The organism is Streptomyces sp. SAS_270 (genome assembly GCF_052543295.1).
The window spans coordinates 1-57671 of record NZ_JBMNDS010000052.1 but is presented as its reverse complement, the minus strand read 5'-3'; the positions used below and the strand labels follow the sequence as shown (position 1 = coordinate 57671).

Sequence of the window (57671 nt, the reverse complement as noted above, 5' to 3'; positions counted from 1 at the left end):
CCGGCAGCGGGAGCTGGTCCGGCGGTTCCTGGGCGTGGAGGTCCGGGGCACGGGGCGCGGGCTGGTGCATGCCCTGGTCGCGACGCCGCTCAACCTCCTGGTGCTGGCCGTCACCGTGTACGGCTGGTCCATCGTCCCGATGAACCTCGGCTGGCCGCTGCGCGCGGGCTCCGACCACTCCGACGCCTGGGGAGGCCCCACCTTCGCGGGCGCCTGGGCCTTCCACGCCGTCGTCGGCGGGCTCGGCTTCCTGCTGGTCATGCCGTGGGTGGGGCGGGGGATGGCAGCCGTGCAGGCCCGCCTCGCGAGGGCGCTCCTCTCGTAGGCCGTCCGGCTCGGACCCCTCCCGGACCGTCTCTCCTAGGTTGATGACATGCACCGCCTTCGCGCACTCGTGGCCTTCCCCTTCGGGCGCAGGGCCCTCGCGGCGCTCCTGTACGGAGTGATCGCCTTTCCGCTCGCCCTGGCCGGGTTCTTCCTGACCCTGGCCGGGCTGCTGGTCGGCGGCGTCCTGTCGGTGACCACCCTGGGGCTGTGGCTCGTCGCGGCCACCGTGCGCGGAGCGCTCGCGCTGGGCAGGCTGCAACGCGCACTCGCGCGGCGCCTGCTGGGGTGGGAGATCGAGGAGCCGGAGCGGCGCGCGAGCACCGGGCTGCTGGGCTGGCGGCGGGCCGTGCTCGCCGACCGCACCGGATGGCGCGCCGTCGCCTGCGCGCTGACGACGCCCTTCACCGGCGTCCTCGCGTACGTCGCCGTCGTCGTCGGCTACACCTACGGGGTGCTGCTCACCCTGCACCCGCTGTTCAAACGGTGGAACTACCAGACTGAGCGGGCGGCCGACGGCACGCAGCGGCACGTCTCGCTGGAGTTCTTCGGCTTCCAGGTGGACTCCTGGCCGCGCTGGCTGATCCCCGTCGCCCTCGGCCTGCTGCTCCTGGCGACCGCCTCCTGGCTGCTGGGCAGGGCGCTCACTCCGCACCGCCTGCTGCTCACCGCCCTGCTCGGCCCCGACGCCGCCGACCGCCGCATCCGCACCCTGGAGGAGACCCGCGCCGACGCCGTCGACGACGCGGTGGCGACCCTGCGCCGCATCGAACGCGACCTGCACGACGGCGCACAGGCCAGGCTCGTCGGCCTCGCCATGCACCTCACCATGATCCGCGAGCTGATCGGGGCGGGCGCCTCCCCGGAGCGGCTCCTCACCGTCGTCGACACCGCGCAGGGCAACGCCACCCAGGCCATCGCCGACCTGCGCCACCTGGTCAAGGGCATCCACCCGCCCGTACTCGACCAGGGCCTCGACACCGCCCTCGCCACCCTCGCCGCCGACAGCGCCCTCCCCGTCGAGGTCACCGCCCGGATCGACAGCCGCCCGAGCCCCGCCGTCGAGTCGATCGCCTACTTCTGCACCGCCGAACTCCTCGCCAACGCCACGAAACACAGCGGGGCGTCCACGGTCGCGGTGGAGGTGACCGCCCGGGACGGGCTGCTGCGGCTGCGCGTCCACGACGACGGGTGCGGGGGTGCCGTCATCGGCGCGGGCTCCGGGCTGACCGGGCTGCTCACCCGGGTCCGCACCGTCGACGGCACACTCACCTGCGACAGCCCGCCCGGAGGGCCTACGGTGGTCACCGTCGAGCTGCCGTACGCCTGAACCATGGATCCGAGCCGTACACCTGGGCCGTACACCTGAGCCGTACATCTGAACAGGAGCTTCCGTGCGCGTCGTCATCGCCGAGGACTCGGCCCTTCTGCGTGACGGGCTCGTCCAGCTCCTTCAGCTGCGCGGTGTGCAGGTCGCGGCGGCCGTCGGGGACGCCGAGGCGCTGCTCGCCGCCGTCGCCGAGCACGGCCCGGACGTCGCCGTCGTCGACATCAGGCTGCCGCCCACCCAGACCGACGAGGGCGTCCGGGCCGCCGTACGGCTGCGGCGGGATCACCCGGGCCTCGGGGTGCTGATCTTCTCGCAGTACGTGGAGACCGCGTACGCCGCCCAGCTGCTCGGCGATCCCGCAGGGTTCGGGTATCTGCTGAAGGAACGGGTCGTCGACATCGGCGAGTTCGTGGCCGCCATGGAGCGGGTCGCCGGGGGCGGTACGGCCCTCGACCCCGAGGTGGTCGCGCAGCTCTTCGGCGCGAGCCGCCGGGCCAGGACCCTGGACACGCTCACCCCGCGCGAGCGCGAGGTGCTCGCGCTGATGGCCGAGGGCCGCACCAACCACGCCATCGCCGCGGCCTTCACCGTCTCCGAGCGGGCCGTCGAGAAGCACATCGCGAACATCTTCGCCAAGCTCGACCTGCCGCCCTCGGAGACGGGGAACCGGCGGGTGCTGGCGGTGCTGCGCTATCTCAAGGCCTCCGAGACGGCGAGCTGAACCTCAGAAGACCCTCAGGTTCATGGACGGCACACCTATCCCGTCCATAGGGTCGCGATCATGCCCGACATATCGCTGACCATGGTCGTTCTGCTGTGCGTCGCCGCGCTCGCGGCCGGCTGGATCGACGCCGTGGTCGGGGGCGGCGGCCTGTTGCTGCTCCCGGTGCTGCTGCTCGGGCTGCCCGGCGGCACCGCCGCGTCGTTCGCCCTCGGCACCAACAAGGCGGTGGCCATCGTCGGCACTTCGGGCGCCGCCGTGACCTACGCGCGCAAGACCAGGGTCGACGTGGGGATCGCCGTACGCATCGGGCTCGCCGCGCTCGCCGGCTCCACCGCCGGCGCGTTCGTGGCCGCCGGCCTCAGCACCGATGTACTGAAGCCGGTCGTCATGGTCGTGCTGCTCGGGGTCGGCACCTTCGTGATCCTGCGCCCCGCCTTCGGCACGGCACCCTCGACCGCGCCCGTCTCCGCGCGCCGCGTCCTCGCCGCCATCGGCCTCGCGGGCCTCGGCATCGGTTTCTACGACGGTCTCATCGGGCCCGGCACCGGTACGTTCCTGGTGCTCGCGCTGACCGCGCTCCTCCACCTGGACCTGGTGACCGCCTCCGCCACCGCCAAGATCGTCAACTGCTGCACCAACGCCGGAGCCCTCGCGACCTTCGCCTGGAAGGGCACGGTGTTCTGGCAGCTCGCCGCGCTGATGGCCGTGTTCAACCTCGTCGGCGGCATGGTGGGCGCGCACACCGCCCTGAAGAAGGGGAGCGGGTTCGTCCGGGTCGTGCTGTTGACGGTGGTGTTCGCGCTGGTGGCGAACCTTGCGTACAACCAGTGGGTGGCCTGACGCGGGGGCAGCGGGCGCCCGTCAGCGGGTCGGCGCGCTCCCGTCACCGGGTCGGTGCGTGCCCGTCAGGTGGGCGAAGACGACGACGTTCCCCTGATAGCCGGTCGCCTTCGAATAGCCTCCGCCGCACGTGATCACGCGCAGCTCGGGGCGGTGGGCGGCGCCGTACACCTTCTCGTCGGGGAAGTTCCGGGCGTCGTACACCTCGACCGCGTCGACGGAGAAGCGGACCGTGCCGCCGTCGCGGCGCTCCACCTCGATCGTGCTTCCCTTCTTCAGGGCGCCGAGGTCGTAGAAGACGGCGGGACCCTCGGCGTTGTCGACATGCCCCGCGACGATCGCGGTCCCCGTCTCACCGGGGGTGGTGCCGGCCTCGTACCAGCCCGCGAGGTTCTTCTTCGCCGCCGGCGGGACGTCCAGGCTGCCCTGCGGGGTGAGACCGAGGCCCATCAGCGGGGCGTTCACATGGATGGAGGGGATGCGGATGCGGTCGGGCGGGGAGGGGGGCAGCGCGGAGGGCCTGTGGGAGTGGGCGCCGCCGTGATCGGTGCCCGGGCCGGTGCCGCCCGTGCCCGGGCCCGGTGCGGTGGACGCCTGCGCGGCCGACGGCTGCGGCGGTGCGTGCGTCTGGGCGCCGCTGCGCAGCAGCCATGCGCCGGTGCAGAGGGCGACCACCGTGACGGAAGCTATGGCGGTGTTGCCGAACCTGCGCACGTGTTCCTCCTCTGGGGTCACTGGGTCCCGCGCCCCCTCCGGGCCGCGAGGGGCGTCGGACCCGGAGGGGGAGGGGACGGCGGTACCGGTGGACGGACAGCGGAGGGTGTCCGTCAGATCCCGTCGCCTCTCGCCCGGCGATGCAGGAGCCAGGTACCGCCCGCGGCGGCGACGGCCAGCGCCGCCACTCCCGCCGCGGTCTGCACGGGGTCGGGGCCGAGTGCGCCGCCGACCCCCGTCTTCACACTTCCTCTCGGGTGCACCTGCTCCTTCGTGGAAGTCAGCGTCACCATCAGGTCACCCGTGACCTGAGTGTCGCCCTCGGAGCACTTCACGACGATCTCGTACGTCCCCGGCTGGGCGCTCGGCGGCACCTTGAACTGGCCGACCGCGTCCTCGTGGTGCGTGCTGGGCGCCAGGGTGAACGTGCCCGCGCCCACCGCGCTGGCGTCGCCCGCCGCCGTGCCGTCCGCACCGCACGCTGCCGTGTTCACCGTGACCTCCCCGCCCGGGACGACGGTGGAGGGGTACACCTCGAGGGTGCCGGTGTCACCGCCGTACGCGGGCGCGGCGGCGAGGCCCGCGGCGGCGAAGGCGAGCGCGGTACCGGTCAGCGGCCGGGCGAGACGTCCGGCGGTACGTCTGGCGGTGCGTCGCATCGTGGTGCTCCTCCGAGAGGGCGCGGCCCGCGGCACCCCCATGTGCCACTGCGTCGGTCGTGCCCCTGTCCTACCGAGGTAAGTGGCACATGGGCGGGTCCGCTTCCTGAGGGTGCGTCAGAAATGATGTGAACGGGCGTCAGGGCGGGCGTGCGGGCGGCCGGCACCGGGCCGTTCCAGCAGGTCATCGGCGTGCGGCCGAGGGGCCGGGGAGGAGAACCCGAAGGGCGAGGGGGGCGCGTGTGAACGGGTGACCGGGGGGCGGCGGGGCGGGCTTGACCTCAAGGTTGATTGAGGTACGAGGCTGGGTGGCATGAAGAACAACACCGCGGACGTTTCCGCTGCTTCTCAGGCTTCCTCCGCTTCCTCCGCTTCCTCTGCATCCCCGGGCCCGCTGCGCGTCGCCGTCGTCGTGGGCAGCAACCGCGAGGGCCGCTTCGGTCCCGTCGTCGCCGAATGGCTGCTCGGGGAGGTGCGCGAGCGCGACGATCTCGCAGTCGATGTCATCGACGTCGCCGAGGTCGCGCTCCCGATGAGCTTCGCCCGCTCGCCCGAGGCGTCCGCCGCGCTCGCCGAGGTCACGCCGAAGCTGGACGCCGCCGACGCGTTCGTCGTCCTCACCCCCGAGTACAACCACTCCTTCCCCGCGGGCCTGAAGAACCTCATCGACTGGCACTACACGCAATGGCGCGCCAAACCCGTCGCCCTCGTCTCCTACGGCGGCATCTCCGGAGGCCTCCGCGCCGTCGAACACCTCCGCCAGGTCTTCGCCGAACTCCACGCGGTCACGGTCCGCGACACGGTGTCGTTCCACGGGGCGAGCGTCCTCTTCGACGAAACGGGCCGACCTCGCGACACCGTCGCCCCGGCCGCCGCGGCGAAGACCATGCTGGACCAGCTGGTGTGGTGGGGGCGGGCACTGCGGGACGCTCGGGGGGTGCGGTCCTACGCGGCGTAGGGCTTGTTCGCGGTGATGGCCTCTTCGCAGGGGGCTCACAAGCAGGGCTCGGGCCCGCCGTAAAACCGATGTGGCCCACTCGGGCCGACTGGCTACCGTGCCCCTATGACATCCGACCCCATCTCCTCCCTCCGCAAGGCAGAGTTCGGCTTCCCCGGGCCGCTGCGCGACCGTCTCGTCGCGGCGATTCTCGACGGCTCGAAGACCTCCACGACGGGGCTCGTCGCCGACTACGAGCACGAGGGCGATCCGCTGCCCGAAGTCGGGAGCCGCTCGGTCGTGGTGGACTCCGACGATCGCGCGGTCGCGGTCATCGAGACGACCGGCATCCGGGTCATGCCGCTCGCGGAGGTGGACTTCGCCCATGTGGTGGACGAGGGCGAGGGGGACGCCGACGTGACCGAATGGCGGGCGAACCATGAGTCGTTCTGGCACAGCGACGAGATGCGCGCCGCCATGGACGACCCCGGCTTCACCGTCGACGACACGACCCTGACCGTCCTCGAACGCTTCCGCGTCGTCAAGGACCTCCGTTCCGACACGGACTGAGCGGAGGGTCGCAGCGGACCGCTCCTCGCGCACTGCGTCGCGAGGAGCGGTCCCGGGCTGCTCCCGAGGGCGTTGTTCGCGGGGTCGGTCAGCTCACGGACACCGCACTCCACGCCGCCGCCACCGCGTTGTACTCCGCACTGCCCGCCCCGTACAGGTCCTTCGCCGCGTTCAGGGTCGCCGTGCGGGCGGCCGCGTACTTCGTCGAGGACGTCATGTAGACGGTCAGGGCGCGGTACCAGATCTTGCCGAGCTTGTCGTGGCCGATTCCGGTGACCGTCGAGCCGTTGCAGGTGGGGGAGTCGTAGTTGACGCCGTTGACGGTCTTCGCGCCGCTGCCTTCCGAGAGCAGGTACGCGAAGTGGTTGGCGACGCCCGAGGAGTAGTGCACGTCCAGGTTCCCGACCGAACTGCTCCAGCAGTCGGCCGAGTTGCCGTCCTTCGACGGCTTGTCCATGAAGCGGAGGGCCGGCTTGCCGAAGCCCGAGCGGACGATCTTCTCGCCGATGAGGTAGTCGCCGGGGTCGGAGGAGTTGTTCGCGTAGAACTCGACGAGGGTGCCGAAGATGTCGGACGTCGCCTCGTTGAGGCCGCCGGACTCGCCCGAGTACGTCAGCGCCGCGGTCTTCGACGTCACGCCGTGGGACATCTCGTGTCCGGCCACGTCGAGCCCGACGAGCGGACCGAGTGTGGTCCCGTCACCGTCGCCGTACGTCATGCAGAAGCAACTGTCGTCCCAGAAGGCGTTGTTGTAGTTCGTGCCGTAGTGGACGCGGTTGTACGAGCCCTTGCCGTCGCCCGCGATGCCGCTGCGGCCGTGCACGTTCTTGTAGTAGTCCCAGGTCACGTTCGTGCCGTACTGCGCGTCCACGGCGGCGGTGGAGCGGTCCGCCGTCGTCCCGGTGCCCCAGTGGTTGTCCGCGTCCGTGAACAGCGTCGCGGGGGCCCGGCTGATGCAGATCCCGAAGATGCACAGGTCCGTCTTGTTCGCGGCGTCGCCGGTGTAGGTGTTGCCGCGCGTCGGGTCCTTCAGCTGGTACGTCGACCCGGACAGGGTCGTCTCCAGCGGAACCGTGCCGCCGTACAGCGACTTGCCGTCGCCTGTCGCCGTCTCGATGCTGTCCCACGCGTCGATCTGGGCACCCGTGCGGGCGTCGGTGAGCACGGTGCGCGCGACCGGGTTGCCGAGCGAGTCCTGCGCGACCGCCTCGGTGCGCCAGGCGAGCTTCGGTGCGCCGTGCAGGGCGTCAACGACCAACTGGGGCTTGGCGGTCACCTTCTTCAGCGTCTCGCCGAGGTTCGCGGCGCGCAGCGCGTTCACCGCGAGGTCGGCCGCCTTCGGCGCGGCGAGCGCGGGCGTGACGGTGGAGAGGGAGAGCGGGCTCCGGGTGGCGCGGTCGGCGCTGCGGTAGGAGCCGTTCGGTGCCAGGTGGACGACGAAGTCGCCGCCCAGGACCGGGAGTTGGCGATACGTGCGGTCGTATCGGACGTGCTGGGTGCCGTCCGCGTCGACGACCACGTCCCGGACCGCGGTGCCCTGCGCGGAGGTGAGGCCCAGACGGGCGGCGTAGTCCACGAGCACCGACGCCGCGTTGTCGAGCGCGGTGGCCCTGGTCGGTCTGTCGGCCGCGGTGGCGACGGGGGAGAGCGCGGCGGTCAGCAGTGCGGCCGTGGTGACGGCCACGCCGGCCGCGGCGAGACGAGAACCTCGGATGTGCCGTATCTGCGGTATCTGCCCTGTCCGACTCATCGGTCTCCTCGGGAAGGCGCCTCGGGGCGCGTGGGGGCGGCGCTGATGTCGACTGAGATTTAAGGGGCCATGACATGTCATGTCCATAGCGCGCACTGGCGGATGTGTGTGGGTGTCTGGCGGTGTTTGGGGAGCGAGAATCGTTTCTGCGAAGGCTTTGAAGGGAGTTCGACCATGGCCACCGTCGACTGGCTCACCGTTCTGACCACCACCGATGCCGCGGAGAAGGCGGAGGCGCTCGCCCGGGGCGCGGTGGAGGCCCGGGCCGCGGCCTGCGCGCAGATCTCGGGGCCGGTGACGTCCGTCTACCGCTGGAAGGGAGTCGTGGAGACCGCCGCCGAGTGGCAGGTGCTGTTCAAGACCACCGCCGCGCGCTATGACGACCTGGAGTCGTATCTGCGCCACGCGCACGACTACGACACCCCCGAGATCATCGCGACGCCGATCGTGCGGGGGAGCGCCGACTATCTGCGGTGGGTCGAGGAGGAGACCACCGAGGAGGCTTCCGCGGAGGCCGGCGGGTGACGCTGCCCTTCTTCGTCTACGGCACCCTGCTCCCCGGCGAGCACAACCACGACCTCTTCCTGCGCGGGCGTACGGCGGCCGAGGAGCCCGGACGGCTCACCGGCGCGGTGCTGTACGACGGGCCCGGCTATCCGTACGCCGTCGAGGAACCGGGCGGGGTGGTGTGCGGGGAACTGGTGACCGCCCTGCCCGAGGCGTACGAGGAGTTGCTCGGTGCGCTCGACCGGCTGGAGGAGTTCGTCCCGGGCGGCCCCGGCAACCTGTACGAGCGGGTGGCCCGGGAGGTCGAGCGCCCGGACGGCACGGACGTGCGCGCCTGGGTGTACGTGGCCGCCCCCGCCGTCGCCGCCCAACTCCGGGCGCGCGGAAGGCTGATCGCGGGCGGCGACTGGCGGGCCGCCCATGACTGAACTACGCCTCGGCCGTGCCGCGCAGGTGGCCCGGGGAGGGTGCGCGGGCCGGCTGCGCCGTGGCCGGGGTGGAGGCGATCTCGGCGTGGGTGAAGAACGGTAGGACGGCTGTGGGTGGGCCCGCGCCGCGTGCTGCGCCCCGTGCCGTGCTGCGTGCTGCGTGCTGCGTGCTGCGTGCCGCGTGCCGCGTGCCGCGCCCGTGCCGTGCCGCGTGCCGCGCCCGTGCCGTGCCGCGTGCCGCGCCCGTGCCGTGCCGCGTGCCGCGCCCGTGCCGTGCCGCGTGCCGCACCCCGTGCTGCGTGCCGTGCTGCGTGCCGTGCCGCGTGCCGCGCCCGTGCCGTGCTGCGTGCTGCGCTGCGTGCCGTGCCGTGGCCGTGCCGCACCCCCGTTCCCGGGCGCCCCCCCCGAGATCGGTGAGCAGCGCAGCGGGCGTCTTCGCCCTCTGCGGCCGAGGCTCGACGCAAGGCCCATGACCGGCCGCCGGGCGCGGCCCAGGCGCCGACATCCGCCGCCCCACCCCGGGACGGCCAAGCGGCCCCAGCCCGCTCTCCGCCCTACCGCACCGCTTCGAGCCGCACCGCACACGTCTTGAACTCCGGCATGCGCGATGTCGGGTCGAGGGCCGGGTTGGTCAGGGTGTTGGCTCTTCCCTCGCCCGGCCAGTGGAACGGCATGAAGACGGTGTCCGGGCGGATGGACGTGGTGATCCGGGCGGGGGCCACGGCGCGGCCCCGCCGGGACACGACGGCCACGGCGTCCCCGTCCGCCGCCCCGAGCCGGTCCGCGAGCCGCGGGTGCATCTCCACGAAGGGGCCGGGCGCGGCGGCGTTGAGTTCGGCGACGCGGCGCGTCTGCGCCCCGGACTGGTACTGCGCGACCACGCGTCCGGTGGTCAGCAGCACCGGGTACTCGTCGTCCGGCTCCTCCGCGGCCGGCCGGTGCGACACCGGCACGAACCGCGCCCGGCCGTCCTCGGTGGCGAACCGGTCGAGGAACAGGCGGGGGGTGCCGGGGTGGACCCCGTCGACGGGCTCGCCCGCCGGGTCGTCCGGCAGCACGTCGAGGGAGGCGTCCTCGGGGTCCTCCGCCGCGCCCTCCGTCGCCGGGCACGGCCAGAACACCCCGTTCTCCTCCGCCAGCCGCCGGTAGGTGATCCCCGAGTAGTCCGCGGGCCCGCCCGCACTCGCCCGGCGCAGCTCGTCGAAGACCTCCTCCGGGTCCGTCGGGAAGCCCTTCTCCACGCCCAGCCGGTCGGCGAGTTCATGCAGGACGTCGAGGTCGCTGCGTACGCCGGAGGGCGGGGAGATCGCGCGGCGGCGCAGCAGGACGCGGCCCTCCAGGTTCGTGGTCGTGCCGGTTTCCTCGGCCCACTGGGTGACGGGCAGGACCACGTCGGCGAGGGCCGCCGTCTCGGACAGGACGACGTCCGCGACCGCCAGGAAGTCGAGTGACCTGATGCGCTCCTCGATGTGCGCGGCGCGGGGCGCGGACACCACCGGGTTGGAGCCCATCAGGAGCAGCGAGCGGATGTCCGAGCCGAGGGCGTCGAGGAGTTCGTACGCACTGCGGCCCGGGCCCGGCAGGGAGTCCGGGTCGACGCCCCACACGTCGGCGACATGGCGGCGCGCGGCGGGATCGGTGAGCTTGCGGTAGCCGGGCAACTGGTCGGCCTTCTGGCCGTGTTCGCGGCCGCCCTGCCCGTTGCCCTGCCCGGTCAGGCAGCCGTAGCCGGACAGTGGCTGTCCCGAACGCCCGGTCGCCAGGCAGAGGTTGATCCACGCGCCGACCGTGTCGGTTCCCTTGGACTGCTGCTCGGGCCCGCGCGCGGTGAGCACCATGGCGTTCGCGGGCTCGCAGAACAGCCGTACCGCCTCCCGGAGTTGGGGCACGGGAACACCGGTGATCCGCTCCACGTACTCCGGCCAGTGCGCCATCGCCGCGGCCCGCGTCTCCTCCCAGCCGCTCGTGCGCTCCTGGATGTACGCCTCGTCCGTGCGGTCCTCGGCGACGATCAGGTGGAGCATTCCGAGGGCCAGCGCGAGGTCCGTGCCGGGGCGCGGCGCCAGGTGCAGGTCCGCCTGCTCGGCCGTACGGGTGCGGCGCGGATCGATGACGATCAGCGTGCCGCCGTTCTCCTTCAGCTCGGTGAGGTAGCGCAGCGCGGGCGGCATCGTCTCGGCGAGGTTGGAGCCGACCAGGATCACGCAGCCGGTCCTGGGGATGTCCTCCAGCGGGAAGGGCAGACCGCGGTCGAGGCCGAAGGCCTTGATCCCGCCCGCCGCGGCGGACGACATGCAGAAGCGTCCGTTGTAGTCGATCTGCGAGGTGCCGAGGACGACCCGGGCGAACTTGCCGAGCGCGTACGCCTTCTCGTTCGTCAGCCCACCGCCGCCGAAGACCCCGCACGCGTCCGGGCCATGCTCCGTGCGCGTGCGGGTCAGCCCCTCGGCGATGCGGTCGAGGGCCTCGTCCCAGGTGGCGGGCGCAAGCACGCCCGCCTTCCGGACCAGCGGGGAGGTCAGCCGGAGCCGGGACGAGAGCAGCTCCGGCGCCGTACGGCCCTTGCCGCACAGCGCGCCCCGGTTCACCGGGAAGTCGGGGCGCTCGACCACCGCGACGCCCCCGCTCTGCTCGGGCGTGAGGTTCATCCCGCACTGCAGGGCGCAGTACGGGCAGTGGGTGGGCGTCGCGGAGGTCTGCATACCGTCCAGCGTGCGTCGGGCGTGTTACGCGCCGGGATGTCCGGCGTTACGCGGCCGGGACGGGGACCTCCCGGGCGGCCGGGGGCGGCGGTGAGGCCCAAAGTCCCCGGGCAGAGGCGCGGCCCGCACAACCGGCCACCTGTGGGTTGCCGTCGGCACTTCGGAAGTTGCCGCTGTGATGAAAGTCACCACATGTGGCCGATTGTGCATCGTACGTGGCCGAACAGGCCTTGTTGAGGGTTCAAAATTCGCGACTACAGTCGGGCCGCGAAAGACCGCACGGCGTTCGAAAAACCCGGATTCGGCACCGCTCACACCGGACACGTCATCCGTTCTCGAAACAGCCAGGAGGTCTCAGCAGTCATGCCTCTGCGCCCTCTCACCCCCCGCGACCAGGCTCTGTTCTGGCATTACGGCCGAGGCCCCGCCGTCCCCGTGCCCGACCCCCTCGTCCACCACGCCGTCGAACGGCAGGCCGCGGCCACACCGCACGCCGTCGCCGCCGAACACCGGGGCGCGACGATCACCTACGGCGAGCTCGACCGCTACGCCGACGGGCTGGCGGCCCGGCTGGTCCGCGAAGGCGTACGCCCCGGCGATCATGTCGGCCTGTTCGCCCGCCGGTCGATCCCGCTGCTCGTCGGCCTCCTCGGCACTCTCAAGGCGGGCGCCGCCTACGTCCCGCAGGACATCGGGCTCACCCCCACGGCCCAGCTCGACCATGTCATGCGCACCGCCGCGACCCGGGTCGTCCTCACCCTCTCGGAACACGCGCACCGCGTGCCACGGCAGAAGGACGTCCGGCTGATCGCGCTGGACGAGCCCCTGACGTACGAAGGCGGGCCGACGAGCCGCGAAGGGGGGCCGCCAGGAGTGGCCGTCCGCCCCGACGACGGCTGCTACGTCCTGTTCACCTCCGGTACGACGGGCCCGCCCAACGGCGTCAAGGTCACCCACCGCAACGTCGCGAACATCCTGCTCACCGGGCCGGGCGGCCTCGGCATCAGCCCCGGCGAGCGCGTCGCCCACCTGCTGAACGTCGCCTTCGACATGGCGGCCTGGGAGATCCTCGGCTGTCTGACGCACGGCGGCACGCTCGTGATCCGCGGCAAGGACATCGCCGAGACGGCCCGTACGGCGGACGTCCTGATCGCCACGCCGACCGTCCTGTCCGCCATCGACCCCGCGAGCTGCCCGCACATCCGCGCGGTGGCCGTCGCGGGGGAGCCGTGCCCCCGCCCGCTGGCCGACCGGTGGGCGGCCCGTGCGGCGTTCCACAACTGCTGCGGCCCGACCGAGACGACCATCGTGAACACGATGCGCCGCCATCATCCGTCCGATCCGCTCCTCACCATCGGCCGCCCGACCCCCAACAACACGGTGTACGTCCTCGACGAGCACCGGCGGCCCGTGCCCATCGGCGCGGCCGGCGAGATGTGGGCGGGCGGCGACTGCGTGTCGGCCGGATACCTCGGCAACGAGCGGCTGAACAGCGAGCGGTACGCCCCCGATCCCTTCCTCGGCGACGGCCGGCTCATGTTCCGCACCCGCGACCTCGGCCGCTGGACCCCGGGCGGCGACCTCGAACACCTCGGCCGTACGGACGACCAGGTCAAGGTCCGCGGCTTCCGCGTCGAACTCGACGGCGTCTCCTCGGTCCTGGAGTCGGTGGCCGGCTGCGCCCGCGCCGTCACCCTCAGACGCGACGCCCGCACCCTCGTCTCGTTCGTCTGCCCGGCCGACGTCGACCCGGAGGGCGCCCGCCGGGCGGTCGAGGCCGCGCTGCCCTACTACTGCGTCCCGGCCGAGGTCCTGCCCCTCGCCTTCCTCCCCGAGACGGACCGGGGAAAGATCGACAAGGCGGCGCTGCTGCGGCTGGCGGAGGAGCGCGAGGTGGTGGCGCGATGACCTCGTCACCGCCTCGGACGTCCACGGGATCGTCCACGGATGTCATGGGCGTGGCGGATGCGACGGTGGAGCTTCCCCCGCTCACCTCCGCGCCCCGCCGCCTCCTCAAGCACCCCCGCCTGATGCACTACAACCGGCTGGCGGCACTGGTGCTGATCGCCAACCTCGCCTTCCTGGCCATTGGTTGGCCCCTCGGCATCCGCACCCTCGGCCACGCGGCGCTCGCCAACCTCGCGCTCGCCGTCGTCGTACGCCAGCAGTACGTCGTCAACTTCTTCTTCCGCGTGGCGACTTGGGCGCCGACGTCGTGGCCGCTGAAGGTGCGCTGGACGCTCGCGAAGGTCTACCACTTCGGCGGACTGCACGTCGGGGGCGCGCTGGCCGGGGCGGCGTGGTTCGTCGCGGTCGCGGTGGCGGTCACGGCGGATGGCGCCAACACGCCGCTCATCGTGATCAGTTGGACACTGATCGGCCTGCTCGCCGGCATCATCGCGACCGCGCTGCCGCCGTTCCGCTCCCGCTTCCACGACCACTTCGAGAAGATCCACCGCTTCGGCGGCTGGACGGCGCTGGCGCTGTTCTGGACGCACACGCTGCTGGCCGCCCCGGACCCGGTGTCCGTGGCGGTCCTGGGCCTGGTCACCTTCAGCGTCGCACTGCCCTGGATGCGGCTGCGCAAGGTCGCCGTACGCATCGAACGGCCGTCGCCCCACGTGGCGTTGGCCCGTTTCGACCACGGCGTGACACCCTTCGCCGGGTCCTCGACCGCGATCAGCCGCAGCCCGCTCATGGAGTGGCACTCGTTCGCCAACGTGCCCGCACCCGGCGAGTCCGGCTTCCGGCTCACGATCTCCCGGGCGGGCGACTGGACGGGCTCCTTCGTCGACGACGCGCCCGAACGCGTCTGGGTGAAGGGCATCACCACGGCCGGTGTCGCCAACATCGAGACCCTGTTCACGAAGGTGGTCTACGTCGCCACGGGCAGCGGCATCGGCCCCTGCCTGCCCCACCTGCTCGCCGCCGAGGTGCCCTCACGCCTCGTCTGGGCTACCCGCGACCCCCGCACCACCTACGGCGACGAGCTCGTCGACGAAATCCTCGCCGTTCAGCCGCACGCCCTCGTCTGGGACACCTCCCGGCACGGAAAGCCCGACATGGTGCGGCTCGCGTACGCCGCGTACCGGGACTTCGGTGCCGAGGCGGTCATCTGCATCTCCAACAAGAAACTCACCTGGCAGGTCGTGCACGGCCTGGAACAGCGCGGCATCCCCGCGTACGGCGCCATCTGGGACTCATGACCGGCCTGTCGGGAAAGGGAGCCGATGAACAACAACCTCAAGACCGAACGCCACGGGCGCGTCCTCACCGTACGGCTGCACCGCCCGCACGTCCTCAACGCCCTCAGCACGGAGCTGATGACCGAACTCCTCGACACCCTGCGCCCGTTGGACACGGACCCGGCGGTCGGCTGCTTCGTCGTCACCGGCTCGGAGAAGGTCTTCGCGGCCGGCGCGGACATCAAGGAGATGGCCGGGAAGACGGCCGCCGACATGGTCACCGAGGACTACTTCTGCGGCTGGGAGGAGTTCGCGGCCCTGCGCACCCCGAAGATCGCCGCCGTCAACGGCCATGCCCTGGGCGGCGGTTGCGAACTGGCGATGATGTGCGACCTGATCATCGCCGGCGAGTCCGCGCTCTTCGGCCAGCCGGAGATCAGGCTCGGCGTGATCCCCGGCATCGGCGGCACCCAGCGCCTCACCCGCCTCGTCGGCCGCGCCAAGGCGATGGACCTCGTCCTCACCGGCCGCACCATGAACGCGCGGGAGGCGGAGAGCGCGGGCCTCGTCTCCCGGGTCGTCCCCGACGACCAGGTCCTCCCGGAGGCGCTGGAGGCCGCCACGACGATCGCCTCCCACAGCCGCGGCGCCGTCACCGCCGCCCGCGAATGCGTCGACCGGGCGCTGGAGACGGGCCTGCGGGACGGTGTCCTCTTCGAACGCCGGGTCTTCCACGGCCTGTTCACGACGGAGGACCAGAAGGAAGGCATGACCGCCTTCCTGGAAAAGCGCCCACCCCGCTTCACCGGCCGCTAGCCAGCGCCTTCGTCACCCCCGGTTCCTTCGGTCCGAGGAACCGGGGATCCGGCTCGAACAGCGCGTCCAGGGCGGCCTTGCCCGCCGCGAAGATCTCGCGGGCACCGCCGTAGTACCAGGTCACGTCGTGCTTGGCGTCGACGCCGACGCCGTACGACTGCACGCCCGCCGCCTGGCACAGCGCCACCGCCCGCCGGATGTGGAAGCCCTGGCTGATCAGGACGGCACGGTCGACGCCGAAGATCTTCTTCGCGCGGACGCACGAGTCCCAGGTGTCGAAACCGGCGTAGTCGCTGACGATCCGCGCGTCGGGCACCCCGCGCTTCGTGAGGTACGCGCGCATCGCGTCCGGCTCGTCGTAGTCCTCGCGGCTGTTGTCGCCGGTGACGAGAACGACCTCGATCCGGCCCGCCCGGTACAGCTTCGCCGCCGCGTCCAGCCGGTGCGCGAGATACGGCGACGGCTCCCCGTCCCACAGCCCGGCGCCGAAGACGACGGCGACCTCGGTGCGCGGCGCGTCCGCCGTCGTCCGCAGCCGGTCACCGGCCGCGGTGAACATCCAGGTCGCCGGCAGCAGCGCCAGCACGCACAGCAGCATCACGGCCTGCACGGCCCGCCGCTGCCCCTTGCGGGTGCGCGGCAGTATCGGTCGCCTCGGTCGGCGGATGCTCAGGCGCGGCAGGCGCATCGACGGTGTCCCCCCAGGTCGTTCCCGGTCTGCCCGGCCCTCGGCACGACCGGTTCTCGCCAGTGGGGACGCAGCGTACGGTGATCCGGTTCGCCCGAGCCCTGCGGGCCGGGCGGTCGGGTACCTCACACCGCCGGACCCGGCACCGTGAACCGCCGGAAAATACCCGTGACCCTCACGCAACGGCCCGGCAACCTCCTGCCGCCAGGATCGGTCCATGACGGCGTCGAACCCTCCTCGCGACGAGTCCACGACCGCGTCCAAGAACCGGCCCGGTGGTGCGCCCCACGGCGCCGCTCACCTCGACAGTACGGCGCAACTCATGAACCGGATCACCAGCCAGCTCGGCAGTCAGCTCAGCCTCGTCTCGCTCAACGGCACGCGCCGCCCGGCGCCGCCCGCGCTCGTCCTCGTCGGGCACGGCAGCCGCGATCCGCGAGCACTGGCCACCGTACGCACCCTCATCGAGCGGGTCCGTGAGCTGCGTCCGCACCTGCCCGTGCACCTGGGCCACATCGAGCTGAACGAGCCCCTGCTGCCCGACACGCTCGCCTCCCTCGCCCGCGCCGACCAGGACACCCCCGCCGGCGCCGTGCTCGTCCCGCTGCTCCTCAGCCGCGGCTACCACGTCAAGCACGACATCCCCGAGGCCGCGGCCGCCGCCGAAGACCTGCGCACCCGCGTCGCCGCCCCGCTCGGCCCGCATCCGCTGCTGGTCGAGACGCTGTACGCGCGGCTCGTCGAGGCGGGCTGGCGCACCCGGACGACCGAGGCGACCCGCCGCGCCAGCGGTGTCGTGCTCGCCGCCGCGGGCTCCCGCGACCCCGACGCGGCCGTCGACACCCGCCGTACCGCTCAGCTGCTGGCCGAGCGCCTCGGTGTCCCGGTCGTCCCCGCGTACGCCTCCGCCGCCACCCCGACCGTCTCCGCCGCCGTCCGCGCACTCGCCGCCCGCGGCCGCCACCGGGTGGCCGTCGCCTCCTACTTCACCGCCCCCGGCCGTTTCGCCACCGAATGCGCCGCCGCGGCCCCCTGGATCGCCGCCGCCCCGCTCGGCGCGCACCCGATGATGGCCCGCCTCGTCCTGCACCGCTACGACCAGGCCGTCGCCCGGCCGACAACCGCCTCGGAACGCGAACTGGCCACGGCCTGACCCAGGTCACCCGGACAGCTGTGTCCCGTTTGTCAGTGCCTGCGTCTACTGTCGGTGCATGGAAGGCACTGCACCGAAGGCATACGAAGACCCCACCGAGTACGCCAGGCCGGACGGGTTCGAGCACATCGCCCCGGAGGGGTACGACGAGTCCGCCATCGAGCGCTGGGCCACCGAACCCGACAAGCGGCCCGGCCGCACCGCCTTCCAGCGCGACCGCGCGCGCGTCCTGCACTCGGCGGCCCTGCGCCGGCTGGCCGGCAAGACCCAGGTCGTCACCCCGGGCACGCGCAGCAGCGTCTGGGACGCCAGCCCCCGCACCCGGCTGACCCACTCCCTGGAGTGTGCCCAGGTCGGCCGCGAGCTGGGCGCCGCCCTCGGCTGCGACCCCGACCTCGTCGAGGCATGCTGCCTCTCGCACGACCTCGGCCACCCGCCCTTCGGGCACAACGGCGAACAGGCGCTCAACGAATTCGCCGAGGACATCGGCGGCTTCGAGGGCAACGCCCAGTCGCTGCGCCTGCTGACCCGCATCGAGCCCAAGCGGTTCGTGCGCTCCCAGACCCTGACATCAGCCGCTGCCGCGGCGGGCGGCGACCTCGTCAGCGTCGGTCTCAACCTCACCCGCGCCGCCCTGGACGCCGCCACCAAGTACCCCTGGCCGCGCGGCGCCCATCCCACCGACGCCAAGTCCCCGAAGTTCGGGGTCTACGACGACGACCGGCCCGTCTTCGACTGGATCCGCAAGGGCGCACCCGGCACCCGTACGTGCTTCGAGGCCCAGGTCATGGACTGGTCGGACGACGTGGCGTACTCGGTGCACGACGTCGAGGACGGCCTGCACGCGGGCCACATCGACCCCAACGTCCTGCACGCCGAGCCGGAGCGGCAGGAGATCTTCGCCGTCGCCGTCGGACGGTACGTGCCGGCCGACACCGACCCCGCCGAGCTGTCCGCCGCCCTCGACCGCCTCCTCGACCAGGAGTGGTGGCCGCACGGCTACGACGGGACGGCCGTCGCACAGGCCCGGCTGAAGGACGCCACCAGCCAGCTCATCGGCCACTTCTGCCTCGCGGCGGAGGGCGCGACCCGGGCGGCGTACGGCAGCGGGCGCCTCACCCGGTACGCGGCCGAGCTGGTCGTGCCGAGAAGCGCCCGGCTGGAGTGCGCGGTCCTCAAGGCGGTCGCCGACCGGTACGTCATGCAGCGCGCCGAGCAGGAGGCGCTCCGCGCCGACCAGCGGATCGTCGTCGCCGAACTCGCCGAGACGCTCACCGCCCGCGCGCCCGACGGCCTGGACCCGCAGTTCCGCGCCCTGTTCGACGAGGCATCCGACGACCGGGCCCGGGGACGAGTGATCGTCGACCAGATCGCGTCCCTCACGGACGCCTCCGCACGCTCCCTGCACGCCCGGCTCACGGGCGCCCGTCCGCGCTGACCACCGCGCGGCTGCACCCGGACTCCGGCACGCCGCACCTTCGATGATTGGGGCCAACCAGGGCAAATAAGTACACGAGTGTGACCCTGCGTGGCCTGATCGGGCCACTCCCTCTTCCCGCATCACCCTGCGTGCGGGACGCTCGCATGTGGCGACATCCTTACGAGGAGGCATCAAGTGGTCGACGCGGATCAGACATTCGTCATCGTCGGAGGAGGCCTGGCCGGCGCCAAGGCGGCCGAGACCCTTCGAACGGAGGGCTTCACCGGGCGCGTGATACTGATCTGCGACGAACGCGACCACCCCTACGAGCGCCCGCCGCTCTCCAAGGGGTACCTGCTCGGCAAGGAGGAGCGCGACAGCGTCTTCGTCCACGAACCGGCCTGGTACGCGCAGCACGACGTCGAGCTGCACCTCGGCCAGACCGTCGACGCGATCGACCGCGCGGCGAAGACGGTCCGCTTCGGCGACGACGGCACGCTGGTGCACTACGACAAGCTGCTCATCGCGACGGGCGCCGAACCCCGCCGCCTGGACATCCCGGGCACCGACCTCGCCGGTGTCCACCACCTGCGCCGCCTCGCGCACGCCGAGCGCCTCAAGGGCGTCCTCTCGGCCCTCGGCCGGGACAACGGCCACATCGTCATCGCGGGCGCCGGCTGGATCGGCCTGGAGGTCGCGGCGGCGGCCCGTGAGTACGGCGCCGAGGTCACCGTCGTAGAGCCCGAGGGGACCCCGCTGCACGCGGTGCTCGGCCCCGAGCTGGGCCAGCTCTTCGCCGAGCTGCACCGCGAGCACGGCGTCCGCTTCCACTTCGGCGCCCGGCTCACCGAGATCGTCGGCCAGGACGGCATGGTGCTCGCCGCCCGCACCGACGACGGCGAGGAGCACCCCGCCCACGATGTGCTGGCCGCCATCGGAGCGGCCCCGCGCACCGGCCTCGCCGAGGCCGCCGGCCTGGAGATCGCCGACCGTGCGCACGGCGGCGGCATCGCCGTCGACGCCCGGCTGCGCACCTCCGACCCCGACATCTACGCCGCCGGTGACGTGGCCGCCTTCCACCACACGCTCTTCGACACCCGGCTGCGCGTCGAGCACTGGGCCAACGCCCTCAACGGCGGCCCGGCGGCCGCCCGCGCGATGCTCGGCCGCGACCTCGCCTACGACCGCGTGCCGTATTTCTTCTCCGACCAGTACGACGTCGGGCTCGAGTACTCGGGCTGGGCGCCCCCCGGCTCCTACGACCAGGTGGTGATCCGAGGAGACGCGGGCAAGCGGCAGTTCATCGCCTTCTGGCTCAAGGACGGACAGGTGCTGGCCGGGATGAACGTGAATGTGTGGGACGTCACGGAACCGATTCAGTCATTGATCCGCTCCCGGGCCCGGGTGGACACCGAGGCGCTCGCCGACCCACACGTTCCACTGGACAGCCTGCTCCCCTGACCGACAGCGGCACCCGACTGTCACACCGTCCCCGTAGAATCCATGCGTGGCCGGAAGGATCAACGACGAGGACGTGAAGGCGGTTCGGGACGCGGTCCCGATCGACGCCGTGGTCTCCGAGTACCTCCAGCTGCGCAACGCGGGCGGCGGGAACCTCAAGGGGCTGTGCCCCTTCCACGACGAGAAGTCGCCGTCCTTCCAGGTCAGCCCGAGCAAGGGACTCTTCCACTGCTTCGGCTGCCAGGAGGGCGGCGACACCATCACGTTCGTGATGAAGGTCGACCACCTCTCCTTCTCCGAGTCGGTCGAGCGCCTCGCCGCCCAGGCGGGCATCACCCTGCGGTACGAGGAGGGCGGGTACAACCCCTCCCACCAGCGCGGCGAGCGCATCCGCCTGGTAGAGGCGCACAAGATCGCCGCCCAGTTCTACATCGAGCAGCTCGACACCAGCTCCGAGGCCGACACCGGCCGCAAGTTCCTCGCCGAGCGCGGCTTCGACCAGGCCGCCGCCGCCCACTTCGGCGTCGGCTACAGCCCCCAGGGCTGGGACCACCTCACCCGCTACCTCCGCGGCAAGGGCTTCTCCGACAAGGAACTCCTCCTGTCCGGCCTCTCCCAGGAAGGCCGTCGCGGTCCCATCGACCGCTTCCGCGGCCGCCTGATGTGGCCGATCCGCGACATCGGCGGCGAGGTCGTCGGCTTCGGCGCGCGAAAGCTGTACGAGTCGGACAACGGCCCGAAGTACCTCAACACACCCGACACGGCGATCTACCGGAAGTCCCAGGTCCTGTACGGCATCGACCTCGCGAAGAAGGACATCGCCAAGGCCAGCCGCGCGGTCGTCGTCGAGGGCTACACGGACGTCATGGCCTGCCATCTCGCCGGCGTCACCACGGCGATCGCGACCTGCGGCACCGCGTTCGGCGGTGACCACATCAAGATCCTCCGCCGGCTGCTCATGGACAACGGCAGCGCACGGGTGATCTTCACCTTCGACGGCGACGCGGCCGGCCAGAAGGCCGCCCTGCGCGCCTTCGAGGACGACCAGAAGTTCGCCGCAGAGACCTACATCGCGATCGCCCCCGACGGCATGGACCCCTGCGAGCTGCGGCTCGCCAAGGGCGACGAGGCGGTCGCCGACCTGGCCGAACCCCGCACCCCGCTCTTCGAGTTCGCGCTGCGCCAGATCGTCCTGCGCTACGACCTGGAGACCCCGGCTGGCCGCGCCGCCGCGCTCGACGAGGCGGCCCCGATCGTCGCCCGCATCAAGAACAGCGGCGCCCAGCACGAGGTCGCCGTGCAGCTCGCCGGCATGCTCGGCATCCTCGACACGCAGTTCGTCGTCAAGCGGGTGGCCCAGCTGGCCCGTTGGGCCCAGGGCCGCGGCGGCAAGGGCCCCGCCCCGGCCGGACAGCGCCCCCAGCAGGCGTACGAGGCCGCCCGGACGCCCGCCGGAGGCCCGGCCCTCACCCTGCGCAACCCCGTCTTCGCCACCGAACGCGAGCTGCTCAAACTCGCCCTGCAGCGCCCGGAGTTGGTCTCCCCGGCCTTCGACGCGTACGGCGTGGACGAGTTCACCGCCGCCCCGTACGCGGCCGTACGCCAGGCGATCATGGACGCGGGTGGCGCCGAGTACGGCGTCGAGGACTCCCAGGAGTATCTGGTCCGCGTCCGCGAGGCCGCCCCGGACGACGCGGTGCGCGCCATGGTGACCGAGCTGGCCGTCGAGGCGATCATGCGCAAGACCGTCGACGAGACGTACGCGGGGGCCCAGCTGGTCTCGGTGCGCCGCCGGGCCGTCGAGCGCCGTGTACGCGACGTACAGGGCGCGCTGGCCCGGGTGAGCGCCCAGGGCGACCCGGCCCAGCTGGCGGCCGTGCAGAACGAGCTGTGGGTGCTCCAGCAGTACGACCAGGCCCTGCGGGAACAGGGCGCGACAGCGCTCTGACGGAGCAGCGGCCACTTTCCGTGCGCTGTTTCGTGCGCCTTTCAAGCTGTTTCGCGCCCTGTCAGCTGCGCACTCGTACGGCAGGGTAACCACGCGGTCACGGACCGGACTCAAAAAGTCACCGCACGCCCCTCGTGGCGGCGATGTGTCGTACTCCACACTGGGTCTCGGTGCCTGAGTCCTCGGAGCGCGGCCGGCCCGCCCACAGCGGGTTACACACCCCCGCGGTTCCGCTCAACGACTACGGGATGGACAGCGGCGAGGCCGCCGACCCCATCTCCGACGTACCGCTGCCGCACGCCTCAGCAGCGACATTCCTGGAGGTCGCCCCCGTGCAGACCCAGACCCTCACAGAGACCGACACCGCGACGGACACGGACGCGGAGAACGACGTCATACCGGCAGTCCCCCCGCAGAGCCACGTCGCGCACCATCCCGAAGCACGCCCCGAAGCACGTCCCGAGGCGGACGCGGAGAGTCCGCCCGAATCCGACGAACCCCCCGCCGGCGCCGTGGAGATCACCGAGACCGAGGCCCCCGAGCCCGTCGAACCGCCCCGCAGCCGCGTCGCCGACACCAGCGGCCCCTCCTCCGACCTGTTCCGCCAGTACCTGCGCGAGATCGGCCGGATCCCCCTGCTCACCGCCGCCGAGGAGGTCGAACTCGCCCGCCGCGTCGAGGCCGGGCTCTTCGCCGAGGAGAAGCTCCGCCTCGCCTGCGACCTGGACAGCCAGCTCGCCCTCGACCTGGACAAGCTGGTCGTCATGGGCCGCATGGCCAAGCGCCGCCTCATCGAGGCGAACCTGCGCCTCGTCGTCTCCGTCGCCAAGCGGTACGTGGGGCGCGGGCTGACCATGCTCGACCTGGTCCAGGAGGGCAACCTCGGCCTCATCCGCGCCGTCGAGAAGTTCGACTACGCGCGCGGGTACAAGTTCTCCACGTACGCCACCTGGTGGATCCGCCAGGCCATGTCCCGCGCCCTCGCCGACCAGGCCCGCACCATCCGGGTCCCGGTGCACGTCGTGGAGCTGATCAACCGGGTCGTACGCGTGCAGCGGCGCATGCTGCAGGAGCGCGGCTACGAGCCGACACCGGAGGAGGTCGCCGCGCACCTCGACCTGCCCAGCGAACGCGTCAGCGAAGTCCTGCGGCTGGCCCAGGAACCCGTCTCGCTGCACGCACCGGTCGGGGAGGAGGACGACGTAGCGCTCGGCGACCTCATCGAGGACGGTGACGCGACCTCGCCGGTCGAGTCGGCGGCGTTCCTGCTGCTCAGGGAGCACCTGGAGGCCGTGCTGTCCACGCTCGGGGAGCGCGAGCGCAAGGTCGTCCAGCTGCGCTACGGGCTCGCCGACGGCCGGCCGCGCACGCTGGAGGAGATAGGCCGCATCTTCGGCGTCACCCGCGAACGCATCCGCCAGATCGAGTCCAAGACCCTCAACAAGCTGAGGGACCACGCCTTCGCGGACCAGCTGCGGGGGTACCTGGACTGAAGCAGGGGCCGCTCACACAAGGCGAGCGGCCCCTGGGATCAACTACCGGGCGGCTAGTCCACTTCCGCGACGGCCTGCGCGAACTGGGCCTTGTACAGCCGGGCGTACGCCCCGTCGGCGGCGAGCAGATCGCTGTGGGCGCCCTGCTCGACGATCGCGCCGTTCTCCATCACCAGAATGGTGTCGGCATCGCGGATCGTCGACAGCCGGTGCGCGATGACGAACGACGTCCGCCCGTGCGCCAGCTTCGCCATCGCCTTCTGGATCAGCACCTCGGTGCGGGTGTCCACCGAACTCGTCGCCTCGTCGAGCACGAGGATCACCGGGTCGGACAGGAACGCCCGCGCGATGGTGATGAGCTGCTTCTCACCGGCGCTCACCCCCGTGCCCTCGTCGTCGATGACGGTGTCGTACCCCTCGGGCAGCGTCCGGATGAACCGGTCGGCGTGTGCGGCCCGCGCGGCCTCTTCGATCTCACCGCGCGTCACGTCCCGCGAGGCACCGTAGGCGATGTTCTCCGCGATCGTGCCGCCGAACAGCCAGGTGTCCTGAAGCACCATGCCGATCCCGTCGCGCAGGCTGTCCCGGGACATCGTGGCGACGTCCACCCCGTCGAGGGTGATGCGCCCGCCGGTGACCTCGTAGAACCGCATGAGCAGGTTGACGAGCGTGGTCTTGCCCGCGCCGGTCGGACCGACGATGGCGACCGTGTGCCCGGGCTCGACCTTCAGCGAGAGGTCCTCGATGAGCGGCTTCTCGGGGTCGTAGCGGAAGGACACGTTCTCCAGGGCGACCCGCCCGCGCAGCTCGTCCGGCTTGGCTCCCGGCATCGGGTCGGCCTCCTGCTCCTCGGCGTCGAGGAGCTCGAAGATCCGCTCGGCGGAGGCGACGCCGGACTGCACCAGGTTCGCCATGGACGCGACCTGCGTCAGCGGCATGGAGAACTGGCGGGAGTACTGGATGAAGGCCTGCACGTCACCGATGGACAGCGCGCCCGTCGCCACCCGCAGCCCGCCGACGACCGCGACCAGCACATAGTTGATGTTCGACACGAACATCATCAGCGGCTGCATGATGCCGCTGTTGAACTGCGCCTTGAACCCGGCCTCGTACAGCTTGTCGTTCTCCTCGGCGAACTGCGCCGCCGACTCGTCCTGCCGCCCGAACACCTTCACCAGGGTGTGCCCGGTGTACATCTCCTCGATGTGCGCGTTGAGCTTGCCGGTGGTGCGCCACTGCTGCACGAAGTGCGGCTGCGAGCGCTTGCCGACGCGCGTGGCGACGTAGAACGACAGCGGCACGGTGACCAGCGCCACGAGCGCCAGCAGCCAGGACACCCAGAACATCATCGCCAGCACACCGATGATCGTCAGCAGCGAGTTGATGAGCTGGCCCATCGACTGCTGGAGCGTCTGCCCGATGTTGTCGATGTCGTTGGTCGCGCGGCTGAGGACCTCGCCGCGCTGGCGCTTGTCGAAGTACGACAGCGGGAGGCGGGACAGCTTCGCCTGCATGTCCTCGCGCATCCGGTAGACCGTCCGGTTGACGGCGCGGTTCACCAGCCGGGTGGCCACCGCCATCAGCAGGCCGGCCACCAGGAACGTACCGAGCGCGAGCAGCAGTACGTTGCCCACGGCGTCGAAGTCGATGCCCTTGCCCGGCGTGAAGTCGGTACCCGAGAGCATGTCGGCGACGCCGCCCTCGCCCCGCCTGCGCATGGAGTCGAGGACCTGCTCCTTCGTCGCGTTCGCCGGCATCTGCCGCCCGATGATCCCGGCGAACACCAGGTCCGTCGCCCGGCCGAGGATCTTCGGCCCGACCACCGAGAGGCCCACGCTCAGCACGACGGCGACGAGCATCCCGTACAGGGTGACGCGTTCGGGCTTGAACTGGGAGAGAAGCCGTTTTCCGGATCCCTTGAAGTCCATCGAGCGCTGATCGGGGCCGCCCCCGGCCATCATCCGCCCCATAGGCCCGGCCATCAGGCAGCCTCCGCTTCCGTCAGCTGGGAGAGCACGATCTCCCGGTAGGTCTCGTTGCCCGCCATCAGTTCGTGGTGGCGGCCGGTGCCGACGACGCGGCCCTCGTCCAGGACCACGATCCGGTCGGCGTCGCGGATGGTCGACACACGCTGGGCGACGATCACGACGGTCGCCTCGGCGGTCTCGCGGCCGAGCGCGGCGCGCAGGGCCGCGTCGGTCGCGTAGTCGAGCGCCGAGAAGGAGTCGTCGAAGAGGTAGATCTCCGGGCGCTGCACCAGGGTGCGGGCGATCGCCAGCCGCTGACGCTGACCGCCCGAGACGTTCGTGCCGCCCTGGGCGATGGGGGAGTCGAGGCCGTTCTCCAGCCCCTCCACGAAGCCCTTGGCCTGCGCGACCTCCAGCGCGTGCCAGAGCTCCTCGTCGGTCGCCTCGGGATTGCCGTAGCGCAGGTTGGTGGCGACCGTGCCCGCGAACAGGTACGGCTTCTGCGGCACCAGGCCCACGGTCCTCGCCAGCAGCCGCGGCTCGACGGTCGCCACGTCCACGCCGTCGACGAGCACCTCGCCGTCGGTGGCGTCGAACAGCCGCGGGACGAGCCCGAGCAGCGTGGACTTGCCGCTGCCGGTCGACCCGATCACGGCCGTGGTCTCGCCGGGGCGCGCCACCAGGTCGACGGCCTTCAGCACCGGCTCCTCGGCGCCCGGGTAACGGAACCCGGCCCCCCGGATCTCCAGGTGGCCGTGGCGGCGCAGCTCCAGGACGGGAGCGGTCGGGGGAACGACACTGCTGGAGGTGTCGAGCACCTCCTGGATCCGCTCCGCGCAGACCTCCGCGCGCGGCACCATCATGAACATGAAGGTGGCCATCATCACGGACATCACGATCTGCATCAGATAGGCGAGGAACGCGGTCAGGTCACCGATCTGCATGCCCCCGCTGTCGATGCGGTGCGCGCCGAACCACACGACGGCGATCGACGACAGGTTCACCACCGTCATCACGATCGGGAACATCAGGGCCAGCATCCTGCCGGTGCCCAGGGACACCTCGGTGAGCTGGGTGTTCGCGTCCCGGAAGCGGTCCTTCTCGTACTCGTCCCGGACGAAGGCGCGGATCACGCGGTTGCCGGTGATCTGCTCGCGCAGCACCCGGTTCACGGTGTCCAGGCGCACCTGCATCTTCCGGAACAGCGGGCGCAGCCGCCGCACGATCACCGTCACGCTGATGCCGAGCACCGGAACCACGGCGATCAGCACGGCGGACAGCGGCACGTCCAGGCCGAGGGCGAGGATGATGCCGCCGACGCACATGATCGGCGCCGACACCAGCAGCGTGAACGTCATCAGCGCGAGCATCTGCACCTGCTGCACGTCGTTCGTGGTGCGGGTGATGAGCGACGGCGCACCGAAGTGGCCGACCTCGCGCGCCGAGAAGGACTGCACCCGGTCGAAGACGGCGGCCCGGATGTCCCGGCCCACCGCGGACGCCGTACGGGCGCCGAAGTAGACGGCCCCCGTGTTGCAGACCACCTGCGCCAGCGAGATGGCGACCATCAGGGCGCCGAAGGACAGGATGTAGCCCGTGTCGCCCTTCACGACACCGTTGTCGATGATGTGCGCGTTGAGCGTGGGCAGGTAGAGCGTCGCGCAGGTCTGCAGGAACTGCAGCAGGACGAGCAGGGCGATGGGTTTGCGGTACGGACTGAGGTGGGTTCGAAGAAGTCGTATGAGCACGCGGGGTCTCTCGGAGTCGACGGCGACGGGGCGTTCGGTGGTGCACCACCCCCTATCGTCGGACACTCCCCCCGTGTTACCTCAACTGATTAAGCCAAGAGCGGTCCAATAGCGCGTCCGGCCTCAGCCTTGAGGCGTACGCCGGTGGTGTTGCTACGCCCGGAACGCCCCCGGATGCGTCTGTTCCCGTACGGACACGTACTGCTGCCGTACGGCCTGTCCGACGGCCAGCTCCTCGCCCGGCTCCAGCACCTGGGCGACCGCGCCCTGCCACATCGGCGGCGTGCGCGGGTCGAGGGTGCCCTGCGAGACGCCGAGGGCCCAGGCGGCCTGCCGGGCCGCGCCGAGCGCCGCGTAGTCCGCCGGCTGCACCACCACGACCTGCACCCCGAACAGCGCGGGCGCCGCGGCCTGCACGGCGGGCAGCTCCGCGGCCGCGCCGAGCAGGAAGATCCGCCGTACGTCGACCCCGCGCCCGCGCAGCACGTCCAGCGCGTCCGCGAGCCCGCACAGCATGCCCTCGAAGGCCGCCCGCGCCAGGTGCTCGGGGCGCATCGACTCCCGCCGAAGGCCCGCGAGGGTGCCCGCGGTGTGCGGCAGGTTCGGGGTCCGCTCGCCCTCCAGGTACGGCAGCATGACGAGCCCGTGGGAGCCCGGCGTCGACTTCATCGCCAGGTCGGACAGGCTCTCCAGGTCGGGCAGACCGAGCAGTTCGGCGGCGCCGCGCAGCGCCCGTACGGCGTTGAGCGTGGTGACGACCGGCAGGTGCATCCCGGTCGCGTCGGCGAGCGAGGTGATCATCCCGGTCGCGTCGACCAGCGCCTCGGGGTGTACGGCCATCACGGACCCGGAGGCCCCCAGTGAGACGACCGCGTCGCCGAGCCCGATGCCGAGCCCGAAGGCGGCCGCCATCGTCTCGCCGGTCCCGGCGGAGATCAGCAGCCCCTCCGGGGTGGTCCCGGCCGCGTCGGACGGACCGAGCACATCGGGCAGCATCGCCTGGTGGCCGAGCGCGAGCTCGACCAGATCCGGCCGGTACCCGCCGCTCGCCGCCGACCAGTAGCCGGTGCCGGAGGCTCCGCCGCGGTCGGTCGTCCTGCGCGTCGGCCGCCCCAGCAGCTGCCACACGAGCCAGTCGTGGGCCTGCAGCAGCACGGCGGTGCGCTGCGCGGAGTCCGGCTCGGTCCTGTTCATCCAGCGCAGCTTGGTCACCGGCTGGGCGGCCTGCGGCACACAGCCCACCGCCTGGGCCCACGCCTCGCGCCCGCCGAGCGCGTCGATGAGATCCGCCGCCGCGACCTGCGCGCGCTTGTCACCGCCGACCAGCGCGGGGCGCACCGTGTTGCCCTGCGAGTCCAGCGGGACGAGTGCGTTCTGCTGCGCTGAGACGCCGATGGCCTGCACGCCTTCGAGCAGCCCGCCGCCGGCCGCCTCGCCCAGGGACAGCAGCCAGGCCTGCGGATCCACGTCCGAAGGACGGCCGCCGCCCTCGGCGGGCTCCACCGGATGCGGCGCATACCCCTGCCTGAGCACGGCACCCGTGTCCGTGTCGCAGACGACGATGCGAGTGAAATCGGGCGAACTGTCCAGCCCGGCGACTATCCCCATGCCAGAAATTCTGCCGTACGGCGAGAGGTGCGCGCGCCGAAGTCACCGGTGACCCGTTGGACACCCGGTGTCCCTGGTACGTGGGAGGCGGCCCGAGGCGTCACCGTCAGGTGTTGCTGCTGCCCCAGTCGTCCTCGCCGGAACCGTCCGTGTTCCGCTCCCGCAGCGAGCGCACCCGGTCGGCGACCGAGTCGGGCACACGGTCCCCGACCTTCTCGCTGACCACGTGGTACGCCTTGCCCGCGGCTGCGCGCCCCTGCTGCGCGGCGGACTCGGCGGTGTTGCGCACCGCCGGGTTCTGCGCGACCTGGCGAGCGGACTTCTTCAGCTGCTCGTAGCGCTCGCGCCCGGCCCGCGTGCCCAGCACGTAACCCAGGGCCAGTCCGGCGACGAATGTGAGCCGGTAGCGCATGACGGCCACCCTTCCCTTGCGTCGGCTTCGGTGGGGAGGGAACCGATTGGCGGAGCACCCCCCTGCTTGCGCTAATGTATGTGTCGCAGCGAGCGCACGCCCCCTGGCGAATACCCAGGTAGGTACGTTCGATGCAACGAGGCAATCCCCTGTAGCTCAATTGGCAGAGCAGCCGGCTGTTAACCGGCAGGTTACTGGTTCGAGTCCAGTCGGGGGAGCTTCGATCTCCTGTAGCTCAATTGGCAGAGCAGCCGGCTGTTAACCGGCAGGTTACTGGTTCGAGTCCAGTCGGGAGAGCAGCGGAAGAGGACCCCTTGGGGGTCCTTTTTCATGTCCGGGGAACCACGCAGACCACGGCGAAGTCCTCATGGTCATGCGATGCCGACCATCCGAAGCAGGAGATCGTATGAGCGGCTATGCTGCGGCAGACGGCGCGCACAAGTGTGCGCGACGCGCCGTAAGGGGCGGTAGCTCAGCCGGTTAGAGCAGCGGACTCATAATCCGTCGGCCGTGGGTTCGAGTCCCACCCGCCCCACTACGCGCTACGCGTGCAGAATCGATGCGACCTGCGTCTTCACCGCCCTGACCGGATGTCACCGGTCGGGGCGGAGTTGTGTCCGGGGGGCTCTGAGCGGTGCCGGCGCGGGGGCGCCGGGTGCCGCTTTCGAGTGGCTTGATCTCGGGCCCGGTTGACCTGCGAAATCGTTTCGGGGGGTGGGCTGTTGGGCAAGGTTCGGGCAGCGTGGTCCCGGCCCGTCGGGCCTAGGCGACTTGTTCGCCTGAGGGAGGGGGGAAGCGCTGTGCATGACCATGTGCGAACGGTGGACGGACGGCTGCTGCGGGTCGAGGTGTCGGGCGATCCGGACGGGCACCCCGTGTTCCTGATGCACGGCATGCCCGGCAGCCGGGTCGGCCCCAGACCACGCTCCATGTTCCTGTACCAGCGCGGCACCCGGCTCATCAGCTACGACCGCCCCGGCTACGGGGGTTCGGACCGCATGGCCGGGCGACGGGTCGTGGACGTCGTGCAGGACGTGGCGGTCGTCGCGGACGCACTGGACGTGGACCGGTTCGCGGTGGTCGGCCGCTCCGGCGGCGCACCGCACGCCCTGGCCTGCGCCGCGCTCCTGCCGGACCGGGTGACCCGCGCCGCCGCGCTCGTCGGCCTCGCCCCGCGCGACGCCGAGGGGCTCGACTGGTTCGCGGGCATGGCACCCTCCAACGTCGACGAGTTCCGCACCGCGTTCACCGACCCCGAGCGCTTCGAGGAACGGCTGATCCCACGCTCGGCGGCCATCCGCAACGACCCGGGACGGCTGCTGGAGGAGTTGCGCCGGGACCTCACCGCCGACGACCGCTCGATCGTGTCGGACACGGCGATGCGCTCCATGCTGCTGCGCAACTTCCGCGAGGCGCTGCGCACCTCGCCGTACGGCTGGATCGACGACGCCCTCGCGCTGACCGGCCCCTGGGGCTTCGACCCCGCGGACATCCGTGTCCCCGTGCTGCTGTGGCACGGGGAGCACGACGTCTTCTCGCCCGCCTCTCATGCCTCCTGGCTCGCCGACCGCATCCCCCGCGCCAAGAAGGTCGTCGAGCCGACGGCAGCGCACTTCGCGGCCCTGCGCGCCCTGCCCAAGGTGCTCGGCTGGCTGATCGGCGGCGCGCTCGTCTGACGGAACCTCATACGGCCAGCGGCTCCAGGTCCCGGTATATGCGACGTTCGTCGGAGGCGACCTGGATGATGCCGTTGTCCTCGCCGAGCAGCATGCGCAGTTCGGTGAGGGCCTCCTCCCGGACGTGATGGGCCTCGTCCTCGCGGCCGACCGCCGCGAGGGTGAGCGCGTAATTGGTGACGACGGCCAGGGTTTCGGGATGGTGCGGGCCGAGGACGGTGCGCAGCGTGGTCACGGCCTTCTCCTCCAGGACGCCGGCCTCCGCCAGGCGGCCCTGGTCGGCGAGGACGTTGGCGTAGTTGACACCGGAGAAGAGGGTGTGGGGGTGCTGGTCGCCCAGGATCTCCTGCATACGGGGCAGGACCTGGCTGAAGACCTCCTCCGCCTGTTCGATGTCCCCGCATCCCCAGTGGAAGATGCCGAGGTTGTTCAGCGCGGCCTGGGTGTAGGGGTGCGCCTCGCCCGGCACCTTCACGTACTCGGCGAGCGCGTCCTGCGCCACCTCGCGCGCGGCCTCCCGCTCGTCGGCCGCGAACAGGTCGGCGGCCAGGTTGAGATCGCAGGCCAGGGAGTCCGGCGTCGGCTTCGGGTACTGCGCCCGGTACTGGGAACGTGTCGCCGTCGTCAGCCGCCGGGCGTCCTCGAACTGCCCCGCCCTGCGCAGCGAGACGGCGAGCGACTTGGCGCACCGCAGGGTGCCGGGGAACCCCTTGCCGAGCAGACGTTTGTGGGCGTCGTACGTCCGGGAGAGCAGTGCCACGGACTCGGAGTAGCGGCCGACCTCGCGCAGGTCCCGGCCGAGGCGTTCGGCGGAGGCCAGGGTGTAGGGGTGGTCGGGGCCCAGGACCTCCATACGACGGTCCAGGGTCTCCTGGTCGAGGGCGCGCGCCTCGCCGTAGCGGCCGACCATGCGCAGCGCGAGCGCGAGGTTGTTGGCGGCGCTGAGCGTGCGCCGGTGCGACTCGTGGAAGATCTGGCTGAACCCGTCGTGCGCCTCCCTCGCGAGACCCACCGCCGAGCGGTACTCGCCGAGCGCCGCCAGGTCGGCGGCGAGGTTGGACGTCGTGACGTAGGTGTGCGGATGCGAGGGGCCAAGGACGCGGCGCTGCCGGTCCAGCAGCTCCGTGTCGATCTCGCGGGCCTCCACGTATCGCCCCTGGGAGCGCAGCACGCTGGCGAGCTGACAGCGCAGATACAAATACTGGACGTCGTCCTCGCCCAGCAACTCCTTCCAGTGCACGAGCAGTTCCTCGGTGCGGCGCTGGGCGCCCGGGAAGTCGCCGCGCTTCCAGAGGTAGCGCACGCGGTCGATGAGCAGGCGGCGGGTGGCCGCGTCGAAGCAGTTGCGGGCATCGGAGGCGGTGAGGTGCGGCCAGATGACGGAGAAGCGCGACCAGGTCTCCGGGTCGTCGATGGGCTCGTCGCCGTCCGGGCGGGCACCGGCCAGCACGGTGTGCACGACGTGCCGCGCCTGCTGCTGCTCCTCCTCGGTCAGCTGGGCGCGGATCACGGCCTGCACCAGCCGGTGGACCTGGATGCTGTTGCTGACCTGGTCGACCTTCGCGAGCGCGAACCGGCCTATCTCCCGGATGACGCGGCCGAGCAGCAGACTCTCCTGGAGCGAGGCGTCGTACGGCTTGAGGGCGTCGATCATCTCCTTGCTGTAGAGCAGTTGCGAGGAGATCGGCTCGGGAGCCAGAAAGGCGCAGAGCTGCAGCAGCCGGACCGAGGCGGGGGAGCGTTCCTTCAGGCGCGCGATGGAGATGTTCCAGGTCGCGGCCACGGAGTGCGAGTAGTCCGCGGGCTGGTTGAGCGCCAGTACGTCGGTGGTCTGGTCGGCGAGCTGCTGGAGGTAGTCGGCGATGGGGGTGGCCGTCTCGGCGAGCCAGGCCGCCGTCTGCTCGACCGCGAGCGGCAGGTCGCCGACCGCGTTCGCCACCTTGTCGGCCTCCTCAAGGCTCAGGCCGGAGGCCCGCCGGGTGAGGTGCTCGACGCTCTCCTCGCGCAGGAAGACGTCGATGGGCAGTGCCGAACCCCCTTGCACCCAGGCCTGGTTGCGCGAGGTGATGAGGATGTGGCCGCCGCCCTGCGGGAAGTAGCGGGAGAGCCAGGACGGGTCGTCGGCGTTGTCGAAGATGAGCAGCCACCGCTTGGTCGGCAGCCCGCGGGCCAGCATCTGCACGGCTTCCTGGCTGGCCATCGTCATGTCGTCGCCGCCCGGCGCCCCGATGCGGGCGCCGAGTTCGGCGAGCGAGGCGACCACGTCGTCCTCGTGTTCGGCCGACGTCCACCACACGAGGTCGTAGTCGGCCATGAAGCGGTGCACGTACTCGATGGCGACCTGGGTCTTGCCGACGCCGCCGAGGCCGAACAGCGCGAGCGGCTGCGGCGCGACGGAGGAGGCGCCGCTGTCGAACTGTTCGCGGACCCGGTCCAGGATGATGTTGCGGCCGGTGAAGGTGTTGTTTCGCTGCGGCGCGTTCCAGTGCGCCGGGGCGCTGCCGGGGAAGCGGGGGCCGGACGCGCTGCTCTCCACGGACTGCCCGGGCAGGTCGACGGCGGTGAGCAGCGAGATGACGCACTGGGCCTCGTCGAGACGGTGCAGGTCGACGGGGTTGTGGTCCAGGTAGGCCGTGGGCAGCCGGACCTCGTCGACGCGCAGCGGGACCACCGCGCCGCGCGGGGTGTCCGCGTCGGCCTCGGTCAGGGCACGCCAGACGGCGTCCGCGTACCTCGACTTCTGGAAGGCGTTCGACAGCAGGACGAGGATGCGTGTGGTGTTGTCCGAGCGTTCGACGGGTCCCGCCGAGATGTCGTGCAGGGTCACGTTGCAGCCGGAGCGCTTGAGGAGCGACTCGACCCAGTCCGCCCACATGCGGTTCTCCGCTGCGTACGCGACGACGACGTCCGTCGCGACGGTCAACGGCCGCCGCCGCAGGAACGCGTCGCGGCAGCGCAGCCGCACCGGTTCGGGGACCGTGGGCAGCGAGGTGATCTCGCCGTCCGAGATGACGGTGGTGAGCCGCTCGAAGGCGGCCAGCAGCGAGTTGGCGATGCCGCTCTCGTCGCCGACGGTGGCCAGCGTCTCCTCGTACGCGTAGTACGGCCGGTAGGGGATTTCGACGTTCCCCCAGTACGTGCTGAGCTCCTCGGCGCTCAGCTCGCCCTCGTCGGGGTTCTTGGGCAGGCCGTCGAACTTGAGGCGCGCCAGCGCCCGTCCGGCGTCGACCTTCTCCTTCTCGCCCTCGTCGATGCGCATCGGGACCGGCAGGACGCGGATCCTGCGCTTGCGGTAGCCGTCCTGCACGCTGCGCGCCACGGCTGCCGCCCCGTCCAGCGACTGGTCGCTGAGGGTGAAGCAGTCCACCAGGACGTCCGGCATCTGGATGGTGCAGATGTCCGCGTTGTCCGACAGGCCGGTACGGCTGTCGATCAGGACGTAGTCGTAGGACGCCTTCATGCTGTCGCGCAGGGCGTCCAGGAAGAGTCCGCCGCCCAGGCGCTCGTAGAAGTTGTCCCACTCGAAGGACGACACGGTCGCCGAGTACGAGCGGTCCTGGCGGCCGGCCGAGAGGAAGTCGAGCGAGCCGCCTTCGTTGAAGCGCAGGCCCAGGCGCTCGGGGGTGAGCGAGATGGCGTGCTGCTCGACATCGGCGAAGTCCAGGTGCCAGGGCCCGGAGCGCTGGGTTCCGGCGGTGGCCGCCCAGGCGTACTCGTTGATGATGTCGATCACGCCGGTGGTGGCGGCGAGCGCGCTGGGATCGAGGAAGGGATGGAAGAAGCGGTGCAGGCCGGGGGCTTCGAGGTCCCAGTCGACCGCGAGTACGCGCTTGCCGTTGGCGGCCAGGATCCAGGCCGTGTTGGCGAGGGCCATGGTGCGGCCGGTGCCACCTTTGTACGAGTAGAAGGTGATGATGCGTCCGTCCTGCGCGGCCGTCATGCTTCTCCTCCGTGGTCGGGTCCCGCGTCCGGGTACGGCTGCGGGTGGGTGGGGCCCACGAGGCGGGGCCTGGGCAGGTGCGGGCCGGCGGGCGGGTTGGCCGCCGCGTGCTTGAGGTACTGCCGGGTCGCGTTCGCCACGACGGCCGGCAGCACATCGGTGAACGCCTTGAGGGTGGGGACGCCGTTGACGGCGATCCGGCAGTCGGTGCGGCGCCCCCGGTCCAGGATGAGCGGGAGGGTGCGCTCCAGTTCGGCCGTGAGCTTCTGGCCCTCGGCGCCATGACACTGCACGTCCGCCCGGTTCCAGGGGACGACGGCGCTGATCCAGGGGCGGGCGCGGGTGTCGAAGGCCTTGAGTCTGCGCCGGCGCTCCTCGTCGGCGAGCGCCCAGCGGTCCACGAGCAGGATGCCGGGCCGGGTCGGTGTCGCCTTCTCCTGGTCGGCGGTGGAGCCGATGAAGCCGTCCTCGTCGCCGGGCTCGTCGTCGTCGAAGGAGGACACGGTGATCCGGTAGTCGAGCGAGCGGATCAGCTCCTCGGCGAGGGCGGGCAGCGGCCGGGTGCTCTCCGAGTGGTACGGGTTCCAGTCCTGGGCGTCCTCACCGTAGGGGCGGACGTCACGATGCTCCGGAATGGTGTGCCGGGTGGGGGCGGCGATGGTGAGGTGGATGCGCCGGGGTCCTTCGCCGCGCGGCTTGAATGCGCTGGGCGTGGACTCGTAGGGCCGGGGCCGGCTGGGCGGCAGCGGCGACTCGTGGGCGACCCGGACGATGCGCTGGGCGAGGCCGAGCACTATTTCCTCGTACTCGTCGTGCAGCCGGTTGAGTTTTATCAGGCCGTATATTCCGTTGGCCGCGTAGCGGTCGCCCAAAGCCGCGTGGTCGATGTGGATGTGCCGTACGGAGTCGGGGAGTTGAGCGTAGTCGACGTGCGTCCACAGGGCAGGGACGATCGCCGGTACGTCTCCCGATCCGGTCGAACGAGCCCGCAGAATACGCTCGTTGAAGGCGAACCACTCGCGTCCGCAACTCTCGCTGGTGAAGTATCGCGGCGAGAACAACGGCACGAAAACCCGGCAGGTGGCCAGGTTTTCGCTGAGTTTCTCCGGCCAGCCGTCCCCCGAACGCATCTCGCGGTCCATGAAGCCCGCGGGGACGCCGGCCGGGAGGTCGGTGAGCGCCATGATGTGGTCGCAGAGATCCGTGAAAAGCCTGTGCACCCAGTGATCGGGGTCGCCGCCGCCGGACCCCCAGGCCGGCGTGTGCGCGTAACTGAGAAAAAAGTAGGGCCAGTTGTCCGATGCCCGATCTCGTTCAGGTGTGTTCACGCGCCCCCCTGCCTGCCGATGACGCCTTCATCCCGCCGCTGGCGCCATCTGGCCGGAACCAACAATGTGCCCGACGACCTGCCCGAACGGGTCGCCGCTTTCACGTCATTTACTGGCGATATCCAGTCATCCGTGTGACATCCGCGCGCCGACGAAGTCGACGGCCGGGCGCATGTCGAAAAGAGTCACATTCCTCCCCGCCAGTTCGCCCCCCGTGAGAAGTGCGGGAGGAAGTTCAGCCCCGTGAACGGCGAAGGGGCTGTCGTCCAGAGCGGTGTCCTCGTACGTGACCCAGTTGCCCTTCTCGCCCATCACGCACTGATAGGTGCGCCTGGGCCGGGGCGGGGTCGTGCGGTACTCGGCGAGGTGGAACGCGGTGCACACCTCGAACCCCACGCGCAGCAACAGGACTTGGGCCCCCGCCGCGTACAGCCGCGCGAGGGGGGAGCGCTCCCCGAGCAGGCAGTGCGGATCGTGCCCGTCGAGCAGCTCGGCGGCGCGGGGCCCGAGCGCCGCCATGGAGGTCTGCGGGTGGGCGCTGCGCACGGCACCGGGTGTGGTGCGGACGCACTCGGCCAGCCGCCCCATGGCCAGGCAGGGAGTCGTCTCCGGTGCGTAGGGGAGCATCGAGTCGCGGAACTCCTCCTTCTCCCGCTCCGTGAGGTGGCTCGTCAGTGCTCGGTGGGCCCGGGAGGTACGGGAGTTCTCCTGCGTGAACGCGGGCACCACCAGCGTGCCGCCGGGGCCCAGCGCGTCCAGCAGGGCGTCCCGGACCTGGGTGTCGCGCAGCCCGCTGCCGCCGAGGGAGGCGTGCACCATGAGGACACCGCCTCGGCGGATGCCCAACGTTCCCCCCAGTCGGGTGAGTTCGTCGCCCGGTGTCACGCCTGCGCGTCCATTTCCGTCCACTCGGCGCCGAGTTGGCCGGCCAGCACCGTGCCGGTCTCGGTGAGTTCCCGCTCGGGGAGCGCGGCCAGTTCCTCAAGTGCCTGCCGTGCGCGTTTCAACGCGATGGACCGGGCTTCCGAGTCCGGGCTTTCGCACCGGTCCTGGAGGGCCGCGGCGCCGAGGAACTCGCTGGCGTCGTCGAGCAGTTGACCGGCCGGGCTGCCCGCCAGCGTCAGGTCCGCCGTGTCCCGCAGTGCGGCCAGCCTCGCCCGCCTCCCGAGGACGGGGAGTCGCAGCAGGATCTCCTCGGGCTCACAGTCGACGGCAACTCCCAGCGCGCCGGGCGCGTGCACCCCGAGTTGGATGCCCGCGCCTTTCGCGAGCGGTGTCACGGTCATGAGCGCGAGCGCGTTCGGTTGGCTCCGCCAGTCCGTCAGCCGGTCGTCCATGAGCTCGAACGCCCGCGTGAGCAGCTTGCGGAAGAGGTCGCGGTCGTCGAGGTCCAGCGGCGCGGTCACGGAGGCGGGGAAGCAGCCGCGCACGGGGTCGGCGTCGTCGATCAGGGGGCCGTTCTCCACCCCTTGCAGGGAACGCCAGTGCTCGGAGTCGGGGTCGCCCGGACGGACTCGCAGGGTTCCTTCCGCGTGGCGTACGCGGAAGCCGTCCTCGCCCGTTGTGACCTCGATCCGGCCGGGCCGGGGAAGACGCAGGGTACCCACGGCAGGGAGGTGCAGACGGGTGTCCGGGTGCTCCCACGCCAGGGTCGCCTCGGTCTGCGTGCCTGCGGCGACCGCGACGAGCAGGGAGGCGAGCCAGGGCGTCGGGGGAGGTCCGTCCAGGCCTTGCCGCAGGGCCTGGCGCGCATACGGGTATGCCAGCATCGCATTCAACTCGGCCGCCGTGCGGGCGTCCTCGTCCAGGCGCAGCAGAAGCTGCCATGCCTCGGACCAGTCCCCATGCGCCGCGAAGCGGTCGTTCGTGAACGCCAGCAGAGTGCGGTTCAACTCGACCTGGGCGAACCGGAGTTCCTCAAGGGCGTGGACGCCCGGGGAAAGCGCGCGGTCGGTGATCCGGTCCGCCACACCGTCGACGAACGTGCGCAGGTCGGCGCAGAAGACGGACGGGTTGTCGAAGCCCCGCTCGGTGCTGTAGCGGTGTGCGTAGAGCCCGCCTCCGCAGGATTTCACGACAGGGCAGCGCCTGCAGGTCTCGCTGACCCCTTCGATCCCCAGCTGCCGGGCCTGTACGCCGGGATGCCGGACGTACTCCTCGAAGGTGTGCCGGAAGACGTCGTAGCCGGTGGCGGGCGCCCCGTCGTAGGCGGTCTTGAGTGAATCGGCCTGCTCGATGGTGCCGTCGGTTTCCACGACCGCGAGGTCGGACGGGGCCAGCCCCATGGCCTCGGTGAGGGGCGGGCCGCCGGACAGGGTGCTCCAGACCGAGTCGAAGGTGCGCACTTCCATCGGGCGGCCCTGCTCGAGCCAGCGGTCGAAGATCTTCAGCAGCCAGTCCGCATACGGAGTGGGCGAATCCGAATTTCCGGCGGGAGGCGGATTGTCCCAGGTGGAATGCGGAAGCAGATAGTCGATCCGGGGTGGTTCAAGAGCGGTGAGAGCGTCATGGACGGTGACGGGGTCATTTTTTACGTCTACGGTGCAGAGCAGGCCCTGAAAGAGGTGACGATATTCCGGGGAGCGCAGAAGCTCGATCCCGCGCAGCACCTTTTCGTAACTGCTTCGCCCTCTGCGGTCCAGCCTGTGGCGGTCATTCGCGGTCTGGTCGCCGTCCAGGGAGATGCCGACCTTTACATTGAATTCCCGGAGGATCTCCAGATGCCTGCGGTGCAGCAGCATGCCATTGGTGTGCATGCGCAGATCCACTGTCGTGACGGGGGCCAGGATGCGGGTGAGTTCCTCGCAGATGCGGCGCAACCGAGTCGGGCCGACGAGGAGTGGTTCGCCTCCGTGGAGAATGACCGAGACGGAATCCAGGCGGTGCGCACTCGCGTACGAGGAGAGGCGTAAGGCGATCTGTGTGACCGTTTCCTCGGAGATCACTACCGGTCGATCTCGCCAGCTCTGGTCGGCATGCTCGTACATATAGCAGTGGTCGCAAGCGATGTTGCATCTGCTATGGATCTTCAGGACCAGTTCCTGGATATGGGTCACGCGCCCAGCGTACGGGTCTTCGGCTACAGTCGGGGTCACTTCAACTGGTCATCCTGTCACACGAGTTGAAGTGGACGCAGATGCGAGTCCGGGGCTCTCGGCGATGGGTCCGCCAGGAGCCCCGGATCGTTGGGCCTACGTTCGTTCAGAGTGCGGCGTCGAACGTGATCGCCTTCTTCGAACTCCATCCGGCGGCATATGCCAACCGACCGCTCGACCTCACGGCGGCGGCCTTGTCGGCGGCTACCGAGGAAATCGGGGTGTGTCGCTTCTCCGCGTCGCGGGAATCGGCTGATCCGTGCTGGATCGTGGTGGCCCAAGAATTCATGGCTGTCTCATAGCTCCACTCTTCGTTGACAGATCCAGCCCGTCCCATTCCCGTCGCGAGGTGGGAGGAGCGTGAGCCTGTAGACGCCTGGAGACAGCCTGAGATCTGATGCGGATACTTCATCGCGGACAATACACGCACGGCAGGTGTGCGGCTACCGGCGGTGACCCCCGCCTCATACGTGTGGGGTACGGGGTCCCTATAGGGGGCTTACGCTGGGGGAGCGTCACTTTGCGTGACGGTGCCGTGGTCGCACTCTCCACGCCCCATGTCCTTTCCGCTCCTCCTCGGTGCCTCTCGCGCTTTCTCTCATGTGCTGCATCCGTTCCGTGCGTCGGCCCGACCGGAAGGTCATGCGTATGTCGTAGAGAATTCGAACACTCCTTGCCGGACGGCAACGTACGTTCGGAGGGTGATACGTCGGATCGGCCCGTGATGTTCACAGCGGCGACTGCCAGGTCTCCGTCGTTCCTCTCCCGTTTGCCTCTTTGCCGCTGCCCTCCGCCGCCCCGTCGTCGTACACCGTGAGGCGGACCCCCGAGCGGCCGTCGGGGAGTGCGGCCGTCACGTCGACGGTGATCGCGATGCGTGACACGCCGGTGCGGCGGGAGGCGGCGGCCAGGGCGCGGCGCAGGGCGGCCAGCAGATGGCCGGCGGCGGGCTCGGTGATGCGGTTCTCCACGGCTCCGGTGAACCGGGTGGACGGCTGGAAGCCGAGCAGCGCGGCCGCGCCCGCGGTCTCGCGCAGCACCTTGCCGCGGAAGGTGGTCGGGGCGTCCACGGGCGGCTGTTGCAGGGCGAAGATGGCCGTGCGGACGTCCTGAATCGTGGACTGGAGTTCGTCGACGGCCCTGCCGAGCGTGTCGTGCACGTCCTTCGCCGGAGTCCTGCGCTGGGTGGACTCCAGCATGATGCTGGTCGCGAACAGCCGCTGGACGACGAGATCGTGCAGGTCGCGGGCGATGCGGTCGCGGTCCTCGAAGACGGCGAGCCGCTCCCTGCTGTGCTGGGCGTCCGCGAGTACCAGCGCCAGCGCGGCCTGCGAGGCGAACTGGGTGGCGAGCAGCCGCTCCACCGGGCTGTACGGCCGGTCGCCGCGACGGCGCGGCAGGGCGAGGGTGCCGATGAGACGGCCGCCGGCCTGGAGCGGCAGCATCATGCTGGGCCCGAACCGGTGCCGTACATGCGTCGTCATGCGTGGGTCGGTGGCCGAGTCCTCGATGAACACCGGCCTCCCGCCCAGGAGTTGTTCGAGAACCGCGCTGCCGGGCTCGATCGTCGTGCCGACGATGTCACCGGGGTCCTCGTGGGTGGAGGCGGTCACGATCTCCATGCCGCCCTCCGGGGTGGGCTGCAGGATCACGCCCGCCGAGGCATCGGCGAGGATCCGGGCCCGCTCGGCAACGGTCATCAGCGCGTCGGCGGCGGTCTCACCGGTCAGCAGCGCCGTCGTGACGGCCGCGGCGCCCTCGATCCAGCGCTCCCGCTGACGGGCCGTCTCGTACAGCCGGGCGTTGCCGATCGCGATGCCGGCCTGGGCGGCCAGCAGCCGCAGCAGTTGCTCGTCCTCGTCCGTGAACGGGCCGCCCGCCTTGTCGGCGAGGTGGAGCGTCCCGAACACCTCGTCCCGGACGCGGATCGGCACGCCCACGAAGTCGTCCCCCCGGCCGACCGAAGTCCGCTGCGCGACCGGGTCCGGCTCGGCCGTACGGATCTCAGCGAGCCCGTCCTGCCCGGGGTCGACCGTGCCGAGCGCCGCGTACCGGGCGCCCGTCAGCTCGGCGGCGCCGTCCACGATGTGCTGGAGCGTGGCCCGCAGTTCGAGGTCGGTGCCGACGTTGAGGACGGCCTCCAGAAGGGGCGGCAGACGGGGGACGGGATCGGTCATCACCCGGGTTCCGGTCAGCCCGCCAGCGGGTCCAGGACGAGTGGCTCGATCTTGCCCTCCAGCATGTAGCCCAGGCCCTGAACGGCGCACACGTCGGGTCGCTCGGCGATGTGCACCGGCATGCCCGTCGCGTGCCGCAGCATCTGGTCGAGCCCGGGGAGCAGGGCGCTCCCGCCGACCATCATGATCCCGCGGTCGGCGAGGTCGGCCACCAGATCGGGCGGGCAGGCGCGCAGCACCTTGCCGATGCCGTCCAGTACGGCGGTCAGCGGGGTCTGGATGGCATCGCGTACGGCAGCGGTGTCGACCTGCACGGAGCGGGCGAGGCCGGTGGCCACGTCCCGACCGTGGATCTCCGTCGAGGCGGGGCCGTGCGGGGTGAGCCCGTTTCCGGAGAGTGCCAGCTGCAGCGGCCGTACCGCCTGACTCGGCAGCATCAGCTCGTGCTGGTGGCGCAGGTGCTGCACGATCGCGTGGTCGACGGCCTCGCCGCCCACCGGGATGCGCTCGGCCGTGACGATCGAGCCCAGCGAGAGCACGGCGAGCTGGGTCGCGGCGGCGCCGCACACCATGATCATGGTGGCCTCGGGCTGCTCCACGGGCAGTCCGCAGCCGACGGCCGCCGCGATGAGCGTGTCGACGAGCTCCACCCGGCGGGCGCCGAGGCCGACGAGCGTCTCGATCGCCGCGCGCTGCGCGAGCGGGTCCGCGTCGTGCGGGGTGCAGGCCGCCGCCCGCAGCCGCGGCTTGCGGCGCAGGGCGCGGCGCGCCTTGTCGCCGATCAGGTGGCGCAGCATGCGCTGCGCCATCTCGATGTCGACGACCGTGCCGCCGGACACCGGCCGCACCACCCGGATGTAGTCCGGCGTACGGCCCGTCATCTTCTCCGCGAACTCGCCGACGGCGATCAGCGCACCCGTCTTCGTGTTCACCGCGGCGACGCTCGGCTGATCGACGACCAGCCCCGCGCCCTTCACGTACACGCGGGTCCTTGCCGCACCCAGGTCGACGGCGAAGTGGCAGCGGCGCAGCTGCTCCAGACTGGCGGTCATGGCAGATCCTCCCGAGAGCGCAGACCGTACGGGCCCGCCGGGTGGCGGTCCTCTCTCGCATCGTGCGGGCCCTGACGGGGCGTCGCCTTTTGTGGGGGGCCGGGTGGGGTGCCGCTGGACGGGTGTATTTGTCCGTAATGTCCGAAATAAAGAAGAACGGTGAGGGGGAGCCGAAGGAGCACTCAGTCGGCGCGGACCGCTTCGAGTACCGGCTCCAGCGAGGCCACGGTCAGCTCGCAGCCGGCCTCGACGAGTCGCAGCCTGGCCTGCTGCCCGGGGGCGTAGCCGAGGACGGGGAGGCCGATGGCGCGCGCCGCGGTGATCTCCGTGACGGAGGAGGTGATCAGCAGGGCGTCCGAGGGTGCGGTGCCCAGCCGGCTCAGGGCGCGCAGCAGGCTGAAGGGGTCCGGGGTGAGGAGCGTGAGGTCGTCGGCGCGGCCGTGGGCTCCGCCCGGCACCGAGGCCATGAGATCCCGGGACTCCAGGTACGTCAGGAGGGCGCCGGTGGAGATGTCCGAGACGACGGCGGCCGGCGGGCCCAGGGTGCCGAGCGCGCGGATCAGCGAGGCGGCGTGCGGGGTGGGGCGCGCCGAGCGGACGGCGCGCTCCTCCACTCGGTGGAGTGCCTGGCGCAGGTCGGCGCCCAGACGGTGGTGTGCCAGCGCACGCAGCAGGTCCAGCGGATCGGGTGCCTCGTCCCGACGGGACCGGAGGGTGCTCTGCGACAGCAGCCGTTCTCCGCTCAACGCCTCGTCGGGGTGCCGGAGTTCGACGACGAGCGCCACGAGGTCCTGGACGGCCTGCTCCGATGCCTGCCGGGTGTACAGCCGGGCCACGGGCCCGTCGAAGCCGAGGAGTACGGCCTCGGCGGCGTCGAGGGCGGCGGGCGCGTCCGGTGGCGGGGCCTCCGCGCGGGACGCAGCCCGCCTCGACGGCCGGGACGGTGGTGGCTCCGGCGCCGCGGGGGCAGGTTCCTCCTCCGCGGTCAGCACCACCGAACACGCCACCGACAGTCCCGGCACCGGCCACGTGTGCAGCCCGTCCCGCACCGCGAGCTGCGCCGCGCCTGCCCGGCGCAGCGGATGCCGCCGGGTGAGACGTCCGGCCGTCTTGACCAGATGGTCGAGCAGGCGCCCGGACACGCCACTGGTCTCGCCGCCTACGAAGGACACCGGGTCGTCGACGTACCACGACAGCTCCACGGACGCGGCGAACGACCCCCCTCCGGCGCTCGGCAGGGACAGCCGGTGCGAGGCCCGGCGGGTGGTGAGGTCGACCTCGTAGTACGTGACGGGGGTGTACGCGGGGCGCGTGCCGAGGGGACGGTCAGGGGTGAGGAGGGTCAGTCTGCCGTCGGACCTGCTGCGCACGACGGCCGTACGGCCCGGCTCGGGTGAGGGGATCGCCTGGAGGTCGCGCGTCGTGAACGGGCCCTGCGCCAGATCATGTTGCTCGGGATCCGCCACGGTCGCGGTGATGTTCAGCGAGCAGTACCAGGCGATGGCCGGGCCGGCGGCCGAGCCACGGTGCACGGGCCGGAACGAGTGCCCGCCGACGAGATCGACACCGCTCGCGGTCAACTCCTCGTGCAGAGCGGGGGAGAGGACGACCACGAGGTCCGCCGTCGAGTTCGCGAGGGCGGCTTCCAGGTCGGGTTGCCTGGTCGGCACGCCGGGCCGGGCGAAGTGCGCGGTGTGCCAGAACGTGAGCCGGACTCTCGGTGTGTCCTCCAACTCCGTGAGCAGATGGGACAGTTCGCGAAACACCTCGTCCAGGATGGGCAGTACGGATGTATCGGGCTCGGTGATCACCACGTAGCCGTTGTCGCGCGCGAGCACCTCGTACGCGTTCGAGGCCAGGTCGCTGAGCGAGAGCAGCCGGGTGAGCGTGCGGCCCAGGACGTCGTACGCCGCCGGATGGTCCCCGGGCTCCGTGAACTCGGCGACGACCGTGGAACGACCACGCTCCGGCGCGGCCCGCAGCTCGCGGTAGAGCGCCAGCATGGTGGGATTGGGCTCGCTGTGCTGCTGCTCCCGGTGCGTCTCGTACGCCTCGTACGACGCCATCGCATCCGTTATCCGGCCCAGGCCCTTGAGAGCGAGGATGTGCAGCCGGCGAAAGTCCTCGCGTTTGGGGTGCTCCTGGAGGAGGGCGGCGAGGTCGGACTCCGCCCGCTCGAAGTCGCCCAGCTCCAGGTCGAGTTCGGCGCGGGTGGCGCAGAGGGACAGGCGCAGGGCGCGCAGCCGGGTGCGCGTTGCCTTGGCGGCGGGGCCTGGGGCGCCGTCCAGGGGTTCACCGTGCCAGAGGGCCAGGGCGTACTTGATGGCCTCGCGCGCCGCTGCGGGATCGCCCTCGTCCCGGCGGGACTTGGCCGTGGCGACAAGGTCTTCGCAGCGGTTGATGTCGATGGTGGACGGGGGTGCGAGCAGGGCGTAGCCGTCGGTGGTGGTGGCGAGGGCGCCAGGGCCGAGGGCCCGTCGGAGTACGGAGGCATGAGCGGCCAGAGCCTGGGCCGGGCGGCCGTCGGGAGGCTGCCGCTCCCGCAGACCCGCGATGAGGTCGTCGTACGAAACCGTCCTGCCATGCCTCAGTAGCAGCATGGCGAGCAGGGCCCTCTCCTCCGGGGGAAGCGAGGGCAGCGCCTGGTCACCCCGGCTGACGCGTACCGGGCCGAGCAGGCGGTAGCGGAGCCGGTCCGCGGCGGCGGCGTCCAGGATCTCATTGAAGGAGGGGGACAGGAGCAGGTCCAGGCCCTGGCGCTGCACGTCCGGATTCGCCGAGCCGAGGGAGTGGGAGACAGCGGTGAACAACGGCCCGCGCTCATGGGGCACATGTGGGGAGGGATTCGGCTCGTTCACTCCGGACAACTTGATCAGCATCCATCCGAAGTCGTTCAGATCCTTGGAAATGTCGTCCGCGTCCGTTGGCATCATGGCGAAGCGGGTGATCTTGACACCGCCGTCCGGGTCCAACTGAAGGCTGTTCGGCGTGAAACGGCCGTGCGCTGTACCGGATTCGTGTACGGCCTTCAGGCCGCGCGCGACCTGCCGGGCCAGCGGCGCGAGCATCGTGAAGGGCAGCCGGAAGCCGCCCTGAGCGGTCAGCTCGGCGAGCGTCACCCCTTCGACGAATTCCGTGACGAGATACGGGACGCCGCGCTCGATGCCGAAGTCGCGGACCGTGACGATGTTCCGATGGTCGATCTCCGCGAGTTGTTGCGCCCTCTCCATGAACTGCTGATGGTTCCGCGCCGCGGAGTACTCGTACGCCGCCACCACCCTGTCAAGCCGCGTGTCCTTCGCCTCCCATACCTGCGGCGAGCCCCGCCCCAGCCGCCGCAGGAGCCGATACCTCCCCAGAAGCAGCGCCTCGGCGCCGCCTCCGCGGCCCCCCAACCGCCGCACACTCTCCTCCCGCACCGCCGCGAACGGCTCGCCCGCGGACGCCGGGGAGTCGCCGCCCGGTGCCAGCACCGGGAAGTCACCGGCGGCCACTCCCGCTCGCGCGTCGATCAACGCGCCTACCCGGGCAAGGAGTTCGGACGTACGGCCATGGGCGGAGCGGGGCAGGGTGCGCAGGAGGAGGGGGCGGACGCCCGGGCGGAAGGCGTACGCGTCCGGGCCGGCCCCGGTGTGGGTGAGCAGGCCGCTGAGGATGACCTCCGCGAGGTGCTGAGGCTGGGGCCGACGTTCGATCGCCGCCTGGACCAGGCGCATGACCGGCAACTGGGGCTGCCCGACGGCGAGATGGCCGGCGAGACGGAAGGCCTCGGGGGAGGCGAGCGAGCGGAAGCGCAGGACCAGCTCCTCGGGGGAGAGCCGCTCCACGTCGCCCCGGCCTCGCTCGTCCACCGGGGCGGGCGGCGGCGTGGGACCCAACAGGCCTACGGAGCCCGGGAGTCGGCCCGCCCCGGCCACCAGTGACGACCAGTTCGCCAGCCAGGGCGCGGCGGGTTCCAGGACGGGCAGCGGGAGCACGCCGGAAGGGAGGTCCTCGGTGAGGTAGGAGTCCACGGTGTACGTGGCGTTCGGCGCCGCGGGCCACGGCGCGCCGAGCCGCGCGGGCTCGGCGGGCAGCGCGGTGGTGCGCCACAGCCGCTCCGGCAGCGGCTGGACCACGGCGACCGGCATCCGCGCCGCCCAGCGCCGCAGCGTACGGTACCAGCGGGCGCCCGCCGCGCCGCCCCGCCACTGCGGGCCCATGCAGTCGCTGACCAGCAGCGTGACCGTGCGCCCGGCGGCGTACGACTCCTGCGAGCCCGGACGCCGTACCGTCCCGTCGGCGTCCAGCCGGTGCAGCTCCACCGTGCGGAACACACCCGACTGGACCAGGGTCGTGTGCAGTTCGCGGACGAGCGGGCGCCAGACGGGCATGGTCGGACCGCTGTCGTGCACCAGGTGCAGGGTCAGCCAGCGTTCGGACACGGGACGCAGCACCGGCAGCCACCACTGCGGGGCCGCGCCGAGCCCCGCGATCCGGTGCGCGGTCGCCTCCTCGTCGAGCTCCTGACCGACGGGCGCGGGCACCCGGCGCTTGAGCGGGCGCAGGGTGCGTTGCAGGGCGAGGGGGTGGGACAGCATCGGGGGCGCGGGGGCGAGCAGGGTGGTGAACGAGCCGACGGGGTCGTCCGCGTCCCGGCCTCCCGGCAGCCTCAACGGCACGCGTGAGGCGGGAAGTCGGGGCGCCGGAGCGGGCGGTGGTGCTGACGGCGGCGTGGGGGCGGGCTGGGGGTCCGGCTGCGCGGAGGCGGGTTGCGGTGGGGCGGGGGCGTCAGAGGTGGCGAGAGTGGCGGGACGGGCCTCTTCCGGGACCGGGTCGCCGGGGGGCATCTTCCCCGCGAGCCACAGCAGTTCGGCCAGTTCCACGGAGGTCGGCCGCGCCCCGCCCCCGGCCCGGCCGAGCAGGGCGGCGAACCGGTCGACGCTCCCGCCACCGGGGTCAGAACTCATCGTCGTCCCGAGGCCCGCTCAGATACGGCATCAGCTGCTCGGCCAGTTCGTCGCGGGAGTCCGCGTCGATGCCCGCCGCGCCGGTGAGATAGATGGCGTTGAGAAGCTGGTCGGTGGCGAGGTCGCCGCCGGTGCCGCGGGAGAGGAAGCGGGCGATCAGCTCGCGGGCGTAGGCGTCGGGCTCGCCCAGATGGGCGCGGACGATGGACTCCAGGTGGGCGTCGCGGGGCTGGTGGAGTTCGAGGCGGACACAGCGCCGCAGAAAGGCGGGCGGGAACTCGCGTTCGCCGTTGCTGGTGAGGACCACGAAGGGGAAGGCGCGGCAGCGGACGCGTCCGCGGGAGACGGTGACACGGTCGTCGGTGCCGTCGACCATCACCTCCGCGTCGGGAGTGTGACGCGCGGCGCGGGCCAGCTCGGGAATCTCGTACTGGCCCTCCTCCAGGATGTTCAGCAGGTCGTTGGGCAGGTCCAGGTCGCTCTTGTCGATCTCGTCGATGAGCAGCGCGCGCGGACGGCCGTAGGGGAGCAGCGCGGTGCCCAGCGGGCCCAGCCGCAGATGGTCCTGGAGCGCGCCGTCGGCGGGCAGTTCGCGGGCGGCGGAGCGCCCGGCGGCGTAGAGGCGGGACAGCGGGTCGTACTGGTAGAGGCCGTCGTGGAGCGTGGTGCGGCTGGTGATGTTCCAGCGCAGGACCGGGCCGAGCCGCAGCTCCCTGGCCACCGCGTACGCCAGGCTCGACTTGCCGCTGCCGGGCGGGCCCGTCACCAGCAGCGGACGGCGCAGGTACAGGGCCGCGTTGACGAGTTGGACCGCGCGGTCCGTGGCACGGTAGGTGCGGGCGCGGTGCCTGCGGTCCGGGGACGTGGCCGAGGTGTCGCCGCCCTCCGCGGGGGTCTCCAGCTCCGGTCCGCCGTCGAAGGCGCGCCACGGCGGCGGTGCGGGAAGGTCCGCGATGCCGTCGTGGGGCTCGCTCCCACCCGTGTAGACGGGCCACAGGGACATGCTCTCTCCTTGCTGCGTACCGGATGCCGGCTGTCCGAGGCGGGCAGGCCGCTCAGCCGACGGGGTTGTGCAGATAGCCGACCGGGTCGGGCAGACATCTGGGGTCCTCCCAGAGCAGCGCCAGGTCGTGCGCCCAGTGCGGTTCCGGCGCGTCCGAGGCGTACGCCGTCTCGCGCAACTCGTGGATGTGGAAGGGGAGTTCGCCCGGCGGGAGACCTGCCAAATGTTCGGCGAGGTGGTCCAGGAACACGGCGCCCGTGCAGTCCCCGTGGGTTCCGCCGCGGTGCTCGCCCCGGCAGCCCGTGCGCGGCCAGAGCATCACCGGCACGGCCGCGTTCAGGCTCGCCTGGAACAGCCGCCGGGTGCCGTCCGCGCGGGGCGGGGCGCCGAAGCCCACCATGTCCGCGCCGCGCCGCAGGCCGATGGTCAGCTTCACCGGGTCCTGCCCCACGGACGCGCAGTCGATGCGGTGCAGCCTGGCCGCCGGCTCGGCGTCGAGGCGTCGCCACTTCTGCAGCAGCTTGTGCTGGAGGCCGCCGCTGCGCCGCCGCTCCAGGTCCATCACGACGAGCGGTGCGAACGAGCCGAGCGGGCTGTCGTCGTCGGCGCTGCGCTTCCAGTGCGCCACGTCCGCGTTGAGCCAGCGGCGCGGCAGCACGAACGCGATCAACTCCCGTGCCCCCGGCTCCAGTTCGTGGTAGGCCTCGTCGATGCGCTCCAGGACGTAGGGGCGGACGCCGTCGACAGGGAGCGGGCGCGAACCGACGACGCGGCGGTGCCGGCCGTTGTACGCCGACACCTCGACCAGGAACTGGCCCTCGCCGCAGCCGCTGGGTGCGATCTCGACGAGGATCGGGGACCAGCCGGGCGCCGTGGTGCGCGGCCTCGGGGGTTCCGGGGTGCGCCGGGGGCGCGGCCAGGAGCGCAGGGCGCCCCGGGTCGGCGTGTCCTCCACGAAGTCGGCGAGCCGCGCGGCGAACCGGGCGGCGGCCTCGCTGTCCGGCACCTCGGAGAGCAGGTACCAGGCCGCGTCCCAGAGCGAGGCGAAGCCGTGCGACGGCAGCGGCGGGCCGAGCGGGCCCACCGCGTCCTGGTACAGCCGCTCGGGCCCGCAGCGCGCTCCTCCCCGCTCCGCGACCGCCTCGATGAGCTGCCGAAGCCGCTCCTTGTCGCCCCGCCCGTACTCCGGTGTCGGGATCAGTTCGCCAAGGCGCGGCCAGTAGCGGGCCATGACATGGGCGGGCAGCATCCGGCCGTTGCGGATCTCGGGGCTGCGCGCGGCCGCGGAGACCATGCCCACGACGCGTCCGGTGTCCGCGAGAGTCACCGCGGCGCCGCTGAACCCGGGCACGAGCGGCTGCCCGTGCGCGGCCCACGCCTCCAGCTGCACCCACTGACCGGCGATCAACTGGTTGGCGGTGGCCCGGTATTCGGCGAGCGTGCCCTCGTCGAACCGCTTGGGGAAGCCGTACGCCAGAAGCCGGCGCGGTGGGTCGCCGTACGCGTCGGACGGCGTCGCGAACTCGGCGGGCTTCAGCGGGACGGGGCGGTCGAGTTCGAGTACGGCGACGTCGCCGGGGTCGGTCTCCCGGCCCTCCCAGCCGCCGTGCGCGACGACCTGCGCGGGAAGGTCCCGCTCGCCCTGCGCGAAGGAGATGCCGACCGCGTCGGTGCGGCTGCGGGCGACCACGTGTGCGCAGGTCAGGACGTGCCGGTCGGTGACCAGGAACCCGGCGCCGGTCTCCCGCCCGCAGCTGATCCTGGCATGCCAGGAGGCGTTGGTCATGCCTGCGGTGAGGGTTCCGGGGAGCTGTCGGTGGGCCCGGGCGACCAGGAGAGCTTGACCACCAGGTGGCCCTCGACCGCGCTCTTGGCGATCAGGGCGCCCGCCTCGGCGGTGAGCTTCACCCCGAACTCGATCTCCACGGAGTCGGGGCGCAGACTGCCGTCGCGGAACACGCGCAGCGCGGACTCGGCGGCAGCCCGCACGCCCTCCAGCGACCCTTCGAAGGTGCGCGCCGCCTGGACGGTCCCGTCGTTCCGGGCGACGAGCCGGGAGCCGGACTCGTCCTCGGCGGTCTCGACGACGACGGGCGTTCCGTCATGGGTCCTGAACTCGACCAGTCCGTCCATGGTGCCTCGAACCCCCGTCGTCTGTGACCTCCGGCATCTCCATTGTTACGGACGGTACTTGGGGCTGTCCCGGTTTCCGCGCCGCTCACAACGGCCCCCCGCCGTTGGCGGGAACACGCCAGGGCGCCTTCCCGCCAGCCCCGGCCGGCGCTTCCGCGACACAAGCGCCCCGACACTCTTCGCAGCACCCCGACACCACCCCGTGGGCGAGGAGAGGCATCGATGACCCGAGGACCGGGAGCAGGACGAGCAAGACGCGGAACAGCTCTGCTGGCGACGGGAGTTGTGCTGGCCCTGCTGCCCGCGGGGCAGGCGCGGGCCGCGCGGGACGCCGACACCCAGGGGCCGACGCGCACGGCGGGCACCGCCCGCACCGCCCAGACCGTCACCCTCGTCACCGGCGACAAGGTGACCGTCACCGACCTCGCCGACGGGAAGAAGACGGTCGCCGTGACGCGGCCCGAGGGGGCCGGCGGAGCGGTGCGGACACAGGTGGCGAACGGCGCCGTCACCGTCGTACCGGACGAGGCGCTGCCGTATCTGCGGGCGGGCACCCTCGACCGGCGGCTGTTCGACGTGAGCGGGCTGATACGGCAGGGGCTCACCGACCGGAAGACGGCCGAGCTGCCGCTGATCGTGACGTACAAGGGGAAGACGAAGGGCGCGACCCCGCGCGGGGCCGAGCGGACGCGGGCGCTGCCGAGCATTCGCGGCGCGGCCCTCGACGCGGACAAGGGGCGGACGTTCTGGCGGGCCGTGACCGATGGCGATGCGGGTATCGGCAAGGTCTGGCTCGACGGGCGCGTCAGCGCGGACATGGCCGAGAGCAACGCGCAGATCGGTACGGCGAAGGCCTGGGAGGCCGGGCTCACGGGCAAGGGTGTCACGGTCGCCGTCCTCGACACCGGCGTGGACGTCGGCCATCCCGACCTGGCGCAGAGGGTCTCCGCGACCAAGAGCTTCATCGAGGGGCAGGAGGTCGCCGACCGCAACGGGCACGGCACGCACGTCACTTCGACCGTCGGCGGCAGCGGTGCCGCCTCGGACGGCAAGGAGCGCGGCGTCGCGCCCGGGGCGACGCTCGCCGTCGGCAAGGTGCTCAGCGACCAGGGCTCGGGCAGCGAGTCGCAGATCATCGCCGGCATGGAGTGGGCCGCGCGGGACGTGCACGCCAAGGTGATCTCCATGAGCCTCGGCTCGACCGAGCCGAGCGACGGCACCGACCCCATGGCCGCCGCGGTCGACACGCTCTCCGCGGAGACCGGCGCGCTCTTCGTCATCGCCGCCGGCAACACCGGCGCCCCGTCCTCCATCGGCTCGCCCGGCGCCGCCGACTCCGCGCTGACCGTCGGCGCGGTCGACTCCGCCGACGAGGCCGCCTACTTCACCAGCGCCGGACCGCGCTACGGCGACAACGCGCTCAAGCCCGACATCTCCGCGCCCGGCGTCGACATCCTCGCCGCCCGCTCCGGGCTCGTGGATGGCAGTGGCTACTACACCTCCATGAGCGGTACGTCGATGGCGACCCCGCATGTCGCGGGCGTGGCCGCGCTGCTCGCGGAGAAGCACCCCGACTGGAGCGGTGCGCGGCTCAAGGACGCGCTGATGTCGACGTCGAAGCAACTGGACGCCTCTGCCTATGTGTTGGGCGCGGGGCGGGTCAGTGTGCCCGACGTGGTCGGGTCGGCCGTCACGGCCACCGGGAGCGCGGATCTCGGGTTCTACGGCTGGCCCTACGACGCGAACGAGCCGGTCACGAGGACACTGACGTACACCAACTCCTCCGACGCGGCAGTCGAGTTGAGCCTTGCCGTGCAGGGCGGTTCCGACGGTGTCGCCACGCTCGCCGATTCCACGCTCACGGTGCCCGCGCACGGCACCGCGTCCACCACCGTGACCGGAGACGGCGCCAAGGCCCCTGTGGGGCAGACCAGTGGGCAGATCGTGGCGTCCGCCGCCGGCCGCCCTGTCGCGCACACCGTGTTCGGGCTGGTCAAGGAGGAGGAGCGGTACACGCTCACCGTGCACGTCAAGGACCGTGAAGGTGACCCGACGGCGGCCGACGTGGCGGTGCAGCGGCTGGCGGCAGGCGTCGACCCGTACAGCGCGGCCGTGGGCGACTCCGGCACCCTGAAGCTGCGGCTGGCCCCGGGCACGTACAGCCTGACGTCCTTCCTCGACGTGCACGGCAGCCACGGCACGGACTCGCTGGGACTCGGCTTTCTCGCGGCCCCGGAGATCACCCTCGACCGGGATCGTGAAGTCACCCTGGACGCACAGAAGTTGCGGGAGGTGCGGGCAAAGGTCGAGCAGCGCACCGAGACCCGGCAGCTGCTGATGGAGTACGACCGCAACGCGGGCGGCTCCGACCTGTTCGGCGCCGTCCAGGTGCCCGTCAAGTACGACAGCGTCTTCGCCGCGCCGACCGCGAAGGTCACGAAGGGCGACTTCGAGTACCGCACCGTGTGGCGGCTCGGAAAGCCGTTGCTGCAGGTCAAGGGGGTCGGCGAGGCGGTCGTCCAGCCCGGCGGCACCCTCGTCGAGGGGCGCAGCAGGCTGCCGCTCGTCGACGTCGGGACCGGGCCGTTCACCGGCGTGAAGGGCAAGGCGGTTCTCGCGCGGCTCACCGAGGGCGTCGAGCCCGGTGCGCTCGCCCGGGCCGCGCAGGACGCGGGCGCCGGGGCGCTGTTCGTGACGGACGATGCGGCCGGGCGGCTGAACGCCTGGTTCGGGACGGACGACGGCGCCGACCGGCCGCTGCAGATCGCCACGGTGAACACGGCCGACGCGGCCAGGCTGAGGGCAACGGCACGGGTCGAGATGACCGGCACCCGCAACACGCCCTACGTGTACGACCTTTCGCAGGGGCACCGCGGCGCCGTCCCGAAGGGCGACCTGACGTACGAGCCGAGGAAGGGCGAACTCGCCACGGTGGACACGAGGTTCCACGCCGTGAAGCCCGCCTCGGGCAGCGAGTTCCGGTACTCGATCACCGACGCCTTCCCCATCGGCATCGGCTTCCAGGAGCGGATCGACTATCCGGCCGAGCGCACCGACCACGTCTCCACCACCCCTGGCCAGCTCTGGCACGAGTCCGTGACCGTCGGCGACGGCGCCCTGGAGGAGCGCAGCGGTCTGATCGACTACCGAGGCGGCTCGCACACGGCACGGAACTGGTTCAAGCCCGTCTGGCACCCCTGGCTCGGCACCGGACTCGGCTGGGGCCAGCAGCGCTCGGGCAACGTCCTGCAGTTCAACACGCCCGGCTGGGGCGACTCCGGGCCCGACCACACCGGCTTCGGCGACGTGTGGAGCCAGGAGAGCGGCATGACCCAGTACACGGAGGTGTACCGGGACGGCACCCTGATCGACCGGCGCACGAGCTCGGGCGCCTACGACTGGGAGGCACCCGCCGACGAGCACACCTACAAGGTCGCCACCGACACCACCCTCGACCCCGACCGCTGGAGGCTCTCCACGAAGGGCCACTCCGAGTGGACCTTCAGGTCGTCGGCCACACCCGACGACCGCTGGACCTTCCTGCCCCTGCTCAACCTCGGCTACGACATCGACACCGACCTCGCCGGCGATGTGCGCGGCGGCGGCCGGGTGCCCGTCGGGGTCTTCGCCGAGTACGTGAAGGGCGCCCCGGACACCGGGACGATCGGCCGCGGCAGGCTCGAAGTGTCCTACGACGACGGGAAGTCGTGGACGTCGGTGACCCTGGACGGCCGTGGCGCCAGGTGGAAGGGGACGCTGACCGTGCCGCGCGGCGCGGAGTACGTCTCGCTGCGGGCCTCGGCCGGTGACGACCGGGGCGGCACGGTCAGCCAGGAGATCATCAGGGCGGTGGGGGTGAGGTAACCGGCCCGTCGGACGAGTGGCGCCGCACGCCGCGGACCACCCCCAGGTCCACCAGGTCCTGGGGGCGGATCCGGAGTTGGTCCGCCGTGGGGCGCACCTCGTGCGCCGGGCGCTTGAGGATCGCGGCCGCGAGCTCCGGTGCGATGACGGAGAAGTAACTGTCCGGCGTGGCCCAGGTGTTGCCCGGCGCCGCCAGTGCGAGAGCGCCGCCCGATCCGCCCTCGCCGATCACCAGCGTGGTGACCGGCGTACGGGCGGTGGCCACCGCGGCGAACAGGTCCGCGATCGCGGAGCCCACGCCCTGCCGCTCCGCGTCCGCGTCGTTCGCGGCACCCGGCGTGTCCACCAACGTCAGCACAGGGATGCCGAGTCGACCGGCGAGCCGGATCAGCCGGGCCGCCGTACGGTATCCGGCGGGGCGAGTCGCGGTGCCGCACTGGGCGGCGTACGCGACGGTCCGCGTCCCGTGCTCGTCGGTGTGCTCGCCGAAACCGCACAGCATGCCGGCGTCCGTGCCGCCGCAGCGGTCGCCACTGAGGGCCGCGCGCCGCGTGAAGTAGTCGTCCAAGTAGGCCTGCGCGCGCGGGTGTTGTGGACTGCGGGCGCGCAGCACCGCGTCCCAGCCGGTGGCGGGCAGACCGGTGGCGCCGAGGGCATAGGGGGCGGGTGCGGCCCCGCCTGAGGGCCGGGTGAGCAGGCCCAGCCACAGCGCCACCGTCTCCCGCAGCTCGCCCTCGCCCACGACGGCGTCGACCGCGCCCGCGGCCCACTGCGCCTCGGCCGTGTACGCCGCCGGGTCCGCGTCGGGCGGCCGGACCCGGGAGCCCGCGAAGCCCACCTGCGCGCCCGGCAGCGCCAGCGTCACGTCGGCGCCCGCGCCCAGCGTCGCCCAGCCGCCGCCCGTCGTCGGGTCCCGCAACACGGCGATCTGCGGCAGCCCGGCCTCCCGGGTGAGCGCCGACTGCCGTGCCACGCGCTGGAGTTGGGTCAGGGCGAGCATGCCCTCCTGCATCCGGCTGCCGCCCGTCGCGACGAGCGAGACGACCGGCAGCCGGTGCTCACGGGCGTAGGTGTACGCCGCTTCCAGCCGGTCGCCGGTGCGTTCGCCGAGCGAGCCGCCGAGGAAGCCGAACTCGAACGCGATCAGCACGGTCGGGGTGCCGCCGACCGTCGCGGCGGCGCAGACGACGGACTCCTCCTCACCGGTGCGGGCCGCGGCGCGGGCGCGCGAGGCGTCGTAGCCCTGCCAGGAGAGGGGGCCGTCGGGCCCCTGCTCCCCGCCGGGAGCGGGCAGTTCGCGGAAACCGTCGGGGGTGTCGATGACGAGGGCGACGGCCTCGCGGGCGGAGAAGCGCTCAGTCATTCCTGAGGTCTCGCTTCAGGATCTTGCCCATGTCGTTGCGGGGCAGGGAGGCGAGGTAGTGCACCACCCGGGGGCGTTTGTGCGGGGCGAGGCGGCGGGCGACGTGGTCGGAGAGCTCCGCGGCGAGGGCGGAGGCCGGGGGATCGTCCACCGGTACGACCCAGGCGACGATCCGCTCGCCGAGGTCGTCGTCCGGCTCGCCCGTGACGGCGGCCTCGCGCACCGCCGGGTGCTCAAGGAGGGCGTTCTCGATCTCACCGGCGCCGATCTTGTAACCGCCGCTCTTGATCAGGTCGGTGGCCTTGCGGCCGACGATCCGTACGGCGCCGTCCGTGTCGCGCACCGCCATGTCGCCGGTGCGGAACCAGCCGTCCTCGGTGAACGCGGCGGCGGTGGCGTCGGGCCGGTTCAGGTACTCGGAGAAGAGATTGGGGCCACGGACCTGGATCTCGCCGACCGTCTCACCGTCGCAGACACCGGTGGGGCTGCCGTCGGCGTCGTAACCGCCGATGAGGGACCCGTCCTCCTCGACGAGCCGCACCCCGACACCGGGCAGCGGCACCCCGACCGTCCCGGGGCGCGGCACCCCGTCCGCACGCACACTCGTGTTCATGAGGGTCTCCGTCATGCCGTACCGCTCGACGACCCTGCGTCCCGTCGCGGCCGCGATCCGCTCGTGGTCGTGCACGGGCAGCGCGGCGGAACCGGACACCAGCAGGCGCGCCCGGCCGAGCGCCTTGGCGAGTTCGGTGTCGTCGGCGAGCGCCTCGGCGAGGCGGTGGTACATCGTCGGCACCCCGAACAGCATCGTCGCGCCGTCGTTCAGCTCCCGCGCCACGCCCTGCGCGCTGAAGCGCCCCAGGTGCCGTACCGATCCGCCCCGCCGCAGCGGTCCGAGAACACCCAGGATCAGCCCGTGCACATGGAAGAGCGGCAGCCCGTGCACGAGCACGTCGTCGCCGGTCCACTGCCAGGCGTCGGCCAGTGCGTCCAGGGTCGTGGCGATCGCGCGCCGCGGGATGACGGCGCCCTTGGGCGGGCCGGTGGTGCCGGAGGTGTAGACGACGAGGGCGGGGGCGGCGGGGTCGAGGCCGACCGGCGCCGCCGCCTCGCCCCTGCCCTGCGCCTCGACGTCGACCCGCTCCAACCGGCCGACAGGATCGGGGAGTTGATCGCCAGGAGCCGCCAGCACCAGCGACGGCGCGCTGTCGGACAGGATGTGCCCGAGCTCGCTCCCGCCCGACTTGGGGTTGAGCGGTACGGCCGGAACCCCGGCGAGCAGCGCGGCCACCACCGCGACGGCTGTCTCCAGGGTCGGCGTCGCCCAGACGGCGACCCTCCCCGCGCCGCCGATCCGCGCGGCGAGCGCCCCCGCCGAGGCGTCGAGTTCCGCGTACGTCAGGGAGCGGTCGCCGAAGCGCAGGGCGGGCCGCTGCGCGACCGAGCCGTTCGCCAGGGCCGGAAAGAGGGAGGACACGCGGCGTACTCCTTGCCTGGATGTCAGGGACAACAAGACCGTTCCTACACCAGAGCCGGGGAAACCCGCCGCCGCACGGCACCCGAGCCGAACCCGAGCGCCGCTCCCTTCCTCGCCCCTCCCCTTCTTTGCCTAGGGGGTGTTTTGAAAGTCCCGCACAGCACCCACGGCGCCCGGCACGCACCCTCGCCGCACCGGCCGAAGCCCCAAGTACGTCCAGTACGAGGGCC

At 71.8% G+C, this 57671-nt stretch carries 40 protein-coding genes and 3 tRNA genes (1 of these 43 running past the window's edge); 21 read left to right on the top strand and 22 right to left on the bottom strand.

Features of this window, described 5'->3' with window-relative positions:
• From ACN6LB_RS29270 to ACN6LB_RS29255, 4 genes are all read left to right on the top strand, one after another.
• On the top strand, positions 1-325 hold the 3' portion of the coding sequence (locus ACN6LB_RS29270; protein ID WP_445028503.1) for a sensor domain-containing protein. It extends 185 nt beyond the left edge of the window; the window shows 325 of its 510 coding nt (coding positions 186-510); the start codon falls outside the window, past its left edge; it ends in the stop codon at positions 323-325.
• Positions 326-373: 48 nt separating this feature from the next.
• The gene (locus ACN6LB_RS29265; protein WP_445028502.1) at positions 374-1654 is read left to right on the top strand and encodes a sensor histidine kinase; all 1281 of its coding nucleotides are present in this window, start codon (positions 374-376) and stop codon (positions 1652-1654) included.
• A gap of 64 nt (positions 1655-1718) precedes the next feature.
• Complete coding sequence (locus ACN6LB_RS29260) at positions 1719-2375, top strand: LuxR C-terminal-related transcriptional regulator (protein ID WP_445028501.1); 657 nt, start codon at positions 1719-1721, stop codon at positions 2373-2375.
• A gap of 60 nt (positions 2376-2435) precedes the next feature.
• Entirely contained in the window at positions 2436-3218 is a 783-nt protein-coding gene (locus ACN6LB_RS29255; protein WP_445028500.1) for a sulfite exporter TauE/SafE family protein, read from the top strand.
• A 21-nt stretch (positions 3219-3239) separates the two neighbouring features.
• Here the strand turns inward: ACN6LB_RS29255 and ACN6LB_RS29250 are convergent, their stop codons facing one another.
• Together ACN6LB_RS29250 and ACN6LB_RS29245 are read right to left on the bottom strand one after the other, a co-directional pair.
• Positions 3240-3932: a class F sortase gene (locus ACN6LB_RS29250; RefSeq protein ID WP_445028499.1), complete on the bottom strand. Its 693-nt coding sequence runs from the start codon at positions 3930-3932 to the stop codon at positions 3240-3242.
• Positions 3933-4045: 113 nt separating this feature from the next.
• Positions 4046-4591 carry a hypothetical protein gene (locus ACN6LB_RS29245; RefSeq protein WP_356139451.1) on the bottom strand — a complete coding sequence of 182 codons (546 nt, stop codon included), beginning with the start codon at positions 4589-4591 and terminating at the stop codon, positions 4046-4048.
• A 313-nt stretch (positions 4592-4904) separates the two neighbouring features.
• Between ACN6LB_RS29245 and ACN6LB_RS29240 the strand changes: the two genes are divergently transcribed.
• Positions 4905-5549, top strand: coding sequence for an NADPH-dependent FMN reductase (locus tag ACN6LB_RS29240; RefSeq protein WP_445028498.1), 645 nt, complete (start codon positions 4905-4907; stop codon positions 5547-5549).
• A 105-nt stretch (positions 5550-5654) separates the two neighbouring features.
• Positions 5655-6098, top strand: coding sequence for an ASCH domain-containing protein (locus ACN6LB_RS29235; RefSeq protein WP_445028497.1), 444 nt, complete (start codon positions 5655-5657; stop codon positions 6096-6098).
• A gap of 88 nt (positions 6099-6186) precedes the next feature.
• Here ACN6LB_RS29235 and ACN6LB_RS29230 read toward each other — a convergent pair whose 3' ends face one another.
• On the bottom strand, positions 6187-7848 hold the full coding sequence (locus tag ACN6LB_RS29230; RefSeq protein WP_445028496.1) for a M4 family metallopeptidase: 1662 nt from the start codon (positions 7846-7848) through the stop codon (positions 6187-6189).
• Between the two features lie 174 nt (positions 7849-8022).
• Here ACN6LB_RS29230 and cutA point away from each other — a divergent pair, with 174 nt between their 5' ends.
• Positions 8023-8373 carry a divalent-cation tolerance protein CutA gene (gene cutA / locus ACN6LB_RS29225; RefSeq protein ID WP_445028495.1) on the top strand — a complete coding sequence of 117 codons (351 nt, stop codon included), beginning with the start codon at positions 8023-8025 and terminating at the stop codon, positions 8371-8373.
• Positions 8370-8783 carry a gamma-glutamylcyclotransferase family protein gene (locus tag ACN6LB_RS29220; RefSeq protein WP_445028494.1) on the top strand — a complete coding sequence of 138 codons (414 nt, stop codon included), beginning with the start codon at positions 8370-8372 and terminating at the stop codon, positions 8781-8783. Before cutA ends, ACN6LB_RS29220 begins: the two co-directional genes overlap by 4 nt.
• Before the next feature lies 1 nt (position 8784).
• Here the strand turns inward: ACN6LB_RS29220 and ACN6LB_RS29215 are convergent, their stop codons facing one another.
• On the bottom strand, positions 8785-9072 hold the full coding sequence (locus ACN6LB_RS29215) for a hypothetical protein (RefSeq protein WP_445028493.1): 288 nt from the start codon (positions 9070-9072) through the stop codon (positions 8785-8787).
• 265 nt (positions 9073-9337) lie between these two features.
• Positions 9338-11485 carry a molybdopterin oxidoreductase family protein gene (locus tag ACN6LB_RS29210; RefSeq protein WP_445028492.1) on the bottom strand — a complete coding sequence of 716 codons (2148 nt, stop codon included), beginning with the start codon at positions 11483-11485 and terminating at the stop codon, positions 9338-9340.
• 363 nt (positions 11486-11848) lie between these two features.
• On the opposite strand from ACN6LB_RS29210, the gene ACN6LB_RS29205 reads away from it, so the two are divergent.
• From ACN6LB_RS29205 to ACN6LB_RS29195, 3 genes are read left to right on the top strand one after another with little or no spacing between them, the layout of a single operon-like run.
• Complete coding sequence (locus ACN6LB_RS29205; protein ID WP_445028491.1) at positions 11849-13393, top strand: amino acid adenylation domain-containing protein; 1545 nt, start codon at positions 11849-11851, stop codon at positions 13391-13393.
• A 44-nt stretch (positions 13394-13437) separates the two neighbouring features.
• Entirely contained in the window at positions 13438-14691 is a 1254-nt protein-coding gene (locus ACN6LB_RS29200) for a hypothetical protein (RefSeq protein WP_445028510.1), read from the top strand.
• 24 nt (positions 14692-14715) lie between these two features.
• Complete coding sequence (locus tag ACN6LB_RS29195) at positions 14716-15486, top strand: enoyl-CoA hydratase-related protein (RefSeq protein ID WP_445028490.1); 771 nt, start codon at positions 14716-14718, stop codon at positions 15484-15486.
• Here ACN6LB_RS29195 and ACN6LB_RS29190 read toward each other — a convergent pair.
• Entirely contained in the window at positions 15473-16174 is a 702-nt protein-coding gene (locus ACN6LB_RS29190) for a SanA/YdcF family protein (protein WP_445028489.1), read from the bottom strand. The genes ACN6LB_RS29195 and ACN6LB_RS29190 overlap by 14 nt on opposite strands.
• A gap of 217 nt (positions 16175-16391) precedes the next feature.
• Here ACN6LB_RS29190 and ACN6LB_RS29185 point away from each other — a divergent pair, with 217 nt between their 5' ends.
• The 5 genes from ACN6LB_RS29185 (at position 16392) to ACN6LB_RS29165 (ending at position 23649) form a co-directional block, all read left to right on the top strand.
• Positions 16392-17327: a sirohydrochlorin chelatase gene (locus ACN6LB_RS29185; protein ID WP_445028488.1), complete on the top strand. Its 936-nt coding sequence runs from the start codon at positions 16392-16394 to the stop codon at positions 17325-17327.
• Between the two features lie 58 nt (positions 17328-17385).
• The gene (locus ACN6LB_RS29180; RefSeq protein WP_445028487.1) at positions 17386-18765 is read left to right on the top strand and encodes a deoxyguanosinetriphosphate triphosphohydrolase; all 1380 of its coding nucleotides are present in this window, start codon (positions 17386-17388) and stop codon (positions 18763-18765) included.
• A gap of 177 nt (positions 18766-18942) precedes the next feature.
• Positions 18943-20208, top strand: coding sequence for an NAD(P)/FAD-dependent oxidoreductase (locus tag ACN6LB_RS29175; RefSeq protein ID WP_445028486.1), 1266 nt, complete (start codon positions 18943-18945; stop codon positions 20206-20208).
• Between the two features lie 46 nt (positions 20209-20254).
• The gene (dnaG, locus tag ACN6LB_RS29170; RefSeq protein ID WP_356132941.1) at positions 20255-22156 is read left to right on the top strand and encodes a DNA primase; all 1902 of its coding nucleotides are present in this window, start codon (positions 20255-20257) and stop codon (positions 22154-22156) included.
• 170 nt (positions 22157-22326) lie between these two features.
• Positions 22327-23649: an RNA polymerase sigma factor gene (locus ACN6LB_RS29165; protein WP_445028485.1), complete on the top strand. Its 1323-nt coding sequence runs from the start codon at positions 22327-22329 to the stop codon at positions 23647-23649.
• Positions 23650-23702: 53 nt separating this feature from the next.
• On the opposite strand, the gene ACN6LB_RS29160 is transcribed toward ACN6LB_RS29165, so the two are convergent.
• From ACN6LB_RS29160 to ACN6LB_RS29145, 4 genes are all read right to left on the bottom strand, one after another.
• The gene (locus ACN6LB_RS29160; RefSeq protein ID WP_445028484.1) at positions 23703-25631 is read right to left on the bottom strand and encodes an ABC transporter ATP-binding protein; all 1929 of its coding nucleotides are present in this window, start codon (positions 25629-25631) and stop codon (positions 23703-23705) included.
• The gene (locus ACN6LB_RS29155) at positions 25631-27364 is read right to left on the bottom strand and encodes an ABC transporter ATP-binding protein (protein ID WP_445028482.1); all 1734 of its coding nucleotides are present in this window, start codon (positions 27362-27364) and stop codon (positions 25631-25633) included. The genes ACN6LB_RS29160 and ACN6LB_RS29155 overlap by 1 nt, the downstream gene beginning before the upstream one ends.
• Positions 27365-27517: 153 nt before the next feature.
• Positions 27518-28972 carry an FGGY family carbohydrate kinase gene (locus tag ACN6LB_RS29150; protein WP_445028481.1) on the bottom strand — a complete coding sequence of 485 codons (1455 nt, stop codon included), beginning with the start codon at positions 28970-28972 and terminating at the stop codon, positions 27518-27520.
• A 106-nt stretch (positions 28973-29078) separates the two neighbouring features.
• On the bottom strand, positions 29079-29384 hold the full coding sequence (locus ACN6LB_RS29145; protein WP_356132931.1) for a YtxH domain-containing protein: 306 nt from the start codon (positions 29382-29384) through the stop codon (positions 29079-29081).
• 145 nt (positions 29385-29529) lie between these two features.
• Between ACN6LB_RS29145 and ACN6LB_RS29140 the strand changes: the two genes are divergently transcribed.
• The 4 genes from ACN6LB_RS29140 (at position 29530) to ACN6LB_RS29125 (ending at position 31060) form a co-directional block, all read left to right on the top strand.
• Positions 29530-29602, top strand: a tRNA-Asn gene (locus ACN6LB_RS29140).
• Positions 29603-29608: 6 nt separating this feature from the next.
• Positions 29609-29681: transfer RNA gene (locus tag ACN6LB_RS29135), tRNA-Asn, on the top strand.
• Positions 29682-29845: 164 nt separating this feature from the next.
• Positions 29846-29919: transfer RNA gene (locus ACN6LB_RS29130), tRNA-Ile, on the top strand.
• Between the two features lie 265 nt (positions 29920-30184).
• Entirely contained in the window at positions 30185-31060 is an 876-nt protein-coding gene (locus ACN6LB_RS29125; RefSeq protein ID WP_356132929.1) for an alpha/beta fold hydrolase, read from the top strand.
• 7 nt (positions 31061-31067) lie between these two features.
• Here the strand turns inward: ACN6LB_RS29125 and fxsT are convergent, their stop codons facing one another.
• From fxsT to ACN6LB_RS29075, 10 genes are all read right to left on the bottom strand, one after another.
• A complete protein-coding gene (gene fxsT, locus ACN6LB_RS29120) occupies positions 31068-35000 on the bottom strand; it encodes an FxSxx-COOH system tetratricopeptide repeat protein (RefSeq protein ID WP_445028480.1) in 3933 nt (1310 codons plus the stop codon).
• Positions 34997-36328 carry a TIR-like protein FxsC gene (locus ACN6LB_RS29115; protein ID WP_445028479.1) on the bottom strand — a complete coding sequence of 444 codons (1332 nt, stop codon included), beginning with the start codon at positions 36326-36328 and terminating at the stop codon, positions 34997-34999. The genes fxsT and ACN6LB_RS29115 overlap by 4 nt, the downstream gene beginning before the upstream one ends.
• Positions 36329-36454: 126 nt before the next feature.
• Positions 36455-37147: an AAC(3) family N-acetyltransferase gene (locus ACN6LB_RS29110; protein WP_445028509.1), complete on the bottom strand. Its 693-nt coding sequence runs from the start codon at positions 37145-37147 to the stop codon at positions 36455-36457.
• Between the two features lie 62 nt (positions 37148-37209).
• Positions 37210-39384 carry a radical SAM/SPASM protein FxsBH, inactivated beta-hydroxylase extension form gene (fxsBH, locus tag ACN6LB_RS29105; RefSeq protein ID WP_445028478.1) on the bottom strand — a complete coding sequence of 725 codons (2175 nt, stop codon included), beginning with the start codon at positions 39382-39384 and terminating at the stop codon, positions 37210-37212.
• Between the two features lie 767 nt (positions 39385-40151).
• A complete protein-coding gene (locus ACN6LB_RS29100; RefSeq protein WP_445028477.1) occupies positions 40152-41600 on the bottom strand; it encodes a GAF domain-containing protein in 1449 nt (482 codons plus the stop codon).
• A gap of 14 nt (positions 41601-41614) precedes the next feature.
• The gene (locus tag ACN6LB_RS29095) at positions 41615-42652 is read right to left on the bottom strand and encodes a rod shape-determining protein (RefSeq protein WP_356132918.1); all 1038 of its coding nucleotides are present in this window, start codon (positions 42650-42652) and stop codon (positions 41615-41617) included.
• Positions 42653-42834: 182 nt separating this feature from the next.
• Positions 42835-47601, bottom strand: coding sequence for an SAV_2336 N-terminal domain-related protein (locus ACN6LB_RS29090; protein WP_445028476.1), 4767 nt, complete (start codon positions 47599-47601; stop codon positions 42835-42837).
• Positions 47591-48604, bottom strand: a complete 1014-nt coding sequence (locus tag ACN6LB_RS29085; protein WP_445028475.1) for an AAA family ATPase — start codon at positions 48602-48604, stop codon at positions 47591-47593. Before ACN6LB_RS29085 ends, ACN6LB_RS29090 begins: the two co-directional genes overlap by 11 nt.
• Before the next feature lie 52 nt (positions 48605-48656).
• Complete coding sequence (locus tag ACN6LB_RS29080; RefSeq protein WP_445028474.1) at positions 48657-50390, bottom strand: VMAP-C domain-containing protein; 1734 nt, start codon at positions 50388-50390, stop codon at positions 48657-48659.
• Entirely contained in the window at positions 50387-50737 is a 351-nt protein-coding gene (locus tag ACN6LB_RS29075; protein ID WP_445028473.1) for a CU044_2847 family protein, read from the bottom strand. Before ACN6LB_RS29075 ends, ACN6LB_RS29080 begins: the two co-directional genes overlap by 4 nt.
• Positions 50738-50959: 222 nt before the next feature.
• Between ACN6LB_RS29075 and ACN6LB_RS29070 the strand changes: the two genes are divergently transcribed.
• Positions 50960-54601, top strand: coding sequence for a S8 family serine peptidase (locus ACN6LB_RS29070; protein WP_445028472.1), 3642 nt, complete (start codon positions 50960-50962; stop codon positions 54599-54601).
• On the opposite strand, the gene ACN6LB_RS29065 is transcribed toward ACN6LB_RS29070, so the two are convergent.
• The gene (locus tag ACN6LB_RS29065) at positions 54579-55964 is read right to left on the bottom strand and encodes a carboxyl transferase domain-containing protein (protein WP_445028471.1); all 1386 of its coding nucleotides are present in this window, start codon (positions 55962-55964) and stop codon (positions 54579-54581) included. The two genes, ACN6LB_RS29070 and ACN6LB_RS29065, sit on opposite strands and share 23 nt — an antisense overlap.
• On the bottom strand, positions 55957-57441 hold the full coding sequence (locus tag ACN6LB_RS29060; RefSeq protein ID WP_445028470.1) for an acyl-CoA synthetase: 1485 nt from the start codon (positions 57439-57441) through the stop codon (positions 55957-55959). The genes ACN6LB_RS29065 and ACN6LB_RS29060 overlap by 8 nt, the downstream gene beginning before the upstream one ends.
• Positions 57442-57671: the final 230 nt, after the last annotated feature.

Excerpts from the sequence above, each read along its gene's own strand:
- ACN6LB_RS29265 (WP_445028502.1), top strand. The coding sequence starts at position 374 with ATGCACCGCCTTCGCGCACTCGTGGCCTTCCCCTTCGGGCGCAGGGCC.
- ACN6LB_RS29255 (WP_445028500.1), top strand. The coding sequence starts at position 2,436 with ATGCCCGACATATCGCTGACCATGGTCGTTCTGCTGTGCGTCGCCGCG.
- ACN6LB_RS29245 (WP_356139451.1), bottom strand. The coding sequence starts at position 4,591 with ATGCGACGCACCGCCAGACGTACCGCCGGACGTCTCGCCCGGCCGCTG.
- ACN6LB_RS29240 (WP_445028498.1), top strand. The coding sequence starts at position 4,905 with ATGAAGAACAACACCGCGGACGTTTCCGCTGCTTCTCAGGCTTCCTCC.
- ACN6LB_RS29235 (WP_445028497.1), top strand. The coding sequence starts at position 5,655 with ATGACATCCGACCCCATCTCCTCCCTCCGCAAGGCAGAGTTCGGCTTC.
- ACN6LB_RS29230 (WP_445028496.1), bottom strand. The coding sequence starts at position 7,848 with ATGAGTCGGACAGGGCAGATACCGCAGATACGGCACATCCGAGGTTCT.
- cutA (WP_445028495.1), top strand. The coding sequence starts at position 8,023 with ATGGCCACCGTCGACTGGCTCACCGTTCTGACCACCACCGATGCCGCG.
- ACN6LB_RS29210 (WP_445028492.1), bottom strand. The coding sequence starts at position 11,485 with ATGCAGACCTCCGCGACGCCCACCCACTGCCCGTACTGCGCCCTGCAG.
- ACN6LB_RS29205 (WP_445028491.1), top strand. The coding sequence starts at position 11,849 with ATGCCTCTGCGCCCTCTCACCCCCCGCGACCAGGCTCTGTTCTGGCAT.
- ACN6LB_RS29200 (WP_445028510.1), top strand. The coding sequence starts at position 13,438 with ATGGGCGTGGCGGATGCGACGGTGGAGCTTCCCCCGCTCACCTCCGCG.
- ACN6LB_RS29195 (WP_445028490.1), top strand. The coding sequence starts at position 14,716 with ATGAACAACAACCTCAAGACCGAACGCCACGGGCGCGTCCTCACCGTA.
- ACN6LB_RS29190 (WP_445028489.1), bottom strand. The coding sequence starts at position 16,174 with ATGCGCCTGCCGCGCCTGAGCATCCGCCGACCGAGGCGACCGATACTG.
- ACN6LB_RS29185 (WP_445028488.1), top strand. The coding sequence starts at position 16,392 with ATGACGGCGTCGAACCCTCCTCGCGACGAGTCCACGACCGCGTCCAAG.
- ACN6LB_RS29180 (WP_445028487.1), top strand. The coding sequence starts at position 17,386 with ATGGAAGGCACTGCACCGAAGGCATACGAAGACCCCACCGAGTACGCC.
- ACN6LB_RS29160 (WP_445028484.1), bottom strand. The coding sequence starts at position 25,631 with ATGGCCGGGCCTATGGGGCGGATGATGGCCGGGGGCGGCCCCGATCAG.
- ACN6LB_RS29150 (WP_445028481.1), bottom strand. The coding sequence starts at position 28,972 with ATGGGGATAGTCGCCGGGCTGGACAGTTCGCCCGATTTCACTCGCATC.
- ACN6LB_RS29145 (WP_356132931.1), bottom strand. The coding sequence starts at position 29,384 with ATGCGCTACCGGCTCACATTCGTCGCCGGACTGGCCCTGGGTTACGTG.
- fxsT (WP_445028480.1), bottom strand. The coding sequence starts at position 35,000 with ATGACGGCCGCGCAGGACGGACGCATCATCACCTTCTACTCGTACAAA.
- ACN6LB_RS29110 (WP_445028509.1), bottom strand. The coding sequence starts at position 37,147 with ATGGTGCACGCCTCCCTCGGCGGCAGCGGGCTGCGCGACACCCAGGTC.
- ACN6LB_RS29100 (WP_445028477.1), bottom strand. The coding sequence starts at position 41,600 with ATGACCGATCCCGTCCCCCGTCTGCCGCCCCTTCTGGAGGCCGTCCTC.
- ACN6LB_RS29095 (WP_356132918.1), bottom strand. The coding sequence starts at position 42,652 with ATGACCGCCAGTCTGGAGCAGCTGCGCCGCTGCCACTTCGCCGTCGAC.
- ACN6LB_RS29090 (WP_445028476.1), bottom strand. The coding sequence starts at position 47,601 with ATGAGTTCTGACCCCGGTGGCGGGAGCGTCGACCGGTTCGCCGCCCTG.
- ACN6LB_RS29085 (WP_445028475.1), bottom strand. The coding sequence starts at position 48,604 with ATGTCCCTGTGGCCCGTCTACACGGGTGGGAGCGAGCCCCACGACGGC.
- ACN6LB_RS29080 (WP_445028474.1), bottom strand. The coding sequence starts at position 50,390 with ATGACCAACGCCTCCTGGCATGCCAGGATCAGCTGCGGGCGGGAGACC.
- ACN6LB_RS29075 (WP_445028473.1), bottom strand. The coding sequence starts at position 50,737 with ATGGACGGACTGGTCGAGTTCAGGACCCATGACGGAACGCCCGTCGTC.
- ACN6LB_RS29070 (WP_445028472.1), top strand. The coding sequence starts at position 50,960 with ATGACCCGAGGACCGGGAGCAGGACGAGCAAGACGCGGAACAGCTCTG.
- ACN6LB_RS29065 (WP_445028471.1), bottom strand. The coding sequence starts at position 55,964 with ATGACTGAGCGCTTCTCCGCCCGCGAGGCCGTCGCCCTCGTCATCGAC.